Source organism: Rugamonas sp. GW822-FHT03B10 (assembly GCF_058801745.1).
In genome coordinates this window covers 262,836-320,506 of the sequence record NZ_JBXANP010000002.1, presented here as the reverse complement: position 1 = coordinate 320,506, position 57,671 = coordinate 262,836, and the positions used below count along the sequence as shown (strand labels likewise).

The 57,671-nt window shown below is 67.6% G+C and carries 40 protein-coding genes and 1 tRNA gene (2 of these 41 cut by a window edge); 27 read left to right on the top strand and 14 right to left on the bottom strand.

Annotated elements, in window-relative coordinates:
• From AC1RQG_RS04605 to AC1RQG_RS04590, 4 genes are all read right to left on the bottom strand, one after another.
• Positions 1-795, bottom strand: the 5' portion of a protein-coding gene (locus tag AC1RQG_RS04605) for an HlyD family type I secretion periplasmic adaptor subunit (RefSeq protein WP_493128760.1). Its footprint begins 570 nt before the window's first position; only the first 795 of its 1,365 coding nucleotides appear in the window; its start codon is at positions 793-795; its stop codon lies off the left edge, out of view.
• 3 nt (positions 796-798) lie between these two features.
• A complete protein-coding gene (locus tag AC1RQG_RS04600) occupies positions 799-2,700 on the bottom strand; it encodes a type I secretion system permease/ATPase (protein ID WP_493128758.1) in 1,902 nt (633 codons plus the stop codon).
• 234 nt (positions 2,701-2,934) lie between these two features.
• Entirely contained in the window at positions 2,935-6,462 is a 3,528-nt protein-coding gene (locus AC1RQG_RS04595; RefSeq protein ID WP_493128756.1) for a DUF4214 domain-containing protein, read from the bottom strand.
• Positions 6,463-6,844: 382 nt separating this feature from the next.
• Entirely contained in the window at positions 6,845-8,188 is a 1,344-nt protein-coding gene (locus AC1RQG_RS04590; protein WP_493128754.1) for a FecR family protein, read from the bottom strand.
• A 339-nt stretch (positions 8,189-8,527) separates the two neighbouring features.
• Between AC1RQG_RS04590 and AC1RQG_RS04585 the strand changes: the two genes are divergently transcribed.
• The 13 genes from AC1RQG_RS04585 to AC1RQG_RS04525 all read left to right on the top strand — a co-directional run bounded on the left by AC1RQG_RS04585 (position 8,528) and on the right by AC1RQG_RS04525 (position 27,734).
• Positions 8,528-10,477: a CHASE2 domain-containing protein gene (locus AC1RQG_RS04585; RefSeq protein ID WP_493128752.1), complete on the top strand. Its 1,950-nt coding sequence runs from the start codon at positions 8,528-8,530 to the stop codon at positions 10,475-10,477.
• Positions 10,474-11,730, top strand: a complete 1,257-nt coding sequence (locus AC1RQG_RS04580) for a tetratricopeptide repeat protein (RefSeq protein ID WP_493128750.1) — start codon at positions 10,474-10,476, stop codon at positions 11,728-11,730. The genes AC1RQG_RS04585 and AC1RQG_RS04580 overlap by 4 nt, the downstream gene beginning before the upstream one ends.
• A 61-nt stretch (positions 11,731-11,791) precedes the next feature.
• Positions 11,792-12,124, top strand: a complete 333-nt coding sequence (locus tag AC1RQG_RS04575; RefSeq protein ID WP_493128748.1) for a VanZ family protein — start codon at positions 11,792-11,794, stop codon at positions 12,122-12,124.
• Positions 12,121-12,855: a Crp/Fnr family transcriptional regulator gene (locus tag AC1RQG_RS04570; protein ID WP_493128746.1), complete on the top strand. Its 735-nt coding sequence runs from the start codon at positions 12,121-12,123 to the stop codon at positions 12,853-12,855. Before AC1RQG_RS04575 ends, AC1RQG_RS04570 begins: the two co-directional genes overlap by 4 nt.
• Positions 12,856-13,080: 225 nt before the next feature.
• Complete coding sequence (locus AC1RQG_RS04565) at positions 13,081-13,875, top strand: ABC transporter permease (protein WP_493128744.1); 795 nt, start codon at positions 13,081-13,083, stop codon at positions 13,873-13,875.
• Entirely contained in the window at positions 13,875-15,146 is a 1,272-nt protein-coding gene (locus tag AC1RQG_RS04560; protein WP_493128742.1) for an ABC transporter ATP-binding protein, read from the top strand. Before AC1RQG_RS04565 ends, AC1RQG_RS04560 begins: the two co-directional genes overlap by 1 nt.
• Positions 15,147-15,177: 31 nt before the next feature.
• Positions 15,178-16,209 carry an FkbM family methyltransferase gene (locus AC1RQG_RS04555; RefSeq protein WP_493128740.1) on the top strand — a complete coding sequence of 344 codons (1,032 nt, stop codon included), beginning with the start codon at positions 15,178-15,180 and terminating at the stop codon, positions 16,207-16,209.
• On the top strand, positions 16,206-17,507 hold the full coding sequence (locus AC1RQG_RS04550) for an FkbM family methyltransferase (protein ID WP_493128738.1): 1,302 nt from the start codon (positions 16,206-16,208) through the stop codon (positions 17,505-17,507). Before AC1RQG_RS04555 ends, AC1RQG_RS04550 begins: the two co-directional genes overlap by 4 nt.
• 2 nt (positions 17,508-17,509) lie before the next feature.
• Positions 17,510-21,925 carry a glycosyltransferase gene (locus AC1RQG_RS04545; RefSeq protein WP_493128736.1) on the top strand — a complete coding sequence of 1,472 codons (4,416 nt, stop codon included), beginning with the start codon at positions 17,510-17,512 and terminating at the stop codon, positions 21,923-21,925.
• The gene (locus AC1RQG_RS04540; protein ID WP_493128734.1) at positions 21,922-23,379 is read left to right on the top strand and encodes a UbiA family prenyltransferase; all 1,458 of its coding nucleotides are present in this window, start codon (positions 21,922-21,924) and stop codon (positions 23,377-23,379) included. The genes AC1RQG_RS04545 and AC1RQG_RS04540 overlap by 4 nt, the downstream gene beginning before the upstream one ends.
• Before the next feature lie 30 nt (positions 23,380-23,409).
• Entirely contained in the window at positions 23,410-23,751 is a 342-nt protein-coding gene (locus AC1RQG_RS04535) for an SMR family transporter (protein ID WP_493128732.1), read from the top strand.
• Positions 23,752-23,756: 5 nt separating this feature from the next.
• Entirely contained in the window at positions 23,757-25,742 is a 1,986-nt protein-coding gene (locus AC1RQG_RS04530) for a hypothetical protein (RefSeq protein WP_493128730.1), read from the top strand.
• Positions 25,743-25,814: 72 nt separating this feature from the next.
• Positions 25,815-27,734: a hypothetical protein gene (locus AC1RQG_RS04525; RefSeq protein ID WP_493128728.1), complete on the top strand. Its 1,920-nt coding sequence runs from the start codon at positions 25,815-25,817 to the stop codon at positions 27,732-27,734.
• A gap of 102 nt (positions 27,735-27,836) precedes the next feature.
• Here the strand turns inward: AC1RQG_RS04525 and AC1RQG_RS04520 are convergent, their stop codons facing one another.
• A complete protein-coding gene (locus AC1RQG_RS04520) occupies positions 27,837-29,444 on the bottom strand; it encodes a DEAD/DEAH box helicase (RefSeq protein ID WP_493128725.1) in 1,608 nt (535 codons plus the stop codon).
• 369 nt (positions 29,445-29,813) lie between these two features.
• Between AC1RQG_RS04520 and AC1RQG_RS04515 the strand changes: the two genes are divergently transcribed.
• A complete protein-coding gene (locus tag AC1RQG_RS04515; RefSeq protein WP_493128723.1) occupies positions 29,814-32,981 on the top strand; it encodes a ligand-binding sensor domain-containing diguanylate cyclase in 3,168 nt (1,055 codons plus the stop codon).
• 20 nt (positions 32,982-33,001) lie between these two features.
• Positions 33,002-33,202, top strand: a complete 201-nt coding sequence (locus AC1RQG_RS04510; protein ID WP_493128720.1) for an oxidoreductase-like domain-containing protein — start codon at positions 33,002-33,004, stop codon at positions 33,200-33,202.
• A 75-nt stretch (positions 33,203-33,277) separates the two neighbouring features.
• On the opposite strand, the gene AC1RQG_RS04505 is transcribed toward AC1RQG_RS04510, so the two are convergent.
• Positions 33,278-35,017 carry an alkaline phosphatase family protein gene (locus tag AC1RQG_RS04505; protein WP_493128718.1) on the bottom strand — a complete coding sequence of 580 codons (1,740 nt, stop codon included), beginning with the start codon at positions 35,015-35,017 and terminating at the stop codon, positions 33,278-33,280.
• A 103-nt stretch (positions 35,018-35,120) separates the two neighbouring features.
• Positions 35,121-37,379, bottom strand: coding sequence for a TonB-dependent receptor (locus tag AC1RQG_RS04500; RefSeq protein WP_493128716.1), 2,259 nt, complete (start codon positions 37,377-37,379; stop codon positions 35,121-35,123).
• A gap of 335 nt (positions 37,380-37,714) precedes the next feature.
• Between AC1RQG_RS04500 and AC1RQG_RS04495 the strand changes: the two genes are divergently transcribed.
• A complete protein-coding gene (locus AC1RQG_RS04495; RefSeq protein ID WP_493128712.1) occupies positions 37,715-38,041 on the top strand; it encodes a hypothetical protein in 327 nt (108 codons plus the stop codon).
• Between the two features lie 19 nt (positions 38,042-38,060).
• Here AC1RQG_RS04495 and AC1RQG_RS04490 read toward each other — a convergent pair whose 3' ends face one another.
• Positions 38,061-40,091, bottom strand: coding sequence for a methyl-accepting chemotaxis protein (locus AC1RQG_RS04490; RefSeq protein ID WP_493128710.1), 2,031 nt, complete (start codon positions 40,089-40,091; stop codon positions 38,061-38,063).
• 108 nt (positions 40,092-40,199) lie between these two features.
• On the bottom strand, positions 40,200-42,509 hold the full coding sequence (locus AC1RQG_RS04485; protein ID WP_493128708.1) for a putative bifunctional diguanylate cyclase/phosphodiesterase: 2,310 nt from the start codon (positions 42,507-42,509) through the stop codon (positions 40,200-40,202).
• Between the two features lie 270 nt (positions 42,510-42,779).
• On the opposite strand from AC1RQG_RS04485, the gene AC1RQG_RS04480 reads away from it, so the two are divergent.
• The 3 genes from AC1RQG_RS04480 to AC1RQG_RS04470 all read left to right on the top strand — a co-directional run bounded on the left by AC1RQG_RS04480 (position 42,780) and on the right by AC1RQG_RS04470 (position 45,699).
• Positions 42,780-44,453: a sensor histidine kinase gene (locus tag AC1RQG_RS04480; RefSeq protein WP_493128706.1), complete on the top strand. Its 1,674-nt coding sequence runs from the start codon at positions 42,780-42,782 to the stop codon at positions 44,451-44,453.
• A 49-nt stretch (positions 44,454-44,502) separates the two neighbouring features.
• The gene (locus tag AC1RQG_RS04475; protein WP_493129285.1) at positions 44,503-44,856 is read left to right on the top strand and encodes an NAD(P)H-dependent oxidoreductase; all 354 of its coding nucleotides are present in this window, start codon (positions 44,503-44,505) and stop codon (positions 44,854-44,856) included.
• A 231-nt stretch (positions 44,857-45,087) separates the two neighbouring features.
• Positions 45,088-45,699 carry a hypothetical protein gene (locus tag AC1RQG_RS04470; protein WP_493128704.1) on the top strand — a complete coding sequence of 204 codons (612 nt, stop codon included), beginning with the start codon at positions 45,088-45,090 and terminating at the stop codon, positions 45,697-45,699.
• Between the two features lie 12 nt (positions 45,700-45,711).
• On the opposite strand, the gene AC1RQG_RS04465 is transcribed toward AC1RQG_RS04470, so the two are convergent.
• Complete coding sequence (locus AC1RQG_RS04465) at positions 45,712-46,329, bottom strand: SLATT domain-containing protein (RefSeq protein ID WP_493128702.1); 618 nt, start codon at positions 46,327-46,329, stop codon at positions 45,712-45,714.
• Positions 46,330-46,550: 221 nt separating this feature from the next.
• Positions 46,551-47,450: a LysR substrate-binding domain-containing protein gene (locus AC1RQG_RS04460; RefSeq protein ID WP_493128700.1), complete on the bottom strand. Its 900-nt coding sequence runs from the start codon at positions 47,448-47,450 to the stop codon at positions 46,551-46,553.
• Between the two features lie 82 nt (positions 47,451-47,532).
• On the opposite strand from AC1RQG_RS04460, the gene AC1RQG_RS04455 reads away from it, so the two are divergent.
• Positions 47,533-48,171, top strand: coding sequence for an NAD(P)-dependent oxidoreductase (locus tag AC1RQG_RS04455; RefSeq protein WP_493128697.1), 639 nt, complete (start codon positions 47,533-47,535; stop codon positions 48,169-48,171).
• Positions 48,172-48,209: 38 nt separating this feature from the next.
• Here AC1RQG_RS04455 and AC1RQG_RS04450 read toward each other — a convergent pair whose 3' ends face one another.
• Entirely contained in the window at positions 48,210-49,217 is a 1,008-nt protein-coding gene (locus AC1RQG_RS04450; RefSeq protein WP_493128695.1) for a helix-turn-helix domain-containing protein, read from the bottom strand.
• Between the two features lie 120 nt (positions 49,218-49,337).
• On the opposite strand from AC1RQG_RS04450, the gene AC1RQG_RS04445 reads away from it, so the two are divergent.
• The 7 genes from AC1RQG_RS04445 to AC1RQG_RS04415 all read left to right on the top strand — a co-directional run bounded on the left by AC1RQG_RS04445 (position 49,338) and on the right by AC1RQG_RS04415 (position 55,239).
• The gene (locus AC1RQG_RS04445) at positions 49,338-50,057 is read left to right on the top strand and encodes an ABC transporter ATP-binding protein (protein WP_493128693.1); all 720 of its coding nucleotides are present in this window, start codon (positions 49,338-49,340) and stop codon (positions 50,055-50,057) included.
• Positions 50,057-51,472 (top strand): ABC transporter permease, encoded by a 1,416-nt coding sequence (locus AC1RQG_RS04440; protein ID WP_493128691.1) that lies wholly within the window; start codon positions 50,057-50,059, stop codon positions 51,470-51,472. The genes AC1RQG_RS04445 and AC1RQG_RS04440 overlap by 1 nt, the downstream gene beginning before the upstream one ends.
• A gap of 63 nt (positions 51,473-51,535) precedes the next feature.
• Complete coding sequence (locus AC1RQG_RS04435) at positions 51,536-52,312, top strand: outer membrane lipoprotein-sorting protein (protein WP_493129283.1); 777 nt, start codon at positions 51,536-51,538, stop codon at positions 52,310-52,312.
• Between the two features lie 2 nt (positions 52,313-52,314).
• Positions 52,315-53,592, top strand: coding sequence for a hypothetical protein (locus AC1RQG_RS04430; RefSeq protein WP_493128689.1), 1,278 nt, complete (start codon positions 52,315-52,317; stop codon positions 53,590-53,592).
• 60 nt (positions 53,593-53,652) lie between these two features.
• The gene (locus AC1RQG_RS04425) at positions 53,653-53,886 is read left to right on the top strand and encodes a hypothetical protein (protein ID WP_493128687.1); all 234 of its coding nucleotides are present in this window, start codon (positions 53,653-53,655) and stop codon (positions 53,884-53,886) included.
• A gap of 199 nt (positions 53,887-54,085) precedes the next feature.
• The gene (locus AC1RQG_RS04420; RefSeq protein WP_493128685.1) at positions 54,086-54,565 is read left to right on the top strand and encodes a helix-turn-helix domain-containing protein; all 480 of its coding nucleotides are present in this window, start codon (positions 54,086-54,088) and stop codon (positions 54,563-54,565) included.
• The gene (locus tag AC1RQG_RS04415; protein ID WP_493128683.1) at positions 54,565-55,239 is read left to right on the top strand and encodes a nucleotidyl transferase AbiEii/AbiGii toxin family protein; all 675 of its coding nucleotides are present in this window, start codon (positions 54,565-54,567) and stop codon (positions 55,237-55,239) included. Before AC1RQG_RS04420 ends, AC1RQG_RS04415 begins: the two co-directional genes overlap by 1 nt.
• Before the next feature lie 100 nt (positions 55,240-55,339).
• Here the strand turns inward: AC1RQG_RS04415 and AC1RQG_RS04410 are convergent.
• Both AC1RQG_RS04410 and rpoD read right to left on the bottom strand, forming a co-directional pair.
• Positions 55,340-55,418 (bottom strand) — tRNA-Ile (locus AC1RQG_RS04410).
• Positions 55,419-55,522: 104 nt separating this feature from the next.
• Positions 55,523-57,671, bottom strand: partial view of an RNA polymerase sigma factor RpoD gene (rpoD, locus tag AC1RQG_RS04405; RefSeq protein ID WP_493128681.1) — the 3' portion only. It continues 98 nt past the right edge of the window; 2,149 of the gene's 2,247 nt are visible here — the last part of the coding sequence; the start codon falls outside the window, past its right edge; it ends in the stop codon at positions 55,523-55,525.

Below are 57,671 nucleotides of genomic sequence, written 5' to 3'. Positions count from 1 at the left end.
CTGCACGCGGCGCAGGTTCTGCTCGGCCACCTGGCGACGGGCGCGCGCGATGTTGCCCACGTCCTCGGCGATGGCGCCGTTCACCGACGCGTAGGTGCGCTCCAGGTCCAGCAAGCGGGCGCGGGGGATGTAGCCTTCCTTGGCCAGGTCGCGGCTGTTGTCGAGCTGTTCGCGCAGGAAGCCCAGTTCGGCCTTCTTGTTGTCGCGCGATTCCTCCAGCCCGTGCGCCTGCGCCGTCAAGCCTTCGATGGTCTCGTTCATGGCCGCCAGTTCACTTTGCAGCGCCAGTTGGCGCGAGCTGAACAGTTGCTGCTGCAGCGCCATCGCGGCCTGCGTGCGGGGGTCGGCCTTGAACGGCTCCAGGCTCTTGGGGAAGGCCACCGACTTGGTGCCGTTCAGTTCGGCCTGCAGCCGGGCCTCGGCCGCGCGCATCGAGATGTACTGGGCGCGCGACACTTCCAGCGTCGCGTCGGCCAGCACCGCGTTCATGCGCACCAGCACCTGGCCGGCCTTGACCACGTCGCCATCCTTGACCAGGATGTCCTGGATGGTGCCGCCCTGCAGGTATTGCACGGCCTTGCGGTTGCCTTCCTTGGCCACCACGCCCGACAACGGCACGCCCTTGTCCAGCGGCGCGAACGTGGCCCAGACGATGAAGCCGAGCACGCCGCACAGCACGATGATCCAGCCCAGCTTGGCGTAGGCGCCGGCGTCGGTGTTGACCGTCAGCGGCGTCACGTCATGCGCCAATACTTCCACTGCGGGTTCCGCAGGCTTGTTGATAATGTTCGCCATCGATTACTCCTGTTCGCTCGCGGCGGCGCTCGCGCGCTGCTCGGCCGCCATCGTTTGCTGTGCCGCTGCCTCGGCCGCCTGCTGGGCCGCTGCCTGCTGAGCCGCCTGCTGCGCCGCTTGCTGGGCCGCCGCCTGTTGGGCCGCTTGTTGCTGCGCCTGCTGGGCGGCCGCTTGCTGGGTCGCGTTCTGCTGGGCCGCTTGCTGGGCCGCGATCTGCTTCTGGTTCTGTTCGTTCAACGCGGCCAGCACCTGGTTGCTTGGGCCGAACATGGCCACCGCGCCGTCGCGCAGCATCAGCAGCTTGGTGGTGGCGGCGATGGCGCTGGTGCGGTGCGTGATCAGCACGATCGTCTTGCCGCGCTTGCGCAATTCATGCACGGCCTGCACCAGCGCCGCCTCGCCCGCGTCGTCCAGGTTGGAGTTCGGTTCGTCCAGCACCAGCAGGGCCGGATCGCCGTACATGGCGCGGGCCAGGCCCAGGCGCTGGCGCTGGCCGCCGGACAGGCCGGCGCCGCCGTCGCCCAGGATCGTGTCGTAGCCGTTCGGGAAGTGCAGGATCATGTCGTGCACGCCGGCGCGCTTGGCCGCGTCCACCACTTTCTCGGCATCCACCTCGCCAAAGCGCGCGATGTTCTCCGCGATGGTGCCGCCGAACAGTTCGATATCCTGCGGCAGGTAGCCCATGTTCGGGCCCAATTCGGCCTTGTTCCAGTGGTAGATGTCGGCGCCGTCCAGGCGCACCTTGCCCATCACGGCCGGCCACACGCCCACCATCAGGCGCGCCAGCGTGGACTTGCCCGAACCGCTGGGGCCAATCACGCCCAGCACGTCACCGGGCTGCAGCGAGAACGACACGGCACGCAGGATGGGCACGTTCACGCCCGGCGGCGACGCCGTCACGCCTTCCACCGACAACTGGCCCTGCGGCTTGGGAAGCTCCATGCCGGCGTCGCGCGCGGGGTTCTTTTCCAGCAGGCTGGACAGGCGCTCGTAGGAGCTGCGGGTGCTGCTCCAGCTCTTCCACACGCCGATCACTTGCTGCACTGGCGCCAGCGCGCGGCCCACCAGGATGGAAGCGGCGATCATCATGCCGGCCGTGATCTTGTTTTCCAGCACCAGCAAGGCGCCAAAGCCGAGGATCAGCGATTGCAGCGAGGTCTGCACGAACTTGGTCACGGAGCTGATCATGCCGGCCTTCTCGCTGGCCTGCGCCTGCAGGTGCAGGAATTTGCCGTGCAGCTTGAACCAGCGCGACATCAGGTTGGGCAGCATGCCCATCGATTCGATCACTTCCGCGTTGCGCAGGTTGTTGGTGGCCAGGTTGCTGGCCGTGATGGCCATGGTGTTGGCTTCGGCCAGCGGCTTGCGCGTGGCGCGTTCGTTGATGAAGGCCAGCGCCACCAGGATCGCCGTGCCGCCCAGCGCGAACAGGCCCAGGCTGGGCTCGAAGAAGAAGATCACGATCAGGTAAATCGGGAACCAGGGCGCGTCGAAGAAGGCGAACAGCGCGTTGCCGGTCAGGAACTGGCGCAGGTTGGTCAGATCGTTCAGCGACTGGCCCGCGTTGCCGCCGGCGCTCTTGAGGTTCTGCTCGAAGGCGGCCGTGTACACGCGGCGGTTGAGTTCCATGTCGAAGCGGGCACCCACGCGCACCAGCACGAAGCTGCGCACCAGTTCCAGCGTGGCCATCAGCGCGTAACCGCCCAGCATGATCAGCGTCAGCATCAACAGCGTGATCTCATTGCGGCTGCCCAGCACACGGTCGTAGACCTGCAGCATGTAGAACGAGGGAACCAGCATCAACAGGTTGATGATGGCGCTGAACGCGCCCACCGTGTAGAAGGTGCGCTTGAAGGTCAGCAGGACCTGTTCAATTTCATTCTTGGGGTTCAGGAGTTTTTTCATAAGCTTGAAGGATAGGGCGCCTGGGCGGCGCGCAAGCACGTCTTCTCAATTAAAGACGAGAGATTATCCCTCAAAACCGGTCGAAAATGTGATGCTCGTCACAAATTTTTACCGATCTGCTACTTTTTTAGGCAGCCCTAACGAAAAAAACCTCCAGTGCCGGGGCACTGGAGGTTTTTGGACTGCTTTCCAACACCCTCCCGCTTGCGCGGGAAGGTCAGGAGACAGTGTTGATTACGCCACGAACACCAGGGACTGGTGGTCAGCGCTGAACGAAGCGTGGCTCAGGTCCACAGCGCCGGTCAGTTTGACGATGATGTCGGTACCGTTCACGAAGCTGGTCGACGCGTCGGCACTTGCGTGCTCGATCACGTAGGTGTTGCCACCAATCTGGAACCAAGCGACGTCGCCCATATTCGTGGCGTTGATAGCCGCGTTGGCGTAGTCTTGGAACACAGCGGTGTCTGCCAGCACAACTTTCGAAGCCTGGAAGGTTTCGGTAGCTGCGGTGTCCAGGAACTTGATCGTGTCGCCAACGGCCAGATCGGTGATCGTGGCGTAGCTGTTGACGTTGGTCGTCGCGGTGCTGATGTCGAAGGTGTCGTTGCCAGCACCGCCGGTCAGCGTGTCCAGATTGCCGTGAGCGATCAGCGTGTCGTTGCCTGCGCCGCCGTTCAGCACGTCGCTGGTGCCGGTTGCGGTCAGAACGTCAGCAGCGGCGCCGCCCTTGATGGTTTCAGCCAGGGTGCCGTTGGTGCTAGCAGTCAGCACGCCGGTCATGGCGGAACCGTCCAGCGAAGCCAGCTTCACGTTCAGCGCGTCGGCCGTCAGGGTCAGGTTGGCGTTGCCGGTCACAACGATCGACTTCAGAGCGGCGCCCTGCAGGTCGATGGTGTGGGTGTCGATCGTGGTCTCGTCGGTATCGGTAACGGTCAGGTTGATCGTCTCAACGCCAGCTGCCTTCACCAGGTTAAAGCCGGTGTCGCCGTCGACCTTGGTCACAACGTTCAGCACGTCAGCGGTGCCGGTCGCGTCAGCCAGGGTTGCAACAACGGTACCAAGGCTGGTGCCGTCGAACTCAACGGTGCTGTTGGCAACCAGTTTGTCCAGCGTCAGGATGCCAGCGGTCGAACCACCGATCACGATCGAGCTGATGTCGTCCAGGTTGTGCAGGTTGACGGTACCGTCGGCGCCGAAGGTGGTGATACCCACAACTTCGAAGCCGCTGATCTTGCCGCCGAACACAGCGTCAGCCGAAGCGCCAGCAGCATCAGCGCCGGTAGCGAACACGATGGTGTCGGTGCCGTCGCCGCCGGCCAGCGAGCCGCCGGTGCCGATGGTGGTGGTGGTGGCAGCCAGTTTCAGCACGTCGTCGCCGGCGCCCAGGGCGATTGCCTTGGTCGGAGCGGTGGTCGACAGGGTCACGGTGTCAACGCCAGCGCCGCCGGTGAAGGTTGCGTTGGTGCCGTCCAGGGTCACGGTGCTGTTGCCGGTGGTGCCCGAGGTGTCAACCGCGGTCACGGTAGCGGCCGAAGCGTCAACGGTCACGCCAGCGGCGCCGGTCACGGTCACGGTCTTCAGAGCGAAGGTCGAGCCGGACAGGTCAACTGCGTTGGTACCGGACACGTTCAGGGTAGCCACGGTGGACGAGTTCACAGCAACAACGGAGTCAGCCGTTGCGGTGGTCACGTTCAGGGTGGTGTACAGGTGGTTCGTGTCGACCACGGAAGCAGCAGCGGCTGCGGTACCAACGTTGTTCAGGTTCAGAGCCAGGGTGGTGTTGGTTGCGCCAGCGTTGGCGATGGTCACGTCAGAGTTGCTGTTGGCCAGGTTCAGGGTCGACAGCACGTCGGAGGTGACGCTCGACGATGCGCCGAAGGCGTCCAGGGTCACGGTGGTCAGCACTTTGTCGCCGCTGTCGGCAACCACTACGGCGCCGTCAACAACTTTCAGAACGCCGGTCACGCCGGTGGTGTGGTCAGCACCAGCGGTTTCGGTTGCGGCAACCAGGGCGGTGCCGTCGGTGCTCACGGTGAAGGCCGTGATGGCGGTCGCTTTGGCGGTGGCCGTGAAGGTCACCGATGCGCCGCTGGCTGCGCCGGAGGCGAAGTTAGCGCTCAGGGCGCCGGTGTAGGTACCGTTACCGACCACGCCCGAACCTTGCACGCCGCTGGCGGCGATGTTGGCGAAGGCAGCAGCGACTTCAGCTGCGGTCAGGTCTTTGGCGGCGGTGAAGGTCAGGCCGTCAACGGTCACTTCCTTGCCCGATGCCAGATCCTTGAAGGTCTGCACTTCGGTCTGGTAGGAACCAGCAGCAGCAACCACAGCATCCTTACCAGCAGCAGCGGCGGTCTGGGTCACGGTCACCGAGGTGGTGTGCTTGTCGCCGGTGACGGTCACGTCGCCTTGGGTCACGCCGTGGGTGGTCTTAGCAGCCGTGTCGGTTGCAGCGGCCGAAGCGTCCGACGTTGCAACTTGGGTCACGGTGACCGAGGTGCCGCCGGTGACGGTCACGGAAGCGGTCGAGGTTGCAGCGGTGCCCGAAGCGGCAGCGCCGGTCGAGGTCACGGCCACAGCGCCCGAAGCGTTGCCGCCGGTTGCGCCGCCAGCAGCGCCGCCAACGACGATGGAGCCGCCGGTGCTGCCGGTCGAGGTCACGGACACGTCGGTGCCGCCGTGCACTTCGATAGCCGAAGCAGCTTGCTTGGCGATGGTGGCGGAGATGATGCCAGCTGCGCCGGTGGTGTGACCCAGGGTCACGTTGCCGCCGCTCGAGGCCGACACGGTCTCGTTCAGGCCGCCGTCAGCGGTGGTGGTGCCGGTGGCGCCGGACATGGCGATGTTGGTGGTGGCGCCAGCGGTCAGCTGGGCATTGGCTGCTTGGGTCACGGCGACCTTCGTCACGCCGGTGATGTTGGCATCGGTGGTCAGGTCGAAGCCGACGTCGCCAGCGCTACGGATAGAGATGGTTTCGACGTTGCTGACGACCACGCCAGCCATCGCGGTGTTGTCCAGCGAACCAGCTGCTTTAACGTAAGCGATGTTCAGGGTGTCGTTGCCGGCGGCGCCATCGATCGAATCCAGCGCGTTCAGGGTGTCCTTGGTGACATCGGTATTACCCAGGGTGCCGTTGAACACGTCGTTGCCGCTGCCACCGATCAGGGTGTCAACAGCGGTGGTCAGGGTGTTGACGGTCACTGGGGTGTAAGCATCAACCAGCGAAACGCCGGTGGTGTGCATGTTGGCCAGGGCCGAGGTCAGCGATGCGTCGTCGGTCACGCCAGCCAGGAAGGTCTTAGCGACGCCGTTCACGTGGCCCGAAGCGTAAGCAACACGCTCTTGCTCGTTGCCGACGGTGTCCAGTTCTTTGGTGAAGGCAACAGCGGCGGCCACTTTGTTAGCGTAGACTTTGCCGTCGGCGTTCAGGGTGCCGTCGGCGTTCAGGGCGCCAGCAGCGATGTTACGCACGATCACGTCCAGTGGCGAGATGTTCTGGGTCAGTTCGTTGCCCCAGAAGTTCAGGCCGGTCTTGTCGGCGTGACGGCCGAACAGGTTGACGTAGATGGTGTCGATGATTTCGTCAGGCTGCATGCCAGCGAAGGTAGCAACGTACTCAGGGCCGGTAGCGAAATTCTTGGCGATCTCGGCAACGGTCGCGCCGCTGTCCAGTGCCTTCACGTAGAAAGCCAGGCCGTCAACGTCGGCTGGACGGTTGTAGTATGCAACGTACAGCTGTTGGACCAATTCGGTATTTGTAGCCATGTAAAACTCCTGAGTTAGAAAATAAGCACTTCGGCACGCAACGCTTGCGGAACCGCAAGACAGCGTACCGAATCATGTCAGAAGATAGTTGGGGATGGATGTGATGGGCATCACACCAAACCTCAATTAACTCCCCTTTTTGCAAATTTGCAGCATTGATATTACCGCGCGGACATTATGAGAGATGCCTGTGGATAAATCAATGCTTGCCTTAGCCTTATAACAACGCCGACCGGCCACGGCTGCGGCCGGCCGGCGTGCTCGCGGCCCTACTGCCACCGGGCCCGCCATGGCGCACCATGACTATCCCGGCAATAAAAATCCCGCTGCCGACTAAGCGGTAGCGGGAATCCTTATTCAAATCAACGGTATTAATTATTTATTATTTTTTCCATACCGTCACACCATCGACCGCACGGCGCGCATCGAGGCTGCCATCGAACAGATACGCGGCGCCGTTCATGTCGCGCATGAAGCCGGTGATGCCGATGTTGGCGCCCGGCAAGCTCGGATTCAGCACCGAGAACGTGCCGTCGCGCTTGACGATGCCGCTGTTGCCCATGTGGAAACTTTCGCCGCCCGTCAGCAGGTCGAACTGGGTGGCGAAGCTGGACTTATCAAAATTGAACGATAGCACGCCGTTCTGCAGTTGGGCGGCCGATTTCTTCTCTGTATTGATGTCACGTACATAGGCCGAACTGTCGGCCAGCGCGAAGCTCACGCTGCCCTTTTCCGGCGTGACGAAATCGTTGCCCTTGTGTTCGCGGAACAACACGAAGTAGCTGTTCATGCCCAGCCGGTCCCAGCCATCCTTGGACACGCCCGACGTGGCCGGGTCTTTCAGCACGGCCGTCCAGCGGCCCCAGCTGATGTCCTTATAGACCACCGGCACCGGCGGCGGGGCCGGCTGCACCTCGATGATGGGCGGCGTGAGCGGCGGCACCACCGTTTGCGTGTTGTTGCCGCCATTGCCGCCGGACTGGTTGCGCGGCTGGTCGTTGATCTTCTTGACCTCCACCGCCACCAGGCTGTCGCCGCCGAGCACGTTGCCGCCGGCGGCCGCGCCCTTGGCCGGCTCGTCGGGACGGGGCGGCGCCACCAGGTCGGGCGCCAGCAGGCCGTTACCCTGCATCAACTGCGGCGCCGGCTGGCCGCGCTGCACCTGCAGCAGCTGGCCTTTTTGCGCCGCCGTCAGTTCGCGGCTGGTGTTGCCTTCGCACGGACCGGCGCCGTCCGGGCGGCAGCCGCCGCCAAAGCCGCTGACGGTGATGGCGCCCGACAGCACCGTCACGCGCGACGTGTCCTGGTCGGTGAAGACGGTGAAGTCGGTGCCGCGCACGCCGATGGCGGCCACGGGGGTGTTGAAGCGGAAGTTCTGGCGCGCCTGCTTGACGGCCTCGCCGGACTGGCTGCGCGCCACGCCGCTCAGCAGTTCGAGCTTGACGCGGGTGTTGGCGGGCTGCTCGCGGTCCACATGGTAGGTGGCGATGCGGGCGCGGGTGTTGGGGCGCAGGATGAACAGGCCGTTGTCGATGGTCTTGACGTAGAGATAACCATCGGCGCCCGTCGTGAGCAGTTCGCCTTCGCTGACGGCCCCGCCCAGCGTTGCCGGATGGTCCACCACCTGGGCCGCGCCGGCGACAAATATGATTTTGCCGGCCTCCGCGGCCCCGGCCGCGTGGGCAGCTAGCAATGCGCCGGCGGCCAGAATGAGTTGACGTATCATATTCTTCTCCTATTACAAGGCCGATTATCGCGCGCCGGCCACGGATGTTTCCGTGATGCAGGTCACATTTTACTGCAAGCACCGGGCCCCTCCCCAAGCGTTACACTTTGTAGCAAATGCCGGCAGCGCGAAAAACCGGGGTCAGGTCATACCATTAGGCAAGATGCGCGCATCTTGCCTAATGGTATGACCTGACCCCGGTTTCCGGCCGGCCGCCCGATTCCCAGCCCCGTCGTTACAGCGACAGTTGTTCGAGGTTTCCCGTTATACTCTGCCTGTTCCAGTCATCAACTTGCTTTTTTTACCAGACCGCGCCGACCGGCCATCCCGACCGTCTCCATGATTCCTGCCACGGCCCCGCGCTCGCTGCGCCCTTCGCCCCGTCAGTTGCGCTGGCTGATGGCGCTGGTCGCCCTGCTGCTGACGGTGATCCCCGAATTCCAGCCCGGCCACGGCTATTTCGCCGAGGAATGGCTGCGCGACCGCTACATCCGCCTGCGCACCACCAGCGCCCCCGAGCCGCGCGTGCTGGTGGTCGACATCGACGAGGCCAGCCTGGCCGCGCTCGGTTCGTGGCCCTGGCCCAGCAGCCGCATCGCCGACCTGGTGGAGATGCTGCTCACTAATTACAACGCGCGCGGCGTGGCGCTCGACATCGTGCTGCCCAAGGCCGGCGACCCGGACGGCGACACCCGCCTGGCCCTGCTGGCCAACCACGGCCCGCTGGTGCTGGCCCAGGCCTTCGACTACAGCGCCACCCGCCCCGAGCCGCTGCGCGCCGGCGTGCTGGGCGGCGCGCTGGCGGCGGCGCCGGCGGACACCCCCGCCCAGCCCGCCACCGGCTACCTGGCCAACCACGCGCTGCTGGCGCACGCGCCCCACATCGGCAACATCGGCTTCATCCCCGACCCGGACGGCGCGCTGCGCCGGCTGCCGCTGCTGACCTCGTTCGAGGGGCGCCTCTACCCGGCGCTCGCCCTGGCCCTGCTCGACTGCTGCGCCGCCGACCCCGCCCGGGCCGCGCCCCGTGCGGCGGCCCGCGGCGCGCCGCTCCCGGCCGACGCCGCCGCCACCCGCGTCGACTACCGCCGCGACTGGAGCGCCTACACCGTCGTCAGCGCGGCCGACATCCTGGCCGGCCGCATCGCGCCCGACGGCGCCAGCGGCCGCCTGGCGCTGGTGGGCTCGTCCTCGCTGAGCCTGGCCGACCGCGTGACCACGCCGCTGGCGGCCAACCGCCCCGGCCTGGGCGTGCAGGCGGCCATGCTGTCGACCCTGCTCGACCGGCGCGACGGCAGCGCGCCGGCGCCATGGCCGGGCCGCTGGATCGCCTGCGCCTACACCCTGCTGCTGGCGGCGCTGGCCAGCTACACCATGCCGCGCCTGTCGGCCGCCCGCAACGGCCTGCTGCTGGGCGCCGGCGCCGCGCTGTGGCTGCCGCTCGGCCTGGCCGTCAGCGTCCACGACGCCGGCTTCTCGCCCAGCGCGCCGCTGGCCTCGCTGGCCTTCCTGCTGGCGTTCGCCGTGCCGTTCCAGTGGCAGCAGACCCAGCACCGCTCGCGCTACCTGCTCGACACCCTGCGCCAGTACGTGGCGCCGGCCGTGGTGAGCGAACTGATGCGCAGCGACCTGAAGGACCCGCTGGCCCCGCGCCAGCGCGACGTGACCACCCTGATCGCCGACATGGAGGGCTACACCTCGCAGGTGGAGGCGCTGCCCGTGGACGAGGCGGCCAAACTGACGCGCGACTTCCTCGAATGCCTGACCGAGCCGGTGATCGCCAACCAGGGCACGCTCGACAAATACACGGGCGACGGCCTGGTGGCGTTCTGGGGCGCGCCCCTGCCCCACCCGCGCCACGCCGACCTGGCGCTGGACGCGGCCCAGGCCATCGTGCGCCGCGTGCACGCGCTGAGCCAGGCGCGCGTGGCCCAGGGCTGGCCGCCGCTGCGGGTGCGCATCGGCATCGAGAGCGGGCTGGCCATGGCCGGCGATTTTGGCACCGCGTTCCGCAGCATTTATACTGCCGTCGGCGACAGCGTCAACACGGCGGCGCGGCTGGAGCAGGCGGCGCGCGATTATCCCCACGACGTGATCGTGGGCGCCGGCACGGTGGCGCGCGCCACCGGCCACCAGTTCCTGCCGCTGGGCGAGCGGCTGTTGCGCGGCAAGGAAAAACCGACCACGCTCTATACGATAGACACCACCATCGATACCATCAACGACACGCACCACATGGCCGCAGGCGCGGCGCCCTCCACCACCGGCGTGCGGGAGCGCCAGGCGTGAGGGCGGCCAACGGCAAGGCATCGCGCCGGCTGGCCGCGCTGGCCGGCCTGGCCTGCGCGCTCGCGCTGGCCCCGGCCGCGCACGCCGACGAGCCGGGCGAGACCGAGAGCCAGATGCTCTACCAGCAGGCGCTGCAGTCGATCGCCGAGGGGCGCAAGAACGACGCCAGCGCCACCCTGAGCGAGGTGGTGGCCAAGGAGCCGCTGCACGCGGGCGCCTGGCTGGACCTGGCCCTGATCCAGTGCGCGCTGGGCCACGCGGACGAGGCCGAGCGGCTGTTCGCGGCCATCGAGGTGCGCTTCAACCCGCCCCAGGGCATCCTTGAACTGATCAGCGAGGCGCGGGCCGGCGGCTGCAGCAACTGGCAGCCGCAAAGCCACGCCACGCTGAGCATCGGCCGCGGGCTGGACCAGAACGTCAACCAGGGCTCCTACGGCAGCAGCTATGGCGTGACCCAGGCCGGGGTGCAGGTGGACCTGCCGCAGCCGATCGATTTCCAGCCCAAGCACGACCAGTTCAGCTGGCTCTCGGCCGACTACCTGCGCGACCTCACGCCCAACGGCAGCAGCGGCTATCTGCAACTGCAGTCGCGCCGCTACGACAGCCTGGGCCAGTACAACTCGACGGCGCTGTACGCCGGCGCCGACACGCCGTGGCGCTTCGGCCACTGGACCGTGCGCGGCAGCGCCAGCATGGGCCTGATCACGCTGGGCAGCCAGTTGTACCAGCGCCAGGCGCAGCTGCAGGTCAGGGTCGGCCCGCCGCTGCCGCTGCCGGGCAGCGTGCAGTTCCACCTGACGGCCGGCGTGAGCCGCGCCAATTACCTCACGCTCAGCCATTTCGACGCCAACACGCTCGAGCTGCGCGGCCAGTTCACCTACCACCGCGACGCCGACCTGGCCGCCGTCAGCCTGGCCGGGCTGGACGACCGGGCGCTGGCGGCGCGCCCCGGCGGCGACCGGCGCGGCTGGCTGGCCACGCTGCAATGGAAGCACCAGCTGCCGCACCAGCTGACGGGCGAACTGAACTTCAGCCACCAGCGCTGGAACGGCGCCGAGGCCTATGCGCCGGGCTTCATCGACGACGTGCGGCGCCAGCGCACCACGCTGCTGCGCGCGGCCCTGACCTACCCGCTCAGCGCCAGCCAGGCGCTGCTGCTGGAGGCCAGGCAGGTCCGGAATCAGGAAAGCATCTCGATCTTTCAGTACAATGACCGCCAATTGCAACTGAGCTGGCAATGGCAGACGCCGTGACGTGGCGCCGCCACGGGCCGCCGTCATCGAATCAGGGTAGTGTATGGATTGGAAATGGATTATGTTCTTGGCACTGGCCGTGCTGCTGACCGTGGGCTGCCTGCTGCCCAACAGCTGGCTGCCGAGCGCCTTGCCGAACGATAAATTGATGCATTTCGCCGGCTTCGGCCTGCTGGCCCTGCTGGCTCTGCCGCTCGCGCACGACCGGCGCGAGGGCCTGTGGTGCCTGGCCGGCGTGCTGCTGGCCAGCCTGGCCATCGAATGCCTGCAGGTGCTGGTGCCGGAGCGGCGCTTCTGCTGGCGCGACCTGGCCGCCAACGCGGCCGGGGTGGCGTGCGCCGGCCTGATCGGCCTGGCCTGTGGCGCCGTCGGCGCGCTGGGGGCGTTCGCATGAGCGAGCCCGCCGCACTGCCGGACGCGCCGGGCACGCCGCCCAAGGAACCGCCGGGCCAGATCCAGATCTACCTGCGCAAGATCCCGCTGCTGGCCGAGCTGTCCGAGGAGGAGATGAACGCCGTCAAGGCCGAGCTGCGCATCCGCCACCACGCCAAGCGCGAGGTGGTGCTGCACAAGGGCGGCAGCGGCGACGGCCTGCTGTTCCTGCTGTCGGGCCAGCTGCAGGTGATCGACGTGACCGAGGATGGCCGCGCCGTCGGCCTGCGCATGCTGGCGCCGGGCGACTTCTTCGGCGAGATCGCGCTGATCAACGGTTCGACGCGCTCGGCCTCGGTGGTGGCCATGACGGAGGTGCTGGTGGCGTTCCTGCCCGCGCCCGTGGCGCTGCGCCTGTTCACCCATTCGCCGTCGGTGGCCAAGCAGATGCTGCGCCACCTGGCGCAGAAGATCCAGCGCGACTCGGAATTCCGCGCCCTGCTCAGCATCAACAACACGACGCGCCGCATCTACACCTTCCTGGTGCTGATGCAGAAGAAGAACCCGGACGGCACCGTGGTCGAGAACCTGCCGACCCACCAGGACATCGCCAACATGATCAACACCAGCCGCGAGACGGTGACCCGGGCCCTGCTCACGCTGGTGCAGCAGGGCATCGTCCAGAAGGAGCCGCACCGGCTCATCATCAAGGACCCGGACGCGCTGCAGAAACTGGTGCAAGGCGATGCCTGAGGCGCGACACCGCCCGCCGAACCGGGGTCAGGTCATACCGTCCGGCAACATGCGCGCATGTTGCCGGATGGTATGACCTGACCCCGGTTTTCAGTTACAACTGTGGCAAGGCCAGTACGGTATAATCTGACCCTTTCAATTTCAGGGGCCAGCAGACTGTCTGCGAGCCGCGCCGTCTGCCATGAGTTCTGCACCACCGTCGTTCCGTCCGCGAGGCGCCGCCTGATGTCCGCCATGCTACGGGCCCTCTGGGCCTACCGCGGCTTCGTGCTGGGCAGCGTCAAGCGGGAATTCCAGGCCAAGTACCGCAACACCATGCTGGGCGCGGCCTGGACCGTGCTCAACCCGCTGGCCATGATCGTGGTCTACACGCTGATCTTCTCCCAGGTCATGCGCAGCAAGCTGCCCGGCGCCAGCGGCCAGTACGCCTACAGCATCTACCTGTGCGCCGGGGTGCTGACCTGGGGCCTGTTCAGCGAACTGACCACGCGCATGCTCAACATGTTCCTGGAGCAGGCCAACCTGCTCAAGAAGGTCAGCTTCCCCCGCATCTGCCTGCCGCTGATCGCCGTGCTCAACGCGCTGCTCAACTTCGCCATCATCTTCGGCCTGTTCCTGCTGTTCCTGCTGCTGTCGGGCCAGTTCCCCGGCTGGGTCGCGCTGGCGCTGCTGCCGCTGCTGGCGCTGCAACTGGCGCTGGCCGTGGGCCTGGGACTGGTGCTGGGCATCCTCAACGTGTTCTTCCGCGACGTCGGCCAGTTCTTCACCATCTTCCTGCAATTCTGGTTCTGGCTCACGCCCATCGTCTACCCGGCCACCATCATCCCCGAGGCGCTGCGCCCGTGGCTGGCCTTGAACCCCATGAGCGCCATCACCGTGTCGTATCAACAATTGCTGGTGGCCGGCCAGATGCCGGACTGGGCCTCGCTGGCGCCGGCCGCCGTGCTGGCCGCCGGCCTGTGCCTGCTGGGCCTGAAACTGTTCCGCCGCCGCGCGGGGGAAATGGCGGACGAACTGTAATGGGCACCATCCGCGTCACCCAACTGGGCAAGGCCTACAAACAATATCCAACCCGCTGGGCCCGCCTGCGCGAGTGGCTGCTGCCCATGCGCGGGCCGCGCCACCAGCTGCGCTGGATCTTGCAGGACATTAATTTCGAGGTGAAGGCCGGCGAGGCCGTGGGCCTGATCGGCGTCAACGGCGCCGGCAAGAGCACGCTGCTCAAGCTGATCACCGGCACCACCCAGCCCACCACGGGCGGCGTGGCGCTGACAGGCCGGGTGGCGGCGCTGCTGGAGCTGGGCATGGGCTTCCACCCCGACTTCACGGGCCGCCAGAACGTCTACATGGCGGGCCAGCTGGCCGGCCTCACCGTGGCCCAGCTCGACGCGCTGATGCCGGCCATCGAGCAGTTCGCCGAGATCGGCGACTACATCGAGCAGCCGGTGCGCGTCTATTCGAGCGGCATGCAGATGCGGCTGGCGTTCAGCGTGGCCACCTGCGTGCGGCCCGACATCCTGATCGTGGACGAGGCGCTGGCCGTGGGCGACGTCTATTTCCAGCAGAAATGCTTCGACCGCATCCGCGCCTTCACGGCCAGCGGCACCACGCTGCTGTTCGTGTCGCACAGCATGGGCACGGTGATGAACATCTGCAACCGCTGCCTGTACATCCGCCAGGGCGCGCTGGCCTTCGACGGCGCCCCCAAGGCGGCCGCCGACCGCTACCAGGCCGAACTGCTGGGCCGGCTCGACCATGCGCCGCAGCAGCACGCGGTGGCCCTGTCGACGGCCGAGCGGCTGCGCGACGCGCCGGCGCTGACCGGCAGCGACGGCAGCATCACCACCGCGCTGGCCGACTGCGTGGGCGTGGCCTTCGTGCGCGACGACGGCACGCCGGAGGCCAGCATCATCGCCGACCAGCCGGTGCGGCTGCGCGTCGAATACCGCGCCCACCGCGAGCTCGACGATCCGCACGTGGGCTTCAAGATCCGCAACCGCTACGGCGTGGTGCTGTTCGAGACCAACACCTATTGCATGCGCGAACAGCCGGGGCCGGTGGCCGCCGGCGGCGTGCTGTCGGCCAGCTTCGCCTTCACCATGGCGCTGGCACCGGACGAATACACGCTCACGGTCGGATTGGGCAACGGCGGCTATGATGAAGGCAGTTTCCGCGAAGTGCTCAACTACCTGCACGAGGTCAGCACCTTCGTCGTCCTGCCCAACAGCGCGGCCATCACCTGGTCCGGCCTGGCCAACCTGGCGCCGCGACTGGACGTCGACAAACTGTAACGCCGAATTCAACCGAAACCCAGGAAAGATCATGTCCGAGACCCTGTTCCCCACCGCCGACGCCGCCGACGCGCTGGTGCGCGGCCTGTACCGTGCCCTGCTGGGCCGCGACGCGGACCCGGTCGGCCTGCGGCACTGGCGCGCCGTGCTGACCGGCGGCGGCGACGTGGCCGCGCTGGCCACGGCCCTGGCCGGCAGCGACGAATACCGCGCCCGCGCCGCCGGCCTCGCCGCGCGCGGCGCGGTCCGCGCCCGGCTGGCGGCCCACTGCGCCCCCCTGTTCGCGGACCAGCCGCTGCACATCGTCGACGTCGGCGCGCAGATGCTGGACGACGAGCGCCACGTGTACGCGCCGCTGACGGACCACGGCCTGCCCTGCCAGGTGACGGGCTTCGAGCCGCTGGACGAGAAGCGCGAACAGCGCGAACAGCATGACGGCCAGGCCACGGTGCGGCTGTACCCCGACTTCATCGGCGACGGCCAGCGCCACCCGTTCCACATCAACGCGCCGGACGCCACCTCGTCGCTGCTGCCGTTCAACCGCGCCGTGACCGACCAGCTGGTGGACCTGAGCCACCTGCGCACCGTGCGCACGGCCGACGTCGACACCCGCACGCTGGACGCCGTGCTGGCCGACGCCGCCCCGGTCGACTTCCTCAAGCTCGACATCCAGGGCTTCGAGCTGCCGGCCCTGCGCCACGCCACGGCCGTGCTGGCGCGCACCGCCGTGGTCCATTGCGAGGTGTCGTTCACGCCCATCTACGCCGGCCAGGCGCTGTTCTCGGACATCGAGCAGCTGCTGCGCGGCCAGGGCTTCGAATTGATCGACTTCCACGGCACCTGCCACTACGCCAGCGAGGGCACGGCGGCGCGCCAGTCGCGCGACCGGCTCGGCTGGGGCGACGCCATCTTCATGAAGTCGCCCGGCCTGCTCAGCGGGCGCGACCTGCTGGCCCAGGCGGCCATCGCGCTGTTCGTGTACGACAAGCCGTCGCTGGCCGAGGCGCTGGCCGTGCGCGCCGATCCGGCGCTGGCGGCCCTGTTCCGGGAAGGCCAGCCATGAGCTTCGTCTCCTACGCCCAGAACGGCGAGGACGTGCTGCTGTGGCGCGCCCTGCATGACGTGCCGGACGGCTTCTACATCGACGTCGGCGCCAACGACCCCGAGCAGCATTCCGTCACCAAGGCCTTCTACGAGCGCGGCTGGCACGGCATCAACATCGAGCCGTTGCCCTCGTTCCGGGCCGCGTTCCTGGAACAGCGCCCGCGCGACCTGACGCTGACGGTGGCGGCCGGCGCGGCCGAGGGCGAGATCACGCTGTTCGACGTGACGGACGTGAACGGCTGGGCCTCGACCGACGCCGCCGTGGCCGCCAGCCACCGGGCCGAGGGCCACCGCGTGGTCGAGCAGACCGTGCCGCTGCGCACGCTGGCGGCCATCTGCCGCGAGCACGTGCGCGGCCCCGTGCACTTCCTGAAGATCGACGTCGAAGGCTGCGAGGGCGACGTGCTGCGCGGCATGGACTGGCGCGCGTGCCGGCCGTGGATCGTGGTGGTCGAGGCGACCCTGCCCAACAGCCGCGTGAGCAACCACGCCAGCTGGGAGGCGCTGGTGACCGACCACGGCTACCGCTTCTGCTACTTCGACGGCCTGAACCGCTACTACGTGGCCGACGAGCACCCGCGACTGGCCGAGCGCCTGACGGTCCAGCCCAACGTGTTCGACGACTACATCAGCCACCACCTGGACAAGGCCTGGCAGCGGGCCGACCGGCTCGACGCCGCGCTGGCCGGGCTGACCGCGCAACTGGCGCTGCACCAGCAGCAGCACCAGGCGCGCGAGGCGGAACTGGAACAGGCGATCCTGGACGCCCAGCGCCAGACCCGGCTGGCCGCCGACGACACGGCCCAGGTGCGGGCCGAGCTGCACCAGGCCGACCAGCGCGCGCGCGCCTTCGAGGCCAGCCTGCACCAGAACGCGGCCTGGGCCGCCGGCCTCGAACAACAACTGCTGGCCATGCGCGCCAGCCGCTCGTGGCGCATCACGGCGCCGATGCGCGTGCTGCTGCGGCGCGGCGAGCAGAGCCTGCCGCGCATCGCGCGCCGGCGCGCCCGCAACGCGATCCGGCGCGCGCTGGCGTGGGTGCTGTCGCGCCCGGCCGTGCTGCGCGTGACGGTGCCGCTGCAGATACGCTACCCCAACCTGTCGCTGCGGCTCAAGCGGGTGCTGGCCGTGGTGCGGCAAGACCATGGCCAGCCCCAGCACGCGCCGGACCTGCCCTACCAGCTGCGCGAACTGCCGCAATCGGCCCGCCAGGTGCTGGCCGACCTGCGGCGCGCCCAACAACACACTGAACACTGAACATGCGTCTCGTCATTGACTTGCAATCCTGCCAGAACGGCGCCGCGCGCGAGCCGGCCGCCGTGGTGGCGCTGGCCCAGGCCGTGGTGCGCGGCGCCGCCGGCCACACCGTGCTGCTGGCCCTCGACGGCCGCCACGGCGACCAGATCGAGGCGCTGCGCCACGCCTTCGCCGACCTGCTGCCGGCCGCCCACATCGTCTGCTACGCGGCGCCCACCGGCTCAGGCGCGTGGCAACACGGCGCGGCCGAACTGATCCGCGCCAACGCGCTGGCCCAGTTGCGGCCGGACGCCCTGTTCTGCCCCGGCCTGCTGGACCGGCCGCTCGAGGACAGCCTGTGCGACCACGGCGCGCCGGGCGTGCCCTGCGCCTACTGGCTGGCCGATGCCGGCCCGCTGCAGGCGCCGGCCGCGCCCGCGCTGCGGCCGGTGGCCGCGCGCCAGCGCCGCCAGTTGCAGACGGCCAGCCTGGTGCTGACCCCGGCCGCCGCCGATGGCGCCCTGTTGCAGGCGGCGCTGGCGCCGGTGCCGGTGCTGGTGACGGGCCAGCAGCCGGACGAAGCGGCGGCCCGGCTGTGGCAGGCGCTGGCCGCGCTGCCGGCCAGCCCGGCCGCCACGGCCACGAGCGGCGACTTGGCGGACGCTGGCGTAGCAACTGCGGCAAGCGCAGCCGGCAAGGCCACGGCCGGCCCCGCGCCAGCGCGTCCCCGGCTGGCGTTCGTGTCGCCGCTGCCGCCCGAGAAATCGGGCATCGCCGACTACAGCGCCGAACTGCTGGCCGAGCTGGACCCGTACTACGAGATCGAACTGGTGGTGCAGCAAAGCGTGCCGGCCGACCCGGCGCTGGCCGCGCGCTGGCCGCTGCGCACGCCCGACGAGTTCGAGCAGCGCGCCGCCAGCTACGACCGCGTGCTCTACCATTTCGGCAATTCGAATTCCCACCAGCACATGTTCGGCCTGCTGGCGCGCCATCCCGGCGTGGTGGTGCTGCACGACTTCTTCCTCAGCGGCGTGCTCGACAACATGGAGCGCGACCGGGTCGAACCGCAGGCGTTCCTGGCCGCGCTGTACGCCTCGCACGGCCACAGCGCGCTGCTGCGACACGGCGAGCTGGGCCGCAATGAGACGATCTGGGCCTACCCGTGCAACAAGCCGGTGCTGGACCAGGCCAGCGGCCTGATCGTCCACGCCGATTTCTCGCGCCGGCTGGCCGAGCAGTGGTACGGCCCCGGCTATGCCGACCAGTGGGTCACGCTGCCGCTGCTGCGCGGCCTGCCGGCCGGCCACGCGCCGCAGGCCGCGCGCCAGGCGGCGCGCCAGGCGCTGGGCTTGGACGACGACACCTTCCTGGTCTGCAGCTTCGGCATGCTGGGCAGCACCAAGCTCAACGAGCGGCTGCTGCACGCCTTCCTGGCCTCGCCGCTGGCGCGCCAGCGCAACTGCCAGCTGGTGTTCGTGGGCGAGAACGACCCCGGCCCCTACGGCTACGAACTGCAGCGCCAGATCAACCACAGCCCGTGCGCCGAGCGCATCCGCGTGACCGGCTTCGTCACGGCCGCCGACTACGGGCGCTACCTGGCGGCGGCCGACGCCGCCGTCCAGCTGCGCACCCAGACCCGCGGCGAGACGTCGGCCTCGGTGCTCGACTGCCTGCTGTACGGCATCCCCACCATCATCAACGCCCACGGCGCGGCCGCCACGCTGCCGGAGCAGGTGCTGATCAAGCTGCCCGACCAGTTCGGCGACGACGAACTGGCCGGCGCGCTGGCCCGCCTCTACGACGAACCGGCGTTGCGCGCCGGCCTGGCCGAACGCGGCCGCGCCCACGTGCAGGCCCACCACGCGCCGGCCGCCGTGGCGCGCCAATACCACGCGGCCATCGAGCGCTTCGCGCGCGACAGCCACGCCAGCCGCTACCGCGCCTTGCTGGACGGGCTGGCCGCGCTGTCGCCCAAGCCGCAGGAGAACGAACTGATCGCCGCCGCCGGCGCCATCGCCGCCAACCTGCCGGCCACGGCGCCGCGCCAGCTGCTGATCGACATCTCGGCGCTGATCCAGGCCGACCACAAGACCGGCATCCAGCGCGTGGTGCGCAGCATCCTGCTGGCGCTGTTCAAGCAGCCGCCGGCCGGCTACCGGGTCGAGCCGGTCTACAGCGAAGGCGGCAACCATTGCTACCGCTACGCGCGCCGCTGGGCCTTCGAGCTGCTGGGCGTGCATGGCCTGCAACTGGAGGACGCGCCCATCGAGGCGCGCGCCGGCGACCATTTCCTCGGCCTCGACCTGTTCACCAACGGCACGGCGCAGAACGAGGCGCTGCTGGCCGGCCTGCACCAGCGCGGCGTGCGCATCGACTTCGTGGTGTACGACCTGCTGCCGCTGCTGCGCCCCGAATCGTTCCCGTTCGGCGCGGAAAAATACTATGCCGACTACCTGGACACGGTGTCGCACGTGGCCGATGGCGTGGTGTGCATCTCGCGCGCCGTGGCCGACGAGCTGGCCACCTGGCTGGAGAGCCGCCCCAGCCGCCGGGTGGCGCCGCTGCAACTCGGCTACTTCCACCTGGGCGCCGACATCGGCGCCAGCGCGCCCAGCAGCGGCCTGCCGCCCGAGGCCGGCCAGGTGCTGGCCGCCGTGGCCGCCGCGCCCACGCTGCTGATGGTCGGCACGCTGGAGCCGCGCAAGGGCCACGCCCAGACGCTGGACGCGTTCGATCTGCTGTGGCAGCAGGGCGTGGCCGTCAACCTCGTCATCGTCGGCAAGGCCGGCTGGCTGGTCGACACGCTGATCAAGCGGCTGGAGCAGCATCCGCAGCGCGGCCAGCGCCTGTTCTGGCTGTCGGGCGTGTCCGACGAGATGCTGCTGCAGCTGTACGGTTCGGCGGCGGCGCTGCTGGCCGCCTCCGAGGCCGAAGGCTTCGGCCTGCCGCTGATCGAGGCGGCCCAGCACGACCTGCCCATCATCGCGCGCGGCCTGCCCGTGTTCCGCGAGGTGGCCGGCGAGCACGCCTACTACTTCGACGGCCTGGACGCGCCGGCGCTGGCCGGCGCCCTGCGCGCCTGGCTGGACCTGCACGCGGCCGGCCAGGCGCCGCGGCCGCAGGGCCTGCGCTGGCTGAACTGGCAGCAGAGCGCGGACCAGCTGATGGACGTGGTGCTGCACGGCCGCTGGTACCGCCAGCTCGGCGGCGACGGCGCGCCGGCGCCCCAGCTGCTGGTGGACGTGACCACCATCGCCGCCAACGACCTGCAGACGGGCATCGAGCGCGTGGTGCGGGCCCAGTTGTCCGAACTGCTGCGCACGCCCACCACGCGCTACCAGGTGCGCCCCGTGTACCTGAGCGATGAGGGCGGCCACTGGCACTACCGCTACGCCAAGCGCTACACGCACCGCCTGCTCGGCATCGACGAAGCGGGCGTGGCCGACGACGCCGTCAAGGTCGGCCACGGCGACGTGTACTACAGTCCCGACTACGCGCCCGGCGCCGTGGTGGCGGCCGCCGCCGCCGGCCTGTACCAGCGCTGGCGCGCGGCCGGCGTGGCCGTCAATTTCCTGATCCACGACCTGCTGCCCGTGCTGCAGCCGGCCTTCTTCCCGCCCGGCGCCAGCGACGCCCATGGCCGCTGGCTGCGCTGCATCGCGGCCCAGGCCGACCGCCTGGTCTGCATCAGCGCCGCCGTGGCCGACGACACGCGCCAGTGGCTGGGCGCCAACGGCCTGGCCGTGCCGCCGCTGGCCGTGCTGCACCATGGCGCCGACATCGCCGCCTCCAAGCCCAGCACCGGCCTGCCCGACGCGGCGCCGGCCGTGCTGGCGCGGCTGGCGGCCAGCCCGGCGTTCCTGATGGTGGGCACGATCGAGCCGCGCAAGGGCCACCTGCAGACGCTGGACGCGTTCGAGCAACTGTGGGCCGAGGGCGTGGACGCGCAACTGGTGATCGTCGGCCGCGAGGGCTGGCAGGGCCTGCCGCCGGCGCAGCGCCGCACCATCCCCGCCATCGTCGCGCGCCTGCAAGCCCATCCGGAGGCGGGCCGCCGCCTGCACTGGCTGCAAGGCATCAGCGACGACTACCTGGAGCAGGTGTACGCGGCCTGCGCCTGCCTGCTGGCGCCGAGCGAGGGCGAGGGCTTCGGCCTGCCGCTGATCGAGGCGGCGCGCCACGGCCTGCCCGTGCTGGCGCGCGCCCTGCCCGTGTTCCGCGAAGTGGCGGGCCGGCACGCCCAGTACTTCAGCGGCCACGATGGCGCCGCGCTGGCGCTGGCACTGCGCGCCTGGCTGGACGGCCACGCGGCCGGCCGGACCGTGGCGTCCGACGCCATGCCCTGGCAATGCTGGAGCGACAACGCGCGCGCGCTGGCCGCGCTGCTGTTCGACGCCGCCCCTGAAACCGAAGCTATCCCTGAGAGCGCAACCGCATGAATTCTCCGCACCAGCCCCTGACCCCGCCTGGCGCCACCCCGGTCCACGCTGAACCGCCGCTGGTCATCGACCTGGACGGCACCCTGATCTATTCCGACCTGCTGTGGGAGGCGCTGCTGCTGTTTCTCAAGCAGCGCTTCTGGCAGGCGTGGCGCCTGCCCGGCTGGCTGCTGCTGGGCAAGGCCGGCTTCAAGGACAAGCTGGCCGCGCACGTGGCCATCGACCCGGCCACGCTGCCCTACGACCAGCGGCTGCTGGCCCACATCCGCGAGGAGCGGGCCCGCGGACGGCGCGTCGTGCTCGCCACCGGCTCGCAGCGCGCCTACGCCGAGGCCATCGCCGCCCATCTGCAGCTGTTCGACCTGGTGCTGGCCACCGAGGCCGGCGTCAACCTGACCTCGCACAACAAGGCCGCCACGCTGGCCCGGCACTACGGCGCGCGCGGCTACGACTACGTGGGCAACGCCAGCGTCGACGTGCCCGTGTGGCATGGCAGCCGCGAAGCGTACAGCGTGAGCCGGCGCCCGTTCCGGCTGGCCGACGGCCGCCAGACCCAGCCGCTGGGCGCGCGCCGCCGCCATCCGCTGGGCGCCCTGCTCAAGGCCATGCGCCCGCGCCAGTGGCTGAAGAACATGCTGGTGTTCCTGCCGATGCTGGCCGGCCACGTGCTGCAACTGCCGACGCTGCTGCAATCGCTGCTGGCGTTCACGGCGTTCTCGCTGTGCGCCTCCAGCGCCTACCTGCTCAACGACGCGCTCGACGCCCACGACGACCGCCAGCACCCGACCAAGTGCCGGCGCCCGATCGCGGCCGGCAGCCTGCCGCTGTCGCTGGCCCTGGGCACCAGCGCCTTGCTGGCGGTGGCGGCCCTGCTGCTGTGCACGCTCGACGGCAGCTGGCTGCTGCCGGTGGTGCTGATCTACTTCGTCAGCACGCTGAGCTACTCGTTCGTGCTCAAGCGGCTGCTGATGGTCGACATCGTCACGCTGGCGCTGCTGTACACGGTGCGCATCCTCGGCGGCGGCGCGGCCACCGGCATCACGCCCTCGTTCTGGCTGCTGGCGTTCTCGTTCTTCATCTTCCTGTCGCTGGCCATGCTCAAGCGCTACAGCGAACTGTTCAACCTGAAGCGCCAGGGCAAGGAGAAGACCAGCGGGCGCGGCTACACCACGGCCGACAAGGGCCCGATCGGCACCATGGGCGTGAACGCCGGCTTCCTGTCGGTGTTGATCTTCATGCTGTACATGAACTCGGACCGCGTGCTGCCGCTGTACCCGCATCCGGCCTACCTGATGGGCATCGTGCCGCTGCTGGTGTTCTGGCTGGGCCGGCTGTGGATGCTCGGCTACCGCGGCCAGGTGCACGAGGACCCGGTGCTGTTCGTCAGCAAGGACCGCCTGAGCCTGCTCATCATCGCCCTGTGCGGCGCGCTGGCCGTGGCCGCCGCGCTGTGACCGCCCCCTGAATTGTTGAAAGAGTCCGCCATGTCCCCGACCTTGATAGGCTACCTGTGGTGCGCGCTGGCCGCGCTGGCCAGCGCCGCCGCCACCCTCCTGATTAAACTGTCCAGCCTGGCCGGCACGGACTGGAACCTGCGCCGCCTGGCCTTCCTGGGCGGCGCCTGCGCCACCTATGGCCTGGGCTTCATCTGCTATTCGGTGGCGCTGCAGCGGCTGCAGATCAGCCTGGCCTACCCGGCCATGACGGCCATCACCATGGCGCTGGTGGCGCTGACCGGCTACGCGGCCCTGAACGAAGCGATGAGCGTGTCCAAGCTGGCCGGCCTGGTGCTGATCGCGGCCGGCGCGTTCGCGCTCACGCGGTGACCGCCATGCCGCGCACCGTGCCCTCCCCGCCCCCGGCCGCCGCCCCGGCGGCGCCCGTCCACACCGCGCGCGGCGCGCGCACCGGCCTGCGCGGCCCGCTGGCCTTCGCCTTGCTGCTGGCGGCCGCGCTGCTGGCCACGCTGGCGCTGCGCGCCCCGTTGCTGACCGGCGACGCGGCCGAATACACGCTGATGACGGTGGCCGTGGCCGAGCACGGCAGCCCCGACATCCGTCCCGCCGACGTGGCGCTGGGGCGCAGGATGATGCCGCAGTTCGAGGCCGCCCTGGCCCAGCTGGCCGACGGCATGCAAGCGCGGCGCGAAGTGCCGCTCAGCGGCTTCTACCGTGGCCGCGACGGCAGCACCCAGGCCATCCACTTCTTCGGCTATTCGGCGCTGGCGGCGCTGCCGTTCAAGCTGCTGCGCGCGCTGGGCGCCGACCCGTTCAAGTGCTACCAGGCGCTCAACCTGGCCTGCGTGTTCGTGCTGGGCCTGACCCTGCGCCACGTGTTCGGCGGCAACGGCCGCGCCGCCGTCGGCCTGCTGCTGTTCCTGCTGTGCGGCGGCGTGCTGTACCTGGACTGGAGCAGCCCGGAACTGATGACGGCCTCGATGCTGCTGTCCGGCCTGCTGCTGTACACGGCCGGCAGTCCGCTCGCGGCCGGCCTGCTGGGCGGGCTGGCCACGCTGCAAAACCCCACCACCGTGTTCTTCCTCGCGTTCGCGCCGCTGCTGCAACTGGCGTCCCAGTACCGGTCCGGCGACGGCTGGCGCGCCGCGCTGGCGCCGTGCGTGGCGCCGCGCCGCATCGCCGGCCTGGCGCTGGGCGGCGCCCTGTTCGCGCTGGCGCCGCTGTACAACCTGTACCAGTTCGGCGTGCCCAGCGTGATCGCCAAGGTCGGCGCCGACCCGGCCATGGCCAGCGGCGTGCGGCTGTTCTCGTTCTATTTCGACCTCAACCAGGGCATGATCGTCGCCATCCCGGCGCTGGCCGGCTTCCTGCTGCTGTGGGGCTGGCGCCGTGGCGCGCCGGGCCGTGGCCGCCGGCTGGCCATGCTGGCGCTGGCCTGCACGCTGACGCTGGCGCTGGCCCTGCCCACGCTGGTGATCCAGAACTGGAACTCGGGCGCGGCCGGCGTCATGCGCTACGCGTTCTGGGCCGCCATGCCGCTGCTGTTCGTGCTGCTGTGGCAATTGCGCCGCCTGCCGCGCTGGCCGGTGGCGGCGCTGGCCGCGCTGCTGGTCCTGCAGGGGCTGGCCATGCGCAACGACCAGCGCTACGGCGCGCTCGAATTCAGCCCGCTGGCGCGCGCCGTGCTGCGCCACGCGCCGGCCTGGTACAACCCGGAACCGGAGCTGTTCGCCGAGCGCAGCTGGCATGGCGAGGAAGAGCTGGCGCAGGGCCGCGTCGCCGTCTACGAGGAGGGCGGCAAGGTGTTCAAGACCATGTACAGCCGCGCCAACCTGGACGCCGACCAGGCCCTGTGCGGCGCCGGCCGCGCGTTGACGGCCGCCAACCGCTTCCACGACACCGCCCGCATGTGGCGCTACATCGACGGCCAGCCGCGGTGCGGCCCGGCCGGCCCGGCGCCGCTGCGCTACGGCCTGGCGCAATTCCTCAGCCACGACGGCGTCGCGCTGGGCGCCGGCTGGAGCCAGCCCGAGTCCGGCGGCGACATCTGGAACGGCAGCTGGTCCAACGGCAAGCGCTCGGTGCTGACCGTGCCGCTGCCGGCCGGCCACCAGTACCGCACCCTGCTCATCATCGGCCACTACTTCACCGGCAACAGCCGCACCCGCGTGATCATCAACGGGCGCGACCTGGGCTGGTTCGCGCTGCGCGAGCTGCCCGAGCTGCCGCTGCCCGACGCGCCGACGCTGACGCTGGAACTGGAACATGACGCGCCCTACCAGCCGCCGCCGGGCCAGCCCGACACGCGCCAGCTGGCGTTCTTCCTGCAGGAAATCGCGCTCAAGCCGGCCCTGCGCTAAGCCGGGGACCGGCCGCGCCGGTCCCCACCACCTGCCTGCTGGCCGGTCCCGATCCTACGCCCACACATGCACATGACGACAACGCCACTGCGCCCCCTCCGCTTCGCCCTGATGCTGGCCGCCCTGCTGCTGGCCCTGCTGTTCACGCGCGGCCCCGACCACAACGGCGACGCCGTCGAATACTCGCTGCAGACGATCGCGCTGGCGCGCCACGCCTCGCCCGACATCCGGCTCGACGACATCGCCGTCGCCAAGCAGCTGGTGCCCAGCCGCATCCCCGTGTACGAACTGATCGAACACGACATGGCGACCCGGCAACCCACGCTGTACGCGGCCTTCACGCGCGGCAAGGATGGCCGGGTGTACGCGGTCCACTTCTTCGGCTACGCGCTGCTGGCGGCGCTGCCGTTCAAGCTGCTGCAAGCGGCGGGCGCGGAACCGTTCCGCGCCTACCAGGTCGTCAACCTGGCGATGGTGTTCATCCTCGGCCTGAGCCTGTACCGGCTGTTCCGCTCGGGGCCCAAGGCGCTGCTGGGCGTGGCCCTGTTCATGCTGTGCGGCGGCCTGCAGTACTGGGACTGGGGCAGCCCCGAATGCCTGAGCGCGGCGGCCCTGCTGGCGGCGCTGGTGCTGTACTGCGACGGCATGCCGCTGGCCGCCTGCCTGCTGGCCGGGCTGGCGTCGCTGCAAAACCCCACCATCGTCGTGTTCCTCGGCTTCGCCCCGCTGCTGCGCCTGTGCCTGCACTACGAAGCGGGCAGCGGCTGGCCCGGCGTGCTGGCCGGCCTGCCGCGCGGCCGCCACCTGGCCGCGCTGGCGGCCGGCGGCGCCGTGTTCGCGCTGGCGCCGCTGTTCAACCTGTGGCAATTCGGCGTGCCCAACGTGATCGCCAAGCTGTTCTCCGACCCCGGCCTGATCAACGGCACCCGGTTGCACTCGTTCTATTTCGACCTGAACCAGGGCATGCTGATCGGCATACCCGGCATCTGGGCCGCGCTGCTGCTGTTCGGCTGGCGCGGCCGGCCGCGCGCCGAACGGCGACGCGACCTGGCGCTGCTGGCCGTGTGCACCGCGTTCTCGCTGGCGCTGGCGCTGCCCGCGCTGGCCGTGCTGAACTGGAACTCGGCCGCCACCGGCGAGATGCGTTACGCGTTCTGGGCCGGCAGCGCCTTCCTGTTCCCGCTGCTGTGGCGGCTGCGCGCCTGGCCGCGCTGGCCGGTGGCGCCGCTGCTGGCCATCTTCCTCGTGCAGGGCGTGGCCACCTGGCAAGCGTTCGGCTACAACTACGTCCACCTGAGCCCGCTGAGCGCGTGGCTGATGGAACGCCATCCGGCCTGGGTCAACCCCGAGCCCGAGATCTTCGCCGAACGCAACACCCACAACGACGCCATGCTGCTGCCCGGGCAGGTGGTCGCGCTCAGCGTGGACGGTCCCAGCCAGAAGATCCTCTACAACCGCGGCAACAGCGCCATCGGCGCCCTGCTGTGCGGCGCCGGCAACACGCTGGCCGAGGAAGACAACCGCACCGCCCACAGCATGCGCGGCTGGCGCTACCTGAACGGCCCGGTGCACTGCCACAACGGCGCCGGCAACGCCGAGCGCACGCTGGCCTACGCCGACTTCAAGCAATTGCAGACCCAGTTGCTGGTGCATGGCTGGGCCACGCCCGAAGGCAACGGCAGCGACTGGGACGGCGTGTGGTCGGACGGCCCGACGTCGCGCCTGCAGGTCGCGCTCGACCGCCGGCACTCGCCGGCCACGGTGCTGATCGCCGGCTACTACTTCAAAGGCAACCAGCGCACCCGGGTCTACCTCAACGGCGTCGACCTGGGCTGGCACAACCTGCAGGACGCGCAACCGCTGCCGGTGCCGGCAGCGGTGCGCGAGCAAGGCCAGTTACAGATCCTGCTGCAGCACGAAGCCCCGGGCGAGCCCGGCCCGAACGACACCCGCCACCTGTCGCTGTTCCTGCGCAAGGTCGTGCTGCATTAAAAAAAACCGGGGTCAGGTCATACCATAAAGCAAGCTGCGAGCAGCTTGCTTTATGGTATGACCTGACCCCGGTTTTGGTGCTTGCGCGGAGCCGTCAGCGCGTCAGGACTTGGGCAAGCCGCCCAGCAAGGCGGCCACTTTCTGCTTGGACTTGGCCGGTGCGGCCGTGGCCGGCGCGGCGGCCGGCGCCACGCTGCTCTTGGCCGGCTCGTACGGCTTGAGGAACCACGGATCGACCTTGTCGCGGCGCGGACCGGCGCCGTTGTACGAGGGCGCCGGACGCGGGCTGCGCTCGGCCATACGGGCGGCCGGGGCGCGGCTGTCGGTATCGGCCGGACGGCGCGCGCGGCGCTCGCCGTGGCGCTCGTCGCCGCCGCGCGTGGTGCCGGGCGTGAAGCCGTCCAGCGTGCCGCGGCGGATGGTCTGCTTGATCAGCTTTTCGATGTCGACCAGCAGCCGCTCATCCTTGTCCGAATAGATCGAGATCGCGTCGCCCGAGGCGCCGGCGCGGCCGGTGCGGCCGATGCGGTGCACATAGTCCTCGGCGTTGTACGGCAGGTCGTAGTTGATCACGCACGGCAGGTCGGAGATGTCGAGCCCGCGCGCGGCCACGTCGGTGGCCACCAGCACGTCGATCTCGCCCTTCTTGAACGCGTCCAGCGCGGCCATGCGCTCCTGCTGGGTCTTGTCGCCGTGGATGGCGGACGCCTTCATGCCCTCCTGCTCCAGCCCGCGCGCCAGGCGCGAGGCGCCGATCTTGGTGTTGGAGAACACGATCACTTGCTTGAGGTCGCGCTGGCGCAGCAGGTGCGCCACCAGGTCGCGCTTCTGCTCTTCGGGCACCTTGTAGACCACCTGCGTCACCTTGTCGGCCGTGGCGTTGCTGCGCGCCACCTCGATCGTCAGCGGGTTGTTGAGGAAGGTGTTGGCCAGCTTCTTGATCTCGGGCGAGAACGTGGCCGAGAACATCAGGTTCTGGCGCTGCTTGGGCAGCATGTTGATGATGCGCTGCAGGTCGGGCAGGAAGCCCATGTCGAGCATGCGGTCGGCCTCGTCCATCACCAGCATCTGCACCTGGCCCAGGCTGATGTTCTTTTGCTCCACGTGGTCGAGCAGACGGCCCGGGGTGGCGATGACGATCTCGACGCCGCCCTTGAGGATCACGGTCTGGCCCTTCATGTCCATGCCGCCGAACACCACGGTCGAGCGCAGCGGCGTGTGCTTGGCGTAGGCCTTGACGTTGTCGGCCACCTGCACCGCCAGTTCGCGCGTGGGGGTGAGGATCAGCGCGCGCACCGGGTGGCGCGCCGGCGACATGCTGGCGCTGGCGTGCGCCAGCAGCATCTGGATGATGGGCAGCGCGAAACCGGCCGTCTTGCCGGTGCCGGTCTGGGCCGCGCCCATCACGTCGCGCCCTTGCAGCAGCACGGGGATGGCCTGGGCCTGGATCGGCGTCGGGTGCACATAGCCCTGGTCGGTCAGCGCGCGCAGGATCAGCGGCGACAGGCCGAAATCGGCGAAGCGGACCTGGTCCGCCGGCGCGGCTGCGGCTGCGGGTGCGGCGGCGGCTGCGGGTGCGGCGGCCACAGGGGCGGCGGCGACCGCCTCGGCGGCGGCGGGAGCGGCCGGAGCGGCCCCGGCTTCGGCGGCCACGTCGGCGGCCTGCGCGGGAACGGCGCCGGGAGTGGAAATGATCTCGTTTTCAGACATAGTAAGGTTCGGCTTCCGTCCAGCGGTCAGCCATGCTTTCTTCAATTAACAACATTTTCTGCGAACAACGATCCGCCCGGCCAAAAGCACCTGCACTCGCCATCGCGAGCAATGCGGACACGGGGGAAGCGACAGGACGGGCAGGACGCGCTACGGCGGCCGGGCCGCGCAGCCAGCGCGGCGCGTGCCCGTCATGGCGCGCGCAGACGTGGATACAATATCAGCGCCGTAAACTATACCCTAAATCGCCGCAACCGCCCACGAAAACAGTGCGCTGGCGGCAAACTATTGCTGAAACGGAAGGTATAATGGCCGTTCCGTCCAGCAATTTGAACCTCCGGCCGCCGCCGCGCCGCCGACTCCCCCGCCATGCACGTGTCGCCGCCGCCCCATCCGGAGCGCCCCACCCCATTCCCGCCGCCGCGCCGCCCGGCCGCGCGCTGGAAGGCGCCTGGCCTGCCGCCTCTGCTGACGCTGCTGACCCTGTTCACCCTGCTGACCCTGCTGACCGCCATGGCGCCGGCCCGGGCCGGGGTGCCGGCGCTGCGCTTCCAGAAGCTGGGGCCGCTGGGCAACGACGAGCCGACCATGCTGGCGCTGCTGCAGGACCGCCAGGGCTATGTGTGGGTGGGCACCCTCAGCAACGGCCTGTACCGCTACAACGGCTACCAGGCCGTCAAGTACGCGCACCGGCCCGGCGACGCGCACAGCCTGCCGCACAACCGCGTGTCGGCGCTGTACGAGGACGACCAGGGCCGGATCTGGGCCGGCACCCAGGACGGCCTGGCGCGCTACAACCCCGAGCGCAACGATTTCACCGTCTACGCGCCGGCTACCGGGCCGCACAACCACCGCATCATCAAGGCCATCATGTCGGACGGCCGCCACGGCATGTGGCTGGCCAGCTGGGGCGGGCTGCAGCATTTCGACCCGGCCACCGGCGCCTTCACCGTCTACAGCCACGACCCGGCCCGGCCCGACAGCCTGGCCAGCAACGACCTGAACGCGCTGGCGCTGGACCCGGTGGGCGGCGTGTGGGCCGCCACCTGGCCCGGCGGCCTCGACTACCTGGCGCCCGGCGCCAACGGCTTCGTGCACCGCCAGGCCGATCCCGCGCCCCGGCCCGAGGCGCGCCGCAACATCGTGCGCGCGCTGCAGTTCGACCCGTCCGGCGCGCTGTGGATAGGCACCGAGGCCGGCGTGCTGCGCTGGGATGGCCGCAGCCCGTGGGCGGCGCGCGCGGTGGTGGCGGCGCCGGCCAGCCGCGTCACCAGCTTCTACCTCGACCGCCAGCGCACGCTGTGGGCCACCACGCTGTCGGCCGGCCTGCTGCGCTGGAACGGCGCCGGCGCCCGGTTCGAGCGCTTCCACCACGCGCCCGACGACCCCTACAGCCTGCCCAGCGACAACCTGAAGGCCGTGATGCAGGACCGCGGCGGCATGTTGTGGATCGCCTCGTACACGGACGGCATCAGCCTGGCCAACCTGTCGAGCGCCGGCCTGGCCCGCTACGTGCCGCTGCCCCCGCCCGGCGAGGCGGCCAGCGCCAGCGACGCCATGCTGGCCATGGCGCGCGCGCCGGGCGGCCGGCTGTGGCTGGGCAGCGACACCGGCCTCAGCCTGTACGACCTGGCCAGCAACCGCGTGCTGCGCAACTACCGGGCCCAGCCCGGCAAGGCCGGCGCGCTGAGCCAGGACATCGTCTACAGCCTGTACCAGGACGTGGCCGGCCACGGCCCGCTGTGGCTGGGCACCTCCGACGGCCTGAACCGGCTGGACCGGCCCGACGGCCCGTTCCGCGTGGTGCACTTCGGCAATCCGGCCAGCGACTACATCAACGCCATCGCGCCCGGCGCCGGCGGCGTGCTGTGGCTGGCCACCGGCAACAGCCTGATCCGCTACGAACCGGCCAGCGACGCGCGCCGCGTGTACCGCCACGACCCGCGCGACCCCGACAGCCGCAGCGTGGACGGCACCTCGGCCGTGCTGGAGGACGCGCGCGGCCGGGTGTGGGCCGGTTCGGAATGGAACGGCGGCGGGCTGGACGTGCTCGACCCGGCCAGCGGCCGGTTCCGCCACTACACCCACCGCGACGGCGACCCGCACAGCCTGGCCGACGACAACGTGGCCAGCCTGCACCGCGACGGCCAGGGCCGGATCTGGGTCGGCACCGGGCGCGGCCTGCAGCTGGCCGAGCCGCAGCCGGACGGCGGCCTGCGCTTCCGCCACTACGGCGCCGCGCTGGGCGGTGAGAAGGTGCTGGCCATGCGCGACGACGCGCGCGGCCGGCTCTGGTGCAGCACGCTCACCGGCCTGTACCGGCTCGACCCGGCCACCGGCCAGGCCAGCCACTACACGGCCACGGACGGGCTGACGGAGGGCTTCATCATCAATTCGGCCGTGGCCGGCGACGGCGAACTGTATTTCGGCAGCGTGCACGGGCTGACCGCCGTCACGCCGGACGCCGTGCGCAGCAGCTCGGTGGCGCCGCAGGTGGCCATCAGCGACATCTCGGTGTTCAACCACTCGATCTACGACGGCAAGCTGGGCGCGGGCGTGACGGTGACGGGGCCGCTGACGGCGCCCACCGCGCTCACGCTGTCGTCGCAGGCGTCGGTGTTCTCGCTCGAATTCGCCGCCCTGCACTACGCCGACCCGGCCGCCAACCGCTACGCCTACCAGCTGGTCGGCTTCGACCGCGACTGGGTGGAGACGGACGCGGCCCACCGCAGCGCCACCTACACCAACCTCAATCCCGGCCAGTACCTGTTCCGCGTGCGCGCCGCCAACCACCGCGGCGTGTGGAATCCGCAGCCGGCCACGCTGCTGGTGACGATCGAACCGCCGCTGTGGCAGACGTGGTGGTTCCGCGCGCTGGCCGGCGCGCTGGTGGCGGCGGGCCTGCTGGGCGCGCACCGCTGGCGCATCGCGCGGCTCACGCGCCACCAGCGCCAGCTCGAACAGCTGGTGGCGGCCCGCACCACCGCGCTGGAGGAAAGCAACCGCAAGCTGGCCGCGCTCAGCACCACGGACGGCCTGACGGGCGTGCGCAACCGGCGCGGCTTCGACGCGGCGCTGGAGGCCGAATGGCGGCGCGCCGCGCGCACCGGGCAGTCGCTGGCGCTGTCGATGCTCGACGTCGACCACTTCAAGAAATACAACGACCGCTACGGCCACCTGGCCGGCGACGCCTGCCTGCAGAAGGTGGCAGCATTGATCACGGCCCATGGCCGGCGCACCAGCGACCTGGTGGCGCGCTACGGCGGCGAGGAGTTCGCGCTGCTGGCCGCCGCCACCGACGCCACCGACGCGTTCGGCGTGGCCGAGGCCATCTGCGCCGAGCTGGCGCGGCTGCGCCTGCCGCACGACGGTTCGCCGTTCGGCATGGTGACCGTCAGCGTGGGCGTGGCCGTGATGGTGCCCACGGAGGGCGGCACGCCCGACATGCTGGTGCGCCAGGCCGACCGCGCGCTGTACCAGGCCAAGGAAAAAGGCCGCAACATGGCGCTGCTGGCGCTGCCGATGGATGAACCATGAATAACCATGAGCAAGCAACGATGACTGAGCAAGCGACGATGATAGAGCCGGCAACCGCTGCGCCGGTGGAGGACCCGATGCCGGTGGCGCCCGAGCCGCCCGACCCGAACGCCTGCTGCCACAGCGGCTGCGCCCACTGCGTGGAGGACCTGTACGCGGAAGAACGGGCCGCCTACTTCGCCGCCTTGGCCGCCTGGCAGCAGCGCAACCGGACCGGCTAAGTAGAAAAACCGGGGTCAGGTCATGAAACCGGGCAAGTTGCCCGGCTTCATGACCTGACCCCGGTTTTGGTGGCCTTATGGCCGGCTGCGGAAATCGAACAGGTTCATCAGGTCGCCGATGGCGGGCCGGTTGGCCGGCACGTAGGGGTCGGCCGCGACGTGCACCGGATTGGGCAGGTTGTCGCGGCTGCGCGCCGACAGCGGCGGCAGGTTCCAGTTGCGCTCGATGAACTTGGCGATCGAGGCGTGGTCGTAGTACGTGTGGTCGACCACGCCCTTGCGCGCGTAGGGCGAGATGGCGATCAGCGGCACCCGCGTGCCGTCGCCGAAGAAGTCGATCAGCTGCACGTAGCCGGAGTCGTAATAGCCGCCGCCCTCGTCGAACGTGACCAGGATCGCGGTCTTGGCCCACAGCGCGGGATTGGCGCGCACCCGCTCCAGCACGTCGGCCACCAGCTGGTCGAAGCTCGGCTGCATGGCGTAGCCGGGGTGGCCCGAGATGCTGTCGTAGGGGGCGATCACGGCCACCTGCGGGAACGTCGCCTCGTCCTTCACGTCCACGTAGAACTGCATCAGGTCGACCAGCTTGTCCTTGTCCGGCCCCGTCATGGTGGAGCGGAAGAAGGTCGGCGTGTCGCACATGCCGCAGTATTCCTTGTCCACTTTGACGCCGTCGTTGCGCCCGCCGCTGTACCACTTCCACGCCACGCCGCCGGCCGTCATGGCGTCGCCGATGTGGGGCATGCTCTGCGGCGGCAGGATGAACTTGTCGTCGCCCAGCGCCAGCGGCTGGCCCAGCGGCGCGTAGGCGGGCTCGGTGTTGTTGACCATGTACCAGGCGCCGGGCGCGCAGTTGCCGTCGTTGAAGGGGCGGTAGGGCAGCGTGCCCAGCAGCTTGCGGATGCCGGCCACGCCCGGCTGCGCCTGGTCGGCGCAGTTGACGTAGGTGCCGCCCCGGTAGCCGTCCTCCACGTACCAGTTGTTGGTGCCGGGCTGGGCGTCCGGGTTCTCGATCTGTTTGGCCGGCGGCATGGCGGGCTGGCCGCTGTTCGGGTCCGTGTACACGCCGACGTCGGCCGTGGCCAGCGCGAAGTAGTTGGCCGTGGTGCCGCCCATCACCGGCTGGTGGTAGTTGTCGGCGATCGCGTACTGCTCGGCCAGCCGCTTGAACAGCGGCGCGTCGCCGGCCGCCATGTTGTAGAAGCCCATGGCGATGGCGCCCTGGTGGGTCTTGCCCGGCGCCAGCGGGAACGGGTTGCTGGGGCCGGGGCCGGTCTGGTCGGCCACCCACACGAACAGGTCGTGCTTGCCGCCGTTGACCTGCTGCCACATCTGGAAGAAGCGGTGCGTGGGGTCGCCCGTGTGCGCGCCGTAGCTGACGTGGCGCGTGATCTGGAACGGGCCGTTGGGCAGGTCGGCCGGGAAGCGCGCGTCGGGCACGTCCTGGCGCTGGCCGAAGGCGCCGGCCGCCCATGGCTGCGGCAGCTGGCCGTACACGCCGTTGAACTCGGGCGTGGGCGTGTAGGCGCCGGTGGACAGGCCCAGCTTTTGCGCCGCGTCGCGGAAGCGCGGGCCGGGCGTGCCGTCGCGGTTGACGATCTTCTTCGACAGCAGGTTGGCCACGCTCTGGCCACGGGGGGGCTCGTACACGCCGTACAGGTTGTCGAAGGTGCGGTTCTCGCCCACCAGCACGATCACGTGTTCGATCGGCGTGGTGGCGCCGGCGGCCCGACTGGCGGGCGCGGCGGCCAGCATCGCCAGGGCGGCCACGGTGATGGCGGGGACGGTGGGGATGGACGAACGGGATGGGGACATCGGACTCTCTCTCGCAAAGGAAAAACAGCGCGGCGGGGCCGGCCACGGCGTCGCCGCCGCGCCCGTCCCGCCGCGCTCTGCCATGCGCGCGCTGCTGCCGCGCTTACAGCTTGCCGCTCAGGGTCAGGTAGGCCTTGCGCGGCGCCGCCGACTGCAGCGTGGCGAAGCTGCCGGTCGGGTCGGAGGCGGTGAAGCCGTTGGTGCCGATCGAGCTGAAGTACTGCTTGTCGAACAGGTTGGTCACGTTGAACTGCAGCGACAGTTCCTTCAGCATGCCCACCGATTTCAGCTTGTAGCCGGCCGACAGGTTGGCCACCCAGAACGACGGCACGGCGCCATCGTTGAGGTAGGTGTAGTAGCGCTTGCCCGTGTACTTGGCGCCCAGGCGTGCGAACCAGACCCGGTTGTCGTAGCCCACTTCGGTGTCGAACATGGTGCGCGGGGTGTCCACCACCTGCTTGCCGCTGACGGCCACCAGCTTGCCGTTATCGAGGTAGTTCGATTTGTACTTGGAGTCGTTGTAGGTGAAGGTGTTGAACCACGTGTAGTCCGGCAGGAACTTCCACTCGGCCACCGCTTCCAGGCCCTTGGTTTCGACCTTGCCCACGTTGACGACGGTGCTCGGGCAGCCGGCGATGCCGACGCAGGTGGCCACGTTGAGCTGGCGGTCGTCGAAGTCGGCGTGGTACACGGCCAGCGAGCCTTGCAGGTCGCGCCGCTTGAAGCGGTAGCCGAGGTCGACGTTGACGGAGGTCTCAGGCTTGAGGTTGGACGCGCTCTGGTCGAACGCGTCCTGGGTCTGCGAGAACGGGCCGTTCACGCCCGGCTGGTAGGCGCGCATGTTCTGCGAGGCCGAGGCGAACACCTCGTCGTCGCGGCTCACGCTGTAGTTCAGGCCCAGCTGCGGCAGGAAGGACTTGGACGCCACCACCTCGCCGGCGGCGCGGCCGGGCATCAGGTTGGTCGCATTGATGCTCACTTTCGGGCTCTTGAAGCCGGCGTTGATCTTCAGCTTGCCGTCCAGCGCGCGGTAGGTGTCCTGCAGGTAGAACTGGGTGGTGGTGGTGGTGAAGTCCTGCTCGAAGCCGGTCTTGAACGGGTTGCTCAGGAAGTGGCTGGTGTCCTCTGGACCGTTGACGGCGTAGAAGTTGCGGGTCAGGCGGTGCAGGCTGCGCTCGCCCCAGAAGCCGGCGGCGATCGTGTGCGCACCCCACTCCACGTTGAGGTCGTTGACCAGGCCGTCGCGGCCGATCGAGTATTCGGTGGTGCGGATCGCGATCGGCACGGTCGGCGACGAGGCCTGGTACGGCGTGTACCAGTGGCCCTGGCCTTCATTGCTGTGGTGGTAGTAGCTGGTCTTGAACCAGGCCGACGGCGAAATCTTCAGGTCCGCCGACAGGCCGCCCAGCGAGTCCTTGCGCAGGCCGCGGCCGAGGTAGTAGGCGTCGTCCATGTTGTTGTCCGGGCCGGTGAAGATGCCCTTGGCCGCGTTCACGGCGCGCTGCCAGTCGGGCGCGTAGTTGTCCCAGTTGTAGCCGAGGCGCTGCGCCATTTCCAGCGACAGATCCTGGTAGTCCGTTTCCTTGCGGTCGGAGGTGTTGTAGAAGGCCGTCAGCGTGTTCTCGCCGAACTGGTGTTCCACGCGCGTGTTGATCTGGTCCTGGTCCTGGGCGCCGGCGCCCTTCCATTTGTCGGCGCGCTGGCGCGTGCCGCTGATGAAGAACTTGGTGCTGTCGTTGATCAGGCCGCTATCGAAACGCACGAAGGTGCGCGAGGTGCGGTCGGCGCCCACGGTCTGGCTGACGGTCACGCCGCGCTCGTCGGTGGGGGCCAGCGTGATGAACTGCACGGTGCCGCCCAGGTTGCTGGTCGAGGCCGTGCCCAGCGCGCCGGCGCCCTGCGAGATGGCCACGCGGCCGACGTTCTCGGACGAGATGGCGCGGCTGATGTGCAGGCCGTTGTTGTTACCGTAGCTCATGTCGCCGAGCGGGATGTCGTCCAGCGTGAAGCCCAGCTGGCTCTGGTTGAAGCCGCGCACGCTGAAGCGGGTCGACCACTCGTAGGCGCCGAACGGGTCGGACGACTGGAAGTTCACGCCGGGCAGCTTCTCCAGCGCCTTCAGCGGGCTGGTGCCCGGCAGGGCCTTGGCCAGTTCCGCGTGGTTCAGGTTCTGCACCTGGCGCGACTGGCCCTGGCCCAGGACTTCCACCACCTGCACCGGCGCGCCGGCGGCGGCCGCGACGGCGGCCTCGGCCTGTCCGGCGACGGCCGCGTCAGCCGCATCGGGCGCGGCGTGGGCATAGCAGGCCAGCGATTGCAGGACCAGCAGGCAGATCGGTTTTAAACGGAGATGCTGTTGCATGATAGGACTTTCGTACGTTGATGGGAGAAGTTACGACATTCCGCGCCCCGGCGAACTTGCCGAATAACAAAACTTGCAGGATTGTAGGAAGGGCATGTGACGGCTGCGTGACGGTCGCATGACAGTTTGATGACCGGGTGGTGATTTTGCCGTTTGGACAAATTCGCGCAACGCCGGCGCATGCGGGGCGGAGCGGGTTCGCGCGGCCGTGCGGCCGTGCGGCGCCGGTTTAGAGGAAAGCCTCCAATGCGGGCCGCGCGCGCATGGCCGGAGCCGCCCCCGCCGGGCCGAACTGGGGTAAGCTAGACGCTCCCCGACGTCACGATGGAATGCATATGTGGATCAAACGTAGTGTGGCCGCGCTGCTGGCGGCCGTGGTGGCGCTGCCGCTGCTGGCCAGCGCCCGGCCGTTCCCGGCCGACATCAAGCGCGGCCGGATGACGCCCGGTTATTACCCCGACCTCAGCATCGACGGCAAGCCACGCAAGCTGTCGCCGGCGGCCCGCATCTTCAACCAGGACAACATGATCGAAATGCCGGCCAGCCTGCGCGGCAGCGGCATGCTGGTGTACTACACCGAGGACGCCAACGGCGACATCAAGGAGGTGTGGATCCTGACGGACGAGGAGGCGGCGCAGGACATGCCGGCGCCGGCCAGATAAGTCCGCGCCGCCGTTCCCCTCACGAGTGCGACAGCGCCCGGCGCCCCGCCACCGGCGCCACGGCGCGCACGCCGGCGCGCGCGGGCGCCGGCGCGCCGCCGGACCCGGCCCGGCCATCGTCATCGAGCCGGAACACGCTCATCGAGGCGATCAGGCTTTCCGCCTGTTCCTGCAGGCTGGCCGAGGCGGCCGCCGTCTGCTCCACCAGCGCCGCGTTCTGCTGGGTCATGTCGTCCATCTGGGTGACGGCCTGGTTGACCTGCTCGATGCCGCTGCCCTGCTCGGCCGATGCGGTGGCGATCTCGCCCATGATGGCCGTGATGCGCTCGACGCTGCCCACGATCTCGCCCATGGCCTGGCCGGCGCGGTCGGCCAGCTTGTTGCCGGCGTCCACCTTCTCCACGCTCTGCCCGATCAGGTCCTTGATCTCCTTGGCGGCCGCGCCCGAGCGCTGGGCCAGGTTGCGCACCTCGGACGCCACCACGGCGAAGCCGCGCCCCTGCTCGCCGGCGCGGGCCGCCTCGACCGCCGCGTTCAGGGCCAGGATGTTGGTCTGGAACGCGATGCCGTCGATGGTGGCGATGATGTCGACGATGCGGTGCGAGCTGGCGTCGATCTCGCCCATGGTCCGCACCACCTGCGACACCACCTCGCCGCCGCGCGTGGCCACGGCCGAGGCGTTGACCACCAGCGCGTTGGCCTGGCGCGCGTTCTCGGCGTTCTGGCGCACGGTGCCGGTCAGTTCCTCCATCGACGAGGCGGTCTGCTCCAGGCTCGACGCCTGCGCCTCGAGCCGGGCCGACACGTCGGCGTTGCCGCTGGCGATGTCGCGCGTGGCCGCGCCGATGTTGTCGATGCTGGCCCGCACGTCGCTGACGATGGTGCGCAGGCTGTCGTTCATGTGCTTGAGGGCGCGCAGCATCTGCCCCACCTCGTTGGGCGCGCCCACGTCGAAGTCCGACACCAGGTCGCCGCGCGCCACGCTTTGCGCCACCGTCACGGCGTTCTGCAGCGGCACCGTGACGGAGCGCGAGATCAGCCAGGCCACGCCGCCGGCCAGCGCCAGCAAGCCCAGCATGCTGGCCAGCATCAGCCAGCGCGTGACATGGAAGTCGGCGATCTTGGTCTTGAGCATGGCCGTGATCCGGGCCGCCGCCAGTTCATTGACCTTGAACTGCGAATCGATGGTGCGGGTGGCCAGGTCCACGAACTGTTCCGGCGAATAGCTGAGGGTGTCGGCCTGCACCACCTGCTCGCCGGCCAGCCGGGTGAAGGCGGCCGCGGCGGCGGTGGCTTCGCGCATGGCCGGGTCCAGCGCCGTCTCCAGCGCGGGATTGGCGGCGGCCGCCTTGTTGTACGCCGTCAGGGCCTGGGCCTGGCGGTCGTTGACGCGGCCGATGTAGCCGGCCAGCCGCGCCCGCTCCTCGGGCGTGGCCTCGTGCCGCGCCAGCAGGGCGGCGCCCAGCGCGCGCGTCTTGCCCAGCTCCTCCGTCAGGTAGGGCAGCTGGTAGTAGGTGGACTGGATCAGCTGGTAGCTGTCCTTGTCGGGGTCCAGGCTCAGGCCGTAGTAATCGCCGACCAGGTCGCCCACCCTGAGCAGCTTGGGCACCAGCGCCGTGTGGGCGGCGAAGCTCTGCGCCACCGTCAGCGTGCGGCCGGACACGCCCGCGCGCAGGCGCTCCCAGTCGGCGCGCGCCTCGTCCCAGGCCGCCGCCACGCCCTTGTCGTTGATCTGTTTGACGAAGGCGTCGACCCTGGCGTACGACTGGTCGGCCTCGTCCTGCTTGGCCTGGCGCTTGCCCTCCACCCCGGCCACCTGGCCCAGCAACAGGGCCGACAGGCCGCGGTGCTGCTGGGTCAGCTGGATGGTCTTGAGCACGTCGGCCACGCGGGGCACGCCCTCCTGCTCGGCGAGGTAGGCGTCCAGTCCCCTGGCCGCTTCGCGCATGTACAGATAACTGGGGATGGCCGCCAGCACCACCGCGATCACGCTCAGGATCAGGAACTTGTGCGGCAGGCGCAGCCGGTCCACCCATGCAAACGCATTCATGTCCACCTCCAGATATCGGGCCAGGATCAACTTGCAGAAGGGATGTTTCTATTTCCCATCATAATCGTCTGGCGGCCAACCTGCAGGAGATTTTACGTGGCGCGGACCTTAGACGGGCGCACCGCTGGCCGCACCGCTGGCCGCCTCGGGCCGGGGCGCGGCGAACAGCAACAACTGCTCGGGCGCGGCCGGGCGGGCGATGTGGAAACCCTGCAGGTAATGGCAACCCATGCGCGCCAGGATGCGGGCCTGGCCATCGGTCTCCACGCCCTCGGCCACCAGTTGCAGGCCCAGGCTGTGGCCCATGGCGATGATGGCGTGCACCAGGCTGTTGCTGCGGGCGCTGTGCTCGATGTCCATGACGAAGGCGCGGTCGATCTTGAGCGTGTTGAGCTGGAACTGGGTCAGGTAGCTGAGCGAGGAATAGCCGGTGCCGAAATCGTCGAGCGACACGCTCACGTCGAGCGCGCGCAGCCGTTCGAGCACGCTGCGCACGTTGGGGCCGTCGTCGATCAGCACGCGCTCGGTCAGCTCCAATTCCAGCAGCGTACCGGGCAGGCCGTGGCGCGCCAGCGTGGCCTCCACCAGGGCCACGAAGCCGGGGTCGGCCAGCTGCCAGGCCGACACGTTGATGCTGATGCGCACGCCGGCCAGCGGGCCGCCGCGCCACTGGGCCGCCTGGCGGCACGCCTCCTCCAGCACCCAGCTGCCCAGTTCGACGATCATGCCGCTGTCCTCGGCCACCGGGATGAAGCGGTCCGGCGTCACCGTGCCCAGCGTGGCGCTGCGCCAGCGCAGCAACGCTTCCACCTTGCCCACGCGGCCGCTGCCGGCCTCGGCGATCACCTGGTATTCGAGCCGGAACTCGTTGGCCGCGATGGCGTGGCGCAGCGCGCCGTCGATCACCAGCGCGTCGCGCGCGGCCGCGTTCATGGCGTCGCTGAAGAAGCGCAGCTCGCCCCGGCCCCCCTTCTTGGCCTCGTACATGGCGATGTCGGCGTGGCGCAGCAGGGTGTCGCCATCGCCGCCGTGGCGCGGATAGCAGGCCAGGCCGATGCTGGCCGACACGGCCACCGTGTGGTGCGCCACGTCGAACGCCGGCCCCATGGCGGCCAGGATGGCCTGGGCGCAGGCCCGGGCCCGGGCCTCGGCGTCGGCGGCCGGCAGGTCGGGCAGCGCGGCGATGAACTCGTCGCCGCCGAAGCGGGCCAGCATGTCGCGCGGCCCCAGCAGCGGCTGCAGGCGCTGGGCCACCTTGCGCAGCAATTCGTCGCCGACGCTGTGGCCGTACGAGTCGTTGATGCGCTTGAACTTGTCGAGGTCGATGAACAGCAGCGCGCAGGCGCGCCCGCCGGCCTGGGCGTGCGCGATGTCGGTGCGCAGCCGCTCGGCCAGCGCGTAGCGGTTGCCCAGGCCCGTGACCGGGTCGACCCGGGCCGCCTGGTCCAGCAGCGCATCCTTCTTCTTGCGTTCGGAGATGTCGAGCAGTTGCACCAGGCAGTACAGGCGGCCCCGCTCGATGTAGGGCGAGGCCATCATCTCCACCGGCAGCCGGGCGCCGTTGTGCAGCGTCAGCTCCACCTCCTGGGTGATCGGATAGCGGGCGCCGGGCGCCTCGAACATGGCGAAATAGTCGTCGGCCATCTGGCGCGTGAGGCCAGGCAGCAGGTCGGTCACGTTGCGCCCGATCAGGTCGGCGGCGCTGCCATAGCCGAGCAGGCTGGCGCAGCGCTCGTTGGCCACGTGCACATAGCCGCGCTTGTCGCGGATCAGGAAGCCGTTGCTGAGGCTGTCGATGGTGCTGGCGTAGCGCTGCCGGTTCTCGTGCAGCACGGCGTAGATCAGGCCCAGCATGGACAGCGACTTGAGCACGGAACTGGCGACGAACCAGTACAGATAGGCCTGCGGCACCATGCTCAGGCTGCCGGCCAGGTTGAACACGCCGCGCACGACCATGGTGAGGCCCAGCAGGCGATAGCGGTACAGATGGCGGCCCCATCCGAGGCGCACGCCGGTCCACACCATGACCAGGCACAGCAGCGCGCCGCCGGACGGGAACACGACGGCCGGGTCGGCGCTCCACCACAGGTGCAGGGCGCCGGCCAGCAGCACAAAGCCCAGCAGCGGCCAGGCGCCGTCGGCGCGCCGCAGTCCGCCCAGGAAGAACTGGGTGCCGGCCCAGTAGCCGGCCGCGCCGCCCGTGATCAGCAGCGCGCCCAGCGGCCGGCGCAGCGGCTCGAGCGCGGGCACCCCCGAGAACCACAGCGCGAAGGCGGCCATGATGGACAACTGGCCCATGGCCCAGTACAGCGCATGTCGCTCCTTGCGCTGCATCAGCCACAGGAAGATCAGGATGGCGCTCAGGATGGCGTCGGCCATCACGGAGATGTAGGCGTACTGACTGGGGTCCGGACTCATTTGTCTCCACCGCTGGGGGCCGGTCGCCACGCGCGACGCCGGAGCCGGGGCCATGACTGTCCACGACAGCCGGCGCCCGCTTCCATTATTGTAGTCTGAATAACGCGCGCCGCCCACCCGAGTGTTGCCCGCTGGCACAGAATTGGGCGGCAGGACAAGAACGGCGCGCCGCGACCTGCGCCTGCCCATGGATTGCGCGCAATTTTCCGAAACCGCGCGCCCGCTGGGTTTATACTGGCTGGTACCGCCCCCCCCCCCCCGAGAGCACCCATGACCCCGCTTGCCGTCCTGCTGGTGGAAGATTGCGACAGCGATGCCGAGCTGGTCGAGCGCTACCTGCGCAAGGCCGGCTACGACGTCACGCTGGAGCGGGTGGAGACGGCGGCCGGCCTGCGCGCGGCGCTCGCCGCGCGGCGCTGGGACGTGGTGCTGGCGGACCACAACCTGCCGGACCCGAACGCCAGCATCGCGCTGGCCCACCTGCACGCGGCCGGGCTGGACTTGCCGTTCATCGTCGTCGCCAACACCATCGGCGAGGAGACGGCCGTGGCCCTGATGCGGGCCGGCGCCCACGACTACGTGATGAAGGGCGACCTGGCCCGGCTGGGGCCGGCCATCGCGCGCGAGCTGAAGGAGGCCCAGCGCCGCTGCCAGCACCGGGCCGCCGCCCAAGCCCTGCGGGCGGCCGAGGAACGTTGGAACTTCGCGCTCGAGGGCGCCGGCTACGGCGTGTGGGACTGGGACATCCCCAACGGCCAGGTGCTGTTCTCGCCGTGCTGGCGCACCATCCACGGCTACGCCGAACACGAGGTGGTGCCGACGGCCACCTGGCGCGACAGCCTCGTGCATCCGGACGACCTGCCGCGGCTGCAGGCGGCGCTGCGCGACCATTTCAACGGAGTCAGCCGCCGCTACAAGGAGGAATACCGGACCCTGGGCCGCGACGGCGGCTGGAAATGGGTGCTCGACAACGGCACCATCGTCAGCCGCGACGGCGCCGGCCAGCCGCTGCGCATGATCTGCACCCATATCGACCTGACCGAGCGCAAGCGCATCGAGCAGGCGCTGCGCGAACTGAACGAGCAGCTCGAATCGCGGGTCGAGGCGCGCACGGGCGAACTGCGGCAGGCCATGGAGCAGATCGTGGAATCGGAAAAGCTGGCCTCGCTCGGAGTGCTGGTGGCCGGCGTGTCGCATGAGCTGAACACGCCGATCGGCAACATGGTGCTGGCCGCGACGGCGCTGACCGACAAGCTGGGCGAGCTGTGCGCCGCGGCCGAACACAACGGTCTGACCCGCTCGGGCCTGCTGCAAGGCTTGCACGAATGCCTGAACGCGAGCGACATCATCGCCCGCAACGGCCACCGCTCGAACGAGCTGATCGAAAGCTTCAAACGGGTGTCCGTGGACCAGACCAGCCAGCGCCGCCGCAGCTTCGACCTGCGCACCACGGTGCAGGACAGCCTGACGGCGCTGGGCGCGCGGCTGCGCCGGGCCAGGGTCGCCGTCGACCTGCGGATCGCGGACGGCATCATGATGGACAGCTATCCGGGCCACCTGGAACAGATCGTCAACAACATCGTGATGAACTCCATCACCCACGGCTTCGACGGCAGGCCCGGCGGCCGCATCGTGATCGAGGCCGGCAGCGCCGGCGGCATGGTCGAACTGCACTACAGCGACGACGGCCACGGCATACCGGCCGAGCTCCAGCACCGCGTGTTCGAGCCGTTCTACACGACCAAACTGGGCAAGGGCGGCTCCGGGCTCGGGCTATCGATCGTCAACAATCTGGTGCAGGCGATCTTCAAAGGCCAGCTGCGGCTCGACAGCGCGCCCGGCCAGGGCGTGCGCCTGCATTTCACGCTGCCCGCCGTGACGCCCCACGCGAACGCCTGCGCCGAGCCGGACGCGGCGCAGGACGGCACGGCGCTGGTCTCCTGATCCGCCTGACCTGCCCGCGCAGGTGGCGGCATGAACGGGACCGGCCACGCTGAAAACCCGGGTCGATTATGTCGTGCGGCCGGACCGGACTTTTCAATCCACACCGGACGGGAAACTCGGCTTATTAAAAAACCGGCCGCTGCGGATTATCGTCTCCAGCGGCGGCGCATTGGAACCGCCGTCCAACCGGCACGTTGATTTCATCACGCCCTATTTAGTCCATATATTCAACGCGCCCGATGGGCGCAACGTGGAAATAATCCGACTCGATAATATGAAGCGGGGCCCGGACGCCGTTGCCGCCAGCCGCGCACGTTTCGACCGCTGGCTGGCCCGGTTCCGCCTCCGACGCGGGCGCCAGCAGGGGAAATCCCTGCACTTCATGCCAACTTCTGGCACATAAGCGCCAGAATCCGGCATGTTCCGGCGGCAGGCACGGCGCTTCGCCACCGCCGGCGCCGTCGTCGATTCCAATCCGGGAAAATAAGCGGGGGCCTGCCGCCACAGGCGCGCCATTTAATCGGCGACGATAAACAACGCGGTTAGTGGATATCCTCCAGAATGGCACGATGGGTCGCCAATGGCATTGGCTATAATTGAATTTCCTATATCTCCGACCGATCGGGAATTCAATATGAAACATGCCTTCGCCTGCGTGGCAGCAGCGTCCGTTTTATCCGCCTGTGGTGGCGGCGGCAGTTCGGCCGGTGGCGTCGTCAATCCACCGACCACGGCGCCATTTTCCAAATATGTGGGCGACTGGAAGGATGTGTGTCAATTCCACCACCGTGAAACCATCACCGTGGCCACGCTCACGGCCAGCGCCACGACGGCCACCCTGTCGGACCGGATCGATTATTTCGACAATGAGGATTGCAGCGGCGCGCTGGTGGCCACCGGCGTTTATTCCAAGCCCATCGCCACGCTGCAATATGTGACGACGGAAAACAACGCCACCGTCCACCTGCAGTCGGGCCAGAGCTTGATGGGCACCGTCGACCGCGGCACGGCCACGGCGTCGGACGCCACCGTCAGCGTCACCGGCAGCGGCGTGAGCTCGACCGTGGTGAACGGCAAGACGGTGTGGCACATCGTCTACAGCGGCGGCAGCACCGATATCCAGATCAACAATGTGCTCGGCGCCAACCCCGGCGGCCTGTTCCTGGCCGGCGGCCAGCTCTACATCGTCACGGCCGAGGGCGGCTCGACCAACACCTTCGGCGCCAGCGCCCCGCTGTCGCGCTGACAGCCGCACCTGTCAGAACAGGTTGTTGCGGATGCCGAGATAGCACACGGCCAACGCCAGCACCGGCCCCAGGTAGAACAACGCCAGCCACAGCGCGCGCCACGCCAGCAATCCGACCACGTGCGCATGTTCGAACACCGTCAATCCGGCGCCGCTGCGGTCGGCACCGGCGCGGTAGCGCGCCAACAGCGCGTCGCCGGCCGTGTGGTGCTCGACATCGTTGAGCACCTGTTTATAGCTGGCGCACAGGTCGTTGTAGTCGTCGAGCATCGCTTGCGGCGTGCGCTGCAACGCCACCTGCATGATCCTGCTCTCTATATCCATCAACTTCAGATAACCGCTCTTAAACTGCTGCGCGCGGTCGCGGAAATTGCGGGTATTGAGGTGCAGCGACAAGGCCATCAGCATCACGGCCAGCACCACGGAAAAGATGTTCTGGAAGTCATCCGAGACGACCTTGTATTTCAACAAGGCGATCGCGAAGCACAGGCTGTAGATGGAATAGACCACCAGCAACCGTTGCGCATGCCCCTGGTTGGACAGCAACCGCGATTCGGCGCGCAACCACGCCTCGCGGGAAAACCAGATCCTGTCGCCCAAGGTCTTGGCGCTATCGACGATATTGCTCACTGTTGCCTCTACTGAAAGATGTCGGAACGGGCGCCGCGCCGCGCCCACGCACAGGCGCGAACGGCATGCCAGCTCATCAAATTAATTGCCACACGGCAATTTACTATCTTTCTGTGAAGGACACAATCGGCGGGCCCGCAGTTCGCGCAAAAATGTAACAGCCGGCCGCGCCGCTGTGGGGTGCGCGACAACATTGGCCGACGGCGATGTTGTCTAACAGCTCATCCTGCCAGGTAATCGCGGATGGCGGCGATCGCCAGCCGCACCTTGGCCGGTTGCGCGTCGCGCTGCACGGTCAACGCGTACACGCCCATGGGCGCCATCGTCCATTCCGGCAACACCAGCAGCGCCTGTCCGCTGGCCAGCAACGGCAAGGCGTCCGGCTCCGGCATGCTCATGATGCCCAAGCCCTGCACCATCATCTCGCGCAGCGCGATGGAACTGTTGCCCGCCACGGCGCCCTGCACCCGCACCCGCCGCGTCTCGCCCGCGCGCGACAGTTCGATGAACTCGGTCTGGTTCATCACATTCAGGTTCATCACCGGATAACGCGCCAGCTCCTCGGGCGTCTGCGGCAAGCCGTGCGCCTGCGCAAAGCCGCTCGACGCCACCAGCACGTGGCGCCACTCGGCAAGACGGCGCGCCACCAGGTTGGAATCGCTCAGGGTGCCGATGCGGATCGCCAGGTCGATACGCTCGGCGATCAGGTCGATGCGCCTGTCCTCGGCGAACAGCCGCAGCGCGAGCCGGGGCTGGGCGCGCAGCAGCGGCGCCAGCGCCGCCGCCAGATGGCCGCTGAAGCCGACCGGAAAGGCGATCCGCAACTCGCCGCGCGGCTCGTCGCGCAGGTCGGATAGGCGCTGCTCGGCCGTATGGGCCGCCAGCAACATGGTCGCGCAATCCTCATAGTAGGCCTGCCCCGCTTCCGTGGTGCTCAGGCGGCGGGTGGAACGGTGCAGCAAGGCCAGGCCGATCTCGGCCTCCAGCTGGCGGATCTGCTGGCTCACGGCCGAGGTGGTCATCGCCAGCTCGCGCGCGGCCGCGCTCATGGACCCGGCCTCCACCACGCGGGCGAAGACGGCCATGCGCTTCAAACGGTCGATTGTTAAGAATGGCTTCATAGTGATTGTGGATTTTGCCGTCTTATCGCCTCATCGTAAAGGCCTCATACTGAATCCACTTTCAACCAAGCAGGAGATTCAAATGAAGATTGCACTGATCGGCGCGAGTGGTTTTATTGGTTCCGGCTTGCTGGCCGAGGCGCTGGCGCGCGGCCATCAGGTCACGGCCCTGGTTGGCCGTCCCGAGCGCCTGGCGCAAGCCGCCGGCCTGACGGCGCAAGCCACCGACGTGATGGACCCGGCCCGCCTGGCCACCCAGCTGGCCGGCCACGACGCCGTGATCAGCGCGTTCAGCGGCCATGCGCAGGAAGGCGTGCGCGCCTACTACAACCGTGGCGTGGACGCCATCCTCGCCGCCACCCGCCAGGCCGGCGTGCCGCGCCTGCTGATGGTGGGCGGCGCCGGCAGCCTCGAAGTGGCGCCCGGCGTGCAGGTGGTGGACAGCCCGGACTTCCCCGCCCAGTGGAAGGAATCGGCGCTGGGCGCGCGCGACACGCTGGACAAGCTGCGCCAGGAAAGCGCGCTCGACTGGACTCTGCTGAGCCCGGCCGCCGTGATCGCCCCCGGCCCGCGCACCGGCCAGTTCCGCCTGGGCGGCGACCAGCTGCTGACCGACGAGAACGGCGACAGCAAGATTTCCGTGGCCGACTATGCGGTGGCGATGATCGATGAACTCGAGCATCCGGCCCACTCGCGCCGGCGGTTCACTGTGGCCTACTGATACGATACCATCCCGGAATGCGGCTCGCCCCGAAGCGCTCAGTTGTGGGCTGAAGACGCCGTATCCCCGGAGATGGCCTTGCTGAAGGTCAGCGGACGTTCAGCCAGTACCCGATACGGCCAGAACGCCTCTTCCTCGTCGATCAATCGCATAATCTGTGCAGGCGGGAATCCGGTCAGCCGGCGCAACTGCCGGCCCATGTGCGATTGATCCGCAAAACCGGCCTCATCCGCCATGCCGGCCCAGTCGACCTTGCCTTTCTTGCGCGCCGCCAGCGCGTTGAAATACAAGCGCTCAATCTGAATCAAGGGCTGAAGTTCACGCTGTGTTTGCCCGGTCCAAGCCCTGATGCGTCGTTCCATCTGGCGTATGCTGCGGCCCAGACCGGAAGTGGCTGCACGCAGCGTGACGGTACGAAACCAGTCTTCCATCAGATTGCTGGCCGGCATACCCGCCGGGCGAACCGACTGCCACCAGGCATCGAGCCGCTCCTGAATCAACCTGAAGCGGTCGGCATCGCTGGTTGCACGAAACACGTCCTCGCAGAGCGTCAGCAATCTGGCATCAAGCACCTCCTCAGCCGGCACCGTCCGATCAAGATAGGCGCCCATGTCGCGCCCCGTCAGTGCGGTCACCGCTTCCGGATACAGCACCAGCATCATCACGTGCACCGGTCCCGGATTCCAGCTCACCGGCGGCACCTGGAAGGGGCCGCTGAAGATCAGTTTCGGCAGCATCTCCCCGGGCGCGTCCTGCGACGGCGGCTCGACCATATTGCCGCATCCCTCGAAGAACCAGGTCAGTGTGCACATCGGGGTTGCCGGGAAATAGTTGTAGCGCTGGTCATCGGTCAGCGTGAGGTGACGCGTATCGCGCACGACGGCACCTACCAGACAACCGGACAGCGACATGCACGGCAGCAAAAACGTCGTGGAGCGCCGCGCTTCCGGATGCGCAGCGGGCGAGTGAGGGTCAGGCACTGTTCGATATTCGTTCACGACGGTTGAATGGACTTGCCGCTTGGGAATCAAGCCGGGCAGAAACATGTCGCAATTGTTCTATAGGCAAAACTGTTTGTCCATGAAGATATGGGTGCTGATGACAACTTTTAGGGAATAGCTTGATACGGGTTGCTTATCTCTAAAAGTAACTTTGAAAGGAGCATCGTGCATTCCGTTATTCTCAAGCAGGTTGATAAGACCTACAGCCTGGGTACGGTGTCCGTACCGGCGCTGGCAGGCATCAATCTCGACATCCGTCCCAACTGCTTTACCGTCATCTCCGGCGCATCCGGCAGCGGCAAGACGACCTTGCTCAATCTGATCGGTTGCATCGACCGCCCCGATGCCGGCGAGATTATCCTGGCCGGGCATTCCATCCATGCCATGTCGGACAATGAACTGTCCGACTTCCGCGTGCGCCATCTCGGCTTCATCTTCCAGAACTTCAATCTGTTGCCGGTTTTGACCGCGTACGAAAATGTCGAATGCCCGCTGATACTTGCCAGAACGCCGGCACGCGAGCGCAAGCAGCGCGTGATGGCCTTGCTGGACGCGGTGGGCCTGGCGAACAAGGCCGGCAACCGGCCCGGGCAGCTTTCCGGCGGCCAGCGCCAGCGCGTGGCGATTGCCCGCGCGCTGGCCGCGTCACCGCAACTGGTGCTGGCAGACGAGCCGACGGCCAACCTCGACAGCGAGACCGGCGCGGCCGTCATTGCCCTGATGCGCAAGATGCAGCGCGAGCACAAGGTCTCATTCATCTTTTCTTCCCACGATCCCAAAGTGTTGGCCGAGGCCGACGATGCCGTATTCATTCGCGACGGCCGCATCACGGGTGTCGAGCGGCGCATGACGGTTTCGGATTCGGCCTCAGAAAGGATGGCTTGATGTTTGCACTGGCACTACGCAATTTGCTGCGCAACCGGCGTCGCTCGTTGACGACGTTGTCGGCGATGGTGGTCGGACTGGTCGCCATGCTGATATTCGGTGGCTACGCGCGCAATGCGATTCTCGCGACCCAGACCGGCTATGTGCAATACCACGGGCATTTGCAGATTCAGCACAAAGGTTATTTCCTGTACGGCAGTGGCAATCCCGTGGCCTACGGCATTGCCGATTACCAGCGCATCATCGACGCAGTGAAGAATGATCCGATCCTGCGACCGATGCTGGTGGTAGTCACGCCCAGCCTGCGGCTCAATGGCATCGCCGGCAATTTCGCCAATGGCGTGTCGAAAGGGATCGTCGCGGCCGGCGTGGTCGTGGACGACCAGAACAAGATGCGCAAGTGGGACGATTACGGCAGCGCGAGTTATGCGCCGCCTATTGCGCTGGGCAACACCCCGTCCGATTCGGCCGTCATCGGCTCCGGCGTCGCACGGCTGCTGCAAATGTGCGCGCCGTTGAAGCTTAACGATTGCCCGTCGGCGGACGAGATTGGCGCTTCCGGCAGCGTGAGCGCCAGCGCGGCTGATGCGCCTGATACACCTGATGCGCCATCTAGCATCGCGGCCTTGTCGGCGCTCGAACAAGCGAACGCGCCGCGTGCCGCCAGCAACCATATCGAACTGTTGGCCGCGAGCGTACGCGGCGCACCCAATGTCACCGGACTGAACGTCGTGCGGGCAGAAAACTGGGGCGTTAAAGAAATCGACGACTCGCTCATCGTCATGCACCTGCAGCAGGCACAGCGTCTGGTGTTCGGCGGCGCCGCCCCGCAAGTGACGGCGATCCAGATCCAGCTCGCCCACACTGCGCAGATTCCGGCCGCACGAGCGCGCATCGAACAATTGCTGGCCACGCAATTCAAGGGCATGCCGCTCGAAATTCTCGACTACGAAACGCTGACGCCGATCTACAAACAGGTCATCCAGTTCTTCGACTCGATGTTCGGTTTCATTTCGATCCTGATCTACGTCATCGTGCTGTTCACGGTCGGCAACACGATGAGCATGGCAGTGGTCGAGCGCACCACCGAGATTGGCACCCTGCGGGCGATAGGCCAGCGCTGCAGCGGCATACGCAGCCTGTTCGTCTGTGAAGGCGTATTGCTGGGACTGATCGGCGCGGCGTCGGGCATCGCCATCGCCTTGCCGATTGCGTATGTGATCAACCACAGCGGCATGACCTGGGCGCCGCCCGGCTATTCGTACCAGTACCCGGTCATGGTGCGGGTGTGGGGCGACAACAAGCTGATGTTCGGCACGGCGGTCAGTCTGGCGATCGTGGCCGTCGTCTCTGCCTGGTGGCCGGCCAACCGTGCGGCGAAGCTCAACATCGTTGACGCGCTGCGCCACGTTTAATAACGCGACGCCTTCATCGTCAGCGCCCCCCCCTTATTTCTCATGGAATCACTCGATATGAAAATGCGCCAATTGCTCAGAGCTGTCTTGCTTGCGGTATTGGGATTGAGCGCCAGCATCTTACTCGCCAAACCCACTGCGCAGGACATCCTCGCGGCCAGCGATGCCGTCCGCAACCCCGATCATCCATTCGGCTTGACGACGACACTGACCGAGTACCGCAACGGCAAGCAGACGGACGCCTCGACGCTCGCCGTCTATTCGAAGGCGGAAAAGGACAGCGGCCAGTTCCGCAGCCTGATCCGCTTCATCGCCCCCGCGCGCGATGCCAACAAGCTGATGCTCAAGGCGGGTAACGACCTGTGGTTCTACGATCCGGCCAACAAGGCCAGCATCCGGCTATCACCGCAGCAACGCCTGCTTGGTCAGGCCGCGAATGGCGACGTGGTCACCTTCAACCTCGCCAAGGATTATCACGCCACGCTGGCGGGCGAGGAGGAAGTGCAGGATGGCGACCGGCAAAAGCAAAACTGCTACAAGCTGACGCTCGACGCCATTCATCCCGACGTCACTTACCATCACATCGAAGTGTGGATAGCCACCGCCAACAATCGCCCGGTCAAATCCCGCTTCTACAGCGAAAGCAATCGGCTGTTGAAGACCGCCTATTACCGCCAGTACGAAAGGCACCTGGGTGCCGAGCGGCCGACCGAAACCGTGATCATCGACGGCCTGGATCCGCAATGGGTGACGGTGCTGCGTTTCAGCAACTGGATAGAGCGCGAGGTGCCGGAAGTCTGGCTGCAGCGCGACTATCTGCCGCGCTTCAAGCCGGAATAGTCATGCGGCCGGCAAACACGTTAACGTTGGCGCTGCTGGCACTGCTGGCGCCGCTGGCCGGCGCAGTCTGGGCGGACGGATTGGATGACGCGGCACTCGCGTTGCCCGGCAGCGCTCCGCAGACAGCCGGCAACGCGCGGGCGTGGCAATTATTCGTTGAAGGGGCGGCGGCACGCTCGCACATGCGTGAACCTTCGCTGGCCGAAAACGACCGCGCCACCGAGCGCCTGTCGGTCGACTTGCAGGTCGATGCGACGCTCGCGCCCGGCGTGCGCGTCATGCTGGCAGACCGGCTCGACATCGGCTGGCAGCATCGCCTTGCGCAGCGCGAATCGTTCAACACACTGAAAGAAGCCTACCTCAGCTGGCAACAGCGCGACGACGTCATCGTCGATCTTGGCTACGTCAATCAGTACTCCGGCGTCGCCATCGGCTACAACCCGACCGACTTCTTCCGCGAAGGCTCGTTGCACTCACCAGTGTCGGTCGATCCGACCATGATCAGGAAAAATCGCCAGGGCAGCGCGATGCTCCGCGGCCAGATGCTGTGGGAAGGCGCCTCGTTGACAGCGCTGTATTCCCCGGCCTTGAACGATGCCCCCGCTTCCCCGGCTTTCCCGCCCGACCGGGGAGCGACCAATCAGCGCGACCGCAGTCTGCTGATTTTCAGCAAGCGGATCAGCGAAGATCTGCAACCACAATGGTTGTTGTACACGAGCCAGGGCGCGTCGCCCCGGTTCGGCATAAATCTGACCAAGCTGGTGAATGATGCGACGGTCGCCTATGTCGAATGGTCGGGCGGACGCAGTCCATCGCTGCTGGCGCAAGCCTTGGGGCAAGACGGAGACGAGGCATTCCGGAACCGGGTTGCGACCGGACTCACCTACACCACCAGCAATAAACTCTCGCTGACGTTGGAATACCAGTACAGCGGTGCCGGCCTTGAAAACGCGCGGTGGAATGCGTTGCCGAAGGTATCGTTGCCCGCCTACCTCCGATATCGCCAGTTCGTGCAATCAACGCAGGAAATGCCGACACGCCACCAGACGTTCATGTATGCGGGCTGGCAGGACATGTTCCTTCGCCATCTCGATCTGACGGCGATGGTCCGCCGCAACAGTGACGATCACAGCCGCCTCACATGGGTTGAGCTCCGCTACCGCTGGACGCGCGATGAGATCGCCTTGCAGTGGCAGGGTAATAGCGGCCAACTGTTCAGCGATTACGGCGCTTCCCCATTACGGAAGGCTTGGGAAATTTCGTTTCGCCATTTCTATTGAGCGAAGCGCGCACCGAGGTTTCACAATTTTTGTTTGTTCCACCAGTTCTGAAAGTACTTCATGAAATCACGCATTCTTTTTCTGTTTTCTTGCTGCCTGCCTCTGTTGGTTGCTTGCGCCGATGTTCGTCTTCAAACCGCAAGCGAGGCCATCAATGAAGTGAACAATTCATTTCAATATAAAGCCGAGCGTCAGTGCGATGTATACGATGGCAAACAAAAACTCGACTGCCAACGCCAAATAGGGAATGAATATGAAGCACAACGGCGGAGGAATTCGGAAACAATCCGATGAAGCCAATTCAAAGTAGCCCAAGCTGTCTGTCGAACGCACGGATTTCCGACAATACTTACAGCTGCGTGGGCTAGGCTCAAAGACTGGCAACAGTCGACGCCGTTCTCAACAACATCATCGGCCGCCTCTCGCGGCCTTGCAGATTCCGCTGGATGGACAATAATATGTTCAGTTTATTGAACATTTTAGGAGCGAGATCATGCAACTTCGTGAAGTAGGCATGCATGTTCATGACAAGAGGAAGGAGCTCGGGATCAGCCAAGTCCAACTTGCGAAATTGGCGGGCCTGTCGCGCACTACCGTGAATCAGCTCGAGAACGGCGTTCTGGAAGATCTGGGGTATACGAAACTAAATCAGCTACTGAGCATCCTCGGCCTGACCTTCGACGCCAAGGTAAGGACGAAAAAGTCGCCAGCACTCAAGATGGCCGCACAGACGGCCAGCACGAGCTACAAAAAAACCCTCACATCCGACGAGCTAAAGAATATTTTGAAGTCGGGTGTGGTTCCTGACGACTTCAAGCCGCATCTGATGACGCTGCTCGACGAAACGCCCCTGCAACTGGTCGTCAGTGCAATTCACGAGGCATCAACAGAGACCAACACGCCGGCTAAGACAGTCATGAAGCATGTCTCCGCAATGGCAAAGGCTCTTCACACCCATAGAACTGTCTGGTAATGGCAGACGAAAAGACCTGGGAAGGTCTCTTCCAGAACGCCTTGCGCCTGGTGGATGAGATCCGTACTCATGGAACGAAACATCTCTACTGGACCTTCGGTGGAGGAACGGCGCTGATGCGCAAGTATCTGCATCGCCTCAGTAAAGATATCGACATTTTTGTGCCCGATCCACAGGCATTAAACTATGTAAATCCGCGCCTGAGCCAAGTAGCGGAGGAGCTGGCAGTTCACTACGACGAGGCAAACGATTTCATTAAACTGTTCTTGACCGGCGGTGAGATCGACTTTGTGGCATCTCCGAATTTGACCGAGAACCCATGCATCGACGAAGAAATATTCGGCCGCATAGTGCACGTCGAGACTGCAGTTGAGATCATTGCCAAGAAGTTCTTTCATCGCGGCAATCGCTTACTCGCTCGCGATATTTTCGATTTCGCGTTAGTAGCGGAAAAGGAGTCAGAAGAACTGCTACGAGCCAGCAAATTCCTCATCCGCCATATCACGCCAATCAAGGCAACGCTCGCCGGCGACCTCACGGGGCTTCGCCTACAATTCGACGCGATCGAAAAACTCTCATACAACCCAACTTTTGACCAGGTGCGAAACATCGTCATCGAAACGCTGGACTCTGCCGCGCAACAGGTCAAAAAAGTGAGAATGTCGAAGCCCTAGGATATGCTTTCCGAAATCATATTTTCCGGCGAAACAAACGGAGAGATAATCAGGGCTTGCATCACAAATGACGCAAGGCCCTGATTTGTAATGCTGATATTGGTAGGCCTCCCCGGAGTCGAACCGGGCACCAACGGATTATGAGTCCGCTGCTCTAACCAGGCATGAGCTAGAGGCCCAAAGTGCTGCTGTTGCGCTGGGGCCCGATGCCGCACCTCACGAACGCGTTCGTTGTCAAAACGAACCCGAGAGGATAAGCGGCATCCGGGATGCTAGTCAAGTCTTAGTTACCTTCGAGGAAGCTCTTCAGCTTGTCCGAACGCGATGGGTGGCGCAGCTTGCGCAGGGCTTTCGCTTCGATCTGGCGGATGCGCTCGCGCGTCACGTCGAACTGCTTGCCGACCTCTTCCAGCGTGTGGTCAGTTGACATTTCGATGCCGAAGCGCATGCGCAGCACTTTCGCCTCGCGCGGCGTCAGCGAGTCGAGCACGTCCTTCACCACGCCGCGCATCGAGGCGTGCAGCGCGGCGTCGGACGGCGCCAGCGTGTTGTTGTCCTCGATGAAGTCGCCCAGATGGGAATCGTCGTCGTCGCCGATCGGCGTTTCCATCGAGATCGGCTCCTTGGCGATCTTCATGATCTTGCGGATCTTGTCCTCGGGCATCTCCATCTTGATGGCCAGCGTTGCCGGGTCCGGCTCGGCGCCCGTTTCCTGCAGGATCTGGCGCGAGATGCGGTTCATCTTGTTGATGGTTTCGATCATGTGCACCGGGATGCGGATGGTGCGCGCCTGGTCGGCGATCGAGCGCGTGATGGCCTGGCGGATCCACCACGTGGCGTAGGTCGAGAACTTGTAGCCGCGACGGTATTCGAACTTGTCCACCGCCTTCATCAGGCCGATGTTGCCTTCCTGGATCAGGTCGAGGAATTGCAGGCCGCGGTTGGTGTATTTCTTGGCGATGGAGATGACGAGGCGCAAGTTCGCCTCCGTCATTTCGCGCTTGGCCTTGCGCGCCTTCATCTCGCCGGCCGCCATCTGGCGGTTGATGTTGCGCAGGTCCGGCAGCGGCAGCACGACGCGCGCCTGCAGGTCGATCAGCCGTTGCTGCAACTCCTTGATGGTCGGGATGTTGCGGCCCAGGATGGCGCTGTAGGCGTGGCCGGCGGCCACTTCGCCATCGACCCAGTCCAAGTTCGTTTCATTGCCGGGGAAGACCTTGATGAAGTGGGCGCGCGGCATGCCGCATTTGTTGACGGCCACGTCGAGGATCTGCTTTTCGATGTGGCGCACCTCGTCCACCTGGCCGCGCAGCGTGTCGCACAGCTTTTCGACCACCTTGGCCGTGAAGCGGATGCCCAGCAGTTCCAGCGAGATCGCTTCCTGCGCCTTGACGTAGGCCTTGGAGTTGTAGCCATCCTTCTCGAACGCCTTGCGCATCTTGTCGAACTGCAGCGAAATGACGTCGAACTTCTCCAGCGCCGTGGTCTTCATCGCCTCCAGCTGTTCGGCCGAGAAACCGGCGGCGCCCGACGTGCTGGGCTCTTCCTCCTCTTCCTCTTCCTCTTCTTCCTCTTCTTCCTCTTCCTCGTCGTCCTCGCTGGCGGCGGCCGGGGCCGGCGCGGGGGCGGGGGCGTCCTCGTTCTCGTCGACCAGGCCGTCGACGATCTCGTCGATCTTGATCTCGTCGGCGCGGATGCGGTCGGAGGCGGCGATGATCTCGGCGATCGTCACGGGGCAGGCGGAGATGGCCTGGATCATGTCCTTCAGGCCATCCTCGATGCGCTTGGCGATCTCGATCTCGCCTTCACGGGTCAGCAGTTCCACGGAACCCATCTCGCGCATGTACATGCGCACCGGGTCGGTGGTGCGGCCGAAGTCGGAGTCGACCGTGGACAGCGCGGCCTCGGCCGCCGCTTCCGCCTCGTCGTCGCTGGTGACGGTGGCCACGTTGTCCGACAACAGCAGCGTCTCGGCATCGGGCGCGTGCTCGTAGACGGCGATGCCCATGTCGTTGAAGGTGCCGATGATGCCTTCGATCGCTTCCGGATCGACGATGTTCTCGGGCAGATGGTCGTTGATCTCGGCGTAGGTGAGGAAACCGCGTTCCTTGCCGAACTTGATCAGGGTCTTGAGTTTCTGGCGCCGGCGTTCCAGTTCTTCTTCGCTCGCTTCCGTGTCCGACGAGAACGCGTCCTTGAGCAAGGCCTTTTCCTTGGCCTTGCGGTCCTTGGCCTTGGCCTTGTCCACCGCCTTCAGCTCGGCCCGCTCGACGGCGTTCAGGGCCGCCACTTCATCGTTCTCGGGCTGGAATTCCTTGGGCTTGCGACCGCGCCGGCCGGGCACTTTCACCGTGGGCAAGACGTAGCCGGACGTGTCGATGGCGGCCAGCGTGGCCGCATCCGTCGTCTGGCTCACCGCCGGCGGGTTGCTG

Bases quoted from the DNA above. Each gene is read 5' to 3' on its own strand.
- AC1RQG_RS04490 (WP_493128710.1), bottom strand. From the start codon at position 40,091: ATGAATGCGTTTGCATGGGTGGACCGGCTGCGCCTGCCGCACAAGTTC.
- AC1RQG_RS04520 (WP_493128725.1), bottom strand. From the start codon at position 29,444: ATGTCTGAAAACGAGATCATTTCCACTCCCGGCGCCGTTCCCGCGCAG.
- AC1RQG_RS04440 (WP_493128691.1), top strand. From the start codon at position 50,057: ATGTTTGCACTGGCACTACGCAATTTGCTGCGCAACCGGCGTCGCTCG.
- AC1RQG_RS04550 (WP_493128738.1), top strand. From the start codon at position 16,206: ATGAGCTTCGTCTCCTACGCCCAGAACGGCGAGGACGTGCTGCTGTGG.
- AC1RQG_RS04555 (WP_493128740.1), top strand. From the start codon at position 15,178: ATGTCCGAGACCCTGTTCCCCACCGCCGACGCCGCCGACGCGCTGGTG.
- AC1RQG_RS04485 (WP_493128708.1), bottom strand. From the start codon at position 42,509: ATGAGTCCGGACCCCAGTCAGTACGCCTACATCTCCGTGATGGCCGAC.
- AC1RQG_RS04425 (WP_493128687.1), top strand. From the start codon at position 53,653: ATGAAATCACGCATTCTTTTTCTGTTTTCTTGCTGCCTGCCTCTGTTG.
- AC1RQG_RS04600 (WP_493128758.1), bottom strand. From the start codon at position 2,700: ATGAAAAAACTCCTGAACCCCAAGAATGAAATTGAACAGGTCCTGCTG.
- AC1RQG_RS04560 (WP_493128742.1), top strand. From the start codon at position 13,875: ATGGGCACCATCCGCGTCACCCAACTGGGCAAGGCCTACAAACAATAT.
- AC1RQG_RS04575 (WP_493128748.1), top strand. From the start codon at position 11,792: ATGTTCTTGGCACTGGCCGTGCTGCTGACCGTGGGCTGCCTGCTGCCC.
- AC1RQG_RS04545 (WP_493128736.1), top strand. From the start codon at position 17,510: ATGCGTCTCGTCATTGACTTGCAATCCTGCCAGAACGGCGCCGCGCGC.
- AC1RQG_RS04415 (WP_493128683.1), top strand. From the start codon at position 54,565: ATGGCAGACGAAAAGACCTGGGAAGGTCTCTTCCAGAACGCCTTGCGC.
- AC1RQG_RS04535 (WP_493128732.1), top strand. From the start codon at position 23,410: ATGTCCCCGACCTTGATAGGCTACCTGTGGTGCGCGCTGGCCGCGCTG.
- AC1RQG_RS04470 (WP_493128704.1), top strand. From the start codon at position 45,088: ATGAAACATGCCTTCGCCTGCGTGGCAGCAGCGTCCGTTTTATCCGCC.
- AC1RQG_RS04530 (WP_493128730.1), top strand. From the start codon at position 23,757: ATGCCGCGCACCGTGCCCTCCCCGCCCCCGGCCGCCGCCCCGGCGGCG.
- AC1RQG_RS04565 (WP_493128744.1), top strand. From the start codon at position 13,081: ATGTCCGCCATGCTACGGGCCCTCTGGGCCTACCGCGGCTTCGTGCTG.
- AC1RQG_RS04525 (WP_493128728.1), top strand. From the start codon at position 25,815: ATGACGACAACGCCACTGCGCCCCCTCCGCTTCGCCCTGATGCTGGCC.
- AC1RQG_RS04430 (WP_493128689.1), top strand. From the start codon at position 52,315: ATGCGGCCGGCAAACACGTTAACGTTGGCGCTGCTGGCACTGCTGGCG.
- AC1RQG_RS04510 (WP_493128720.1), top strand. From the start codon at position 33,002: ATGACTGAGCAAGCGACGATGATAGAGCCGGCAACCGCTGCGCCGGTG.
- AC1RQG_RS04595 (WP_493128756.1), bottom strand. From the start codon at position 6,462: ATGGCTACAAATACCGAATTGGTCCAACAGCTGTACGTTGCATACTAC.
- AC1RQG_RS04500 (WP_493128716.1), bottom strand. From the start codon at position 37,379: ATGCAACAGCATCTCCGTTTAAAACCGATCTGCCTGCTGGTCCTGCAA.
- AC1RQG_RS04455 (WP_493128697.1), top strand. From the start codon at position 47,533: ATGAAGATTGCACTGATCGGCGCGAGTGGTTTTATTGGTTCCGGCTTG.
- AC1RQG_RS04435 (WP_493129283.1), top strand. From the start codon at position 51,536: ATGCGCCAATTGCTCAGAGCTGTCTTGCTTGCGGTATTGGGATTGAGC.
- AC1RQG_RS04505 (WP_493128718.1), bottom strand. From the start codon at position 35,017: ATGTCCCCATCCCGTTCGTCCATCCCCACCGTCCCCGCCATCACCGTG.
- AC1RQG_RS04540 (WP_493128734.1), top strand. From the start codon at position 21,922: ATGAATTCTCCGCACCAGCCCCTGACCCCGCCTGGCGCCACCCCGGTC.
- AC1RQG_RS04480 (WP_493128706.1), top strand. From the start codon at position 42,780: ATGACCCCGCTTGCCGTCCTGCTGGTGGAAGATTGCGACAGCGATGCC.
- AC1RQG_RS04570 (WP_493128746.1), top strand. From the start codon at position 12,121: ATGAGCGAGCCCGCCGCACTGCCGGACGCGCCGGGCACGCCGCCCAAG.
- AC1RQG_RS04495 (WP_493128712.1), top strand. From the start codon at position 37,715: ATGTGGATCAAACGTAGTGTGGCCGCGCTGCTGGCGGCCGTGGTGGCG.
- AC1RQG_RS04460 (WP_493128700.1), bottom strand. From the start codon at position 47,450: ATGAAGCCATTCTTAACAATCGACCGTTTGAAGCGCATGGCCGTCTTC.
- AC1RQG_RS04515 (WP_493128723.1), top strand. From the start codon at position 29,814: ATGCACGTGTCGCCGCCGCCCCATCCGGAGCGCCCCACCCCATTCCCG.
- AC1RQG_RS04420 (WP_493128685.1), top strand. From the start codon at position 54,086: ATGCAACTTCGTGAAGTAGGCATGCATGTTCATGACAAGAGGAAGGAG.
- AC1RQG_RS04590 (WP_493128754.1), bottom strand. From the start codon at position 8,188: ATGATACGTCAACTCATTCTGGCCGCCGGCGCATTGCTAGCTGCCCAC.
- AC1RQG_RS04585 (WP_493128752.1), top strand. From the start codon at position 8,528: ATGATTCCTGCCACGGCCCCGCGCTCGCTGCGCCCTTCGCCCCGTCAG.
- AC1RQG_RS04450 (WP_493128695.1), bottom strand. From the start codon at position 49,217: ATGTTTCTGCCCGGCTTGATTCCCAAGCGGCAAGTCCATTCAACCGTC.